Here is a 57521-nt window from a genome sequence, read left to right on the forward strand (position 1 = left end):
GGCCGATGATGTAGTGGCGCAGGCGGCGACGGCGCGGCAGTTCGCAGGTGAGCGGCGGCAGCGAAAACTGGGTCGCCTCCGAGCGTGGGGACGACCAGGTGTATTGAATTGTTAGCATTTGGGGTTTCCTCCAGGAAACGAGTAGGGTAGGAAACCCCGAAATGTTGGCCGCCCCCGGAGGTGAAGCGCTGGGACAGGGCGGCCTACAATGGACGCAGCCCTGAGACAGGCGGTAACTGTCGAGGGGTCAGGTGTTGGTAGGTGTTGCCGCATCTACCGACACCGTAGGTGACTAAACGACCAAAATTTCGGGGGGAAAGTGGGCTGCGTCGAAGGGAACCAACGGGCAGCTTGATGGACGATTGTACTGGATGCGATCGCCCCCGTCAATTGTCCTGCGCCAGCAGCAGCAACTCTCAGTATGGTGGCTCAGTTGGTACTGGGCGAGTGGTGCTGGGCGAGATATGTAGCTCCAGACCGTGCAGCATAAAGGTGAGCAGATGCTCCCAACTGTCGAAATACAGGCAGACTAGTCGTAGCGGGTTCATGCCCGCAAATCATCAAACAAGGTCTTAAGTCCCTCGACTGCCTAAATATTTTCCCCCTCCAACTACCTAGCTGCACCACCGTCATCCCGTCGTGCTACTCTTTCAGAGTCCGCTGCACTTGCAGTGGAGCAAAAATTTGGTTAAACCTGGTATTGCGTCGGCTAGAACGCTTCAGACATGGCTATTCTGGACTCGAAGGGACGGTTGTTTGGCAAGGTCAATATCCTGGATTTGGGCGCGGCGCTGGTGATGCTGCTGGTGGCGGTGGCAGTTTTTCTAGTGCCAGGAACGTCGGGTTCCTCGGTGGCGCAGCTTGGCGTACAGACCAAGCCCGTGCAGGTCGATACCATTGTGCGTGGGCTAACGGTCAGCGATCCAGCGGCGCTGGTGCAATCCTTGCAAGAGAGCAAAAAGGTCAATGTGATCATCCGTAACCAGCCCTATGGCGAACTGGACGTGGTGGGCGTAAAGCAGCTTCCCCGCTCGGTGGCGGTTCCCCAGCCCGATGGCACGGTGATTTCGCTGCCCGACCCGCGTCCAGAGTTGGACTTCACCCTGGACATGATGATTACCCTAGCCGGAGATGCCCAAATGACGGACGATGGGCCGGTGCTGGGCAACAACAAGGTGAAAGTGGGCACGCCGCTGGAATTGGAGGGACAAACCTTCCGGTTCAATGCGCCGGTGGTCGGTGTGCGAATTCAGGAATAAGCGTCCTCTATTTGGGACAGGTCGCCTGGCGGCTGCGCTAAGCTCAGAGTGATGTGCTGGCGGCCGTAGGCTGCTGGGGCTGGTGTCCGATTCTCCCAGGTGGCGTGCGAAAGAAATTGCTAGAGGCCCAACAACAGCTTGATTGGCAATCCAAAATCGCACATCCAATCGCGAATCCAAAATCGAGAATTGAGATTGCACCGCCTGATTCAGAACTTGTCTGAGGGAAAGCGTGTTCTTTAGCGTTGTTATTCCGACTTACAACCGCAAGCCGATTCTGGAAAAATGCCTGCGATCGCTCGAACAGCAGGTCATTCCGCCCAATAGCCCCATCGAAGGCTATGAAGTCGTTGTCGTAGATGACGGCTCGACAGATGAAACCGTCGGCTGGCTCCGGGCAAACGCCGCAGCATTGCCGCACGTCCGCCTGTTTCTGCAAGATCACCAGGGGCCGGCCGCGGCTCGGAACCTGGGCGTAGAAAAAGCGACAGGCGACACGATTATCTTTATCGACAGCGATCTGGTGGTGACGGAGGTCTTCTTGCAGGCCCACGCGGCGGCGCTGGCGGAAGGCGCAAAGCGGCTGGGGAGCGATCGCCTCTTTACCTACGGCCGCGTGATCAATACCTGCAATTTCGACGACCCGACGGCTGAGCCATTTAAGGTGACGGATTTTTCGGCGGCGTACTTTGCCACTGGAAACGTGGCGATCGCCCGTCACTGGCTGGAGCAAGCGGGGCTGTTTGACACGCGCTTTCAGCTCTACGGCTGGGAAGATCTAGAACTGGGCGTTCGCCTGAAAAACCTGGGTCTAACCCTGGTGAAATGCCCCGAAGCCGTTGGCTATCACTGGCATCCGCCCTTCGCCCTCAGCCAAATTCCCAACCTGATTGACAAAGAAATTCAGCGCGGCCGCATGGGCGTGTTGTTCTATCAAAAGCACCCCACCTGGGACGTGCGCCTGATGATCCAGATGACCTGGCTACACCGCATCCTGTGGGGCGTGCTGTCTCTCGGCGGACGGCTCAACGAGCGCACCCTCGCGCCCCTGCTGCAATGGCTGATTGACCAGGGCAAACCGCAGCTTGCGCTCGAAATCGCCCGCGTGTTCCTCAACTGGTACAACGTCCAGGGCGTTTACGCCGCCTACGATGAGTTCCTTGCCTCCAAAGCCTGAAATCCAAAATCCAAAACCCACAATCTGTCTCAAAATTCTTAGGGACGTTCCGTGGCGATCGCCAGCCGCACATTTGGAATCGCCCGCAGCCGATCCATCACCGCCACCACCTGACCGTGGGGCACAGCCTTGTCGGCATTAATCACCACCAGCGGCGAATTGCCCCCGTCCGTCCGCTGACGCACCGCCGCATCCAGCGCGTCTAGCGTAACCGGCTGTCGGTTTAGCGACAGGTTCCCGCTAGCGTCAATCGTGACGACGGTTTGCTCCTGGGGTTGCAGATCTGCCGTCGCCGCCCCTGGCAAGTTCACAGGCAACCCCTCGGAGCGCGTCAGAAACAGCGTAGACAGGACAAAGAAGGTGAGAATCGCAAAAATCACGTCAATCATCGGCACAATGTTGATCGACGGCGGCGGATCTGGCTCACTGGGTAGGCGCATAGGGAGGACTCCGATATTCCTGACGGCGGCGGTGCAGCAGTTCCAACTGGCCCCCGTATTCCTGAATCAGCGCCACCTGCCGCTGATATAGGCCGCGAAACGTGTTGGCAAACAGGAGCGTGATAATTGCCACAATCAGCCCAGCAGCGGTGGAAATGAGCGCCTCGCTGATGCCCGCTGTCACCCCTGCGGTCTGCGTACCGCCGAGATCGCCCAGTCGCAGCGAGCTAAAGGACTGGATCAACCCCAGAATCGTGCCCAATAGCCCCAGCAGCGGCGCAACGCTGATCACTGTATCGAAGACGGTGTTGAACCGTCGTAGCAAGGGCAGTTCTGCCTGGGCCGCGCTCTCCAGCGCCAGTCGAAACTCGTCTGGCGTGGCCTGCTCTAGCTCCAGCGCCGCCAGGAAAATGCGAGCCATAGGCAAGTTGGCGTGCTGCTCTAGCTTTTGAAACGCGGCGCGGGGGCTGCGGCGATAGAGGGCCAGCGTGTCCTGGATGACGCGATCCTGCTGGCGGGTCAACTGCCACCAGAACACCAGCCGCTCTAGCACTAGCGCCATCGCCAAGATCGATAGCCCCAGCAGCGGCACCATCACCAGACCGCCCGTGGCGAGTAGGTTAGGAATTGACATGAAACGGGGCAAAAAGGGCGACTTTACCCAGAACCGGGAAAGTGATCTATTTGAGCATACCCGGTAAACACCAGTTTTTTGCCGTGAGTTTCCAGGCGGTTAATCCGCACCATCACGCCATCCAGATCAAACCGATCTAGATCCACCATGCCGTCTAGCACCTCAGCAAAGGCAAGGCTGACGATTTTAGAGAGCGATCGCCCCTCCTCAGGCACCCCTGCTGGGTCAAACTCGGCATTTTGAAAGCGGATCTGTCGGCGCTTTTCAACGGCGATCGTAGACCGCAGGCTAATCGGCAGATCCTTCCGGTTTGGCAAATCAACCCTTGCGCCAACATGTACCTGGTTTTCAGGCATCAAGGTAATATGGACATCCCGAAAAGACACCGGTTCGCCGCCCGATAGATTTGTCAGCGCCTCCATCTCCACATTCACCAAATGCTGGCGCACCAAATCAGCGTCAAAAGCTTTATTAATCCCGTCCTCTGTCAGAATCACCTGCGCCACGGCCTGCGTCGGCTGCTTTAGGCGGAGCTTCCCACTCAGCGCCGATGCCGGGTCAATCGACACGGCATCGGTGGTAAACGACATTTCTTCGACCCGGAAATCCCGCCGAATCACCAGGTTGCGGCCCTGCATCTTGAAGCTGTCGATGCTGCCCTGCAACAACTTGCTGGAGGGAAAGCAGCGGATCTGCACATCGATGGCTTCGCTGCTCGTGAACAGGTGGCGGATGGACTGGTTTGCAACCGCATTCAGCACCTGCTCACCCATATCCGTATTGAGTGGGCGTGTGAAACCAGTAAAACCGCCAAACATAGGCTTTATTAAAAGGGTATCCAGCAGTAGGGTGGTTGGAGGCATCCGCAGCGGATCGTCCAATTCTTGTAACGAATTTGTAACGAAACCACCTCACTTGTAACAAGTATTCACAAAAGTCGCAACTCAAAGCAGAATTGGGGAGATTGGAGAATCCGCATGGGGTCATTAGCTGGGATTATCAGTCTGTATCAGGGGCGATCGCCCCATCCCCTGCCAACTCCTGAGCAGCAACGTGCAAACTTCTACGGTTGGACATAATCTAAATAGTAAGGGAATGATGGGTCAGCCTAGAGCGCAGCTCTATCTCGGCTAGCTCTCTTTTGGTCGCTCTTGGCCGCTCTTGCAGAGGCGTGTTGCCTGGGTTCAAGCTGCATCGCTGCTGCGGAGCCAGTCTGGGGGGCGATCGCCAGATTCGCCGACTCAACTCTAGGTGCGCCCCTTTCTCTCAACGATTGCCCAACCACCAGAACCGGACGCTGAGTGTGCCCAAAATCGGGATTATCTACAACGACATCAAACCTGTGGCCTGCCGCATTGCGGAGGAACTGAGCGAGAAAATTGCAGGCTATGGCTGGGAGGTACACCTGGCAACCGGAATGGGCGGCATCCTGGGATATTCCAAGCCAAACCGGCCCATGTGTCATACGCCGATCGCCAGTCTTGCCCCCACCGGGTTTGACGAAGACATGGCGCTGGCGGTGGTGCTGGGCGGAGATGGCACGGTGCTGGCGGCCTTCCGGCAGGTGGCTCCCCACGGCATCCCGCTGCTGGCCATCAACACGGGGCACATGGGCTTCTTGACCGAAACCTATTTGAACCAGCTTCCTCAGGCAATTGAGGCAATTTTGGCGCAGGACTACGATATCGAAGAGCGCCTGATGCTGACGGTTCAGTTGTTTCAAAAGGACGTGCTGGCCTGGGAGGCGCTCTGCCTGAACGAGATGGTGCTGCATCGAGAGCCGCTGACCAGCATGTGCCACTTCGAGGTGGAAGTGGGCCGCCACGCGCCCGTCGATATCGCCGCCGACGGCATTATTCTCTCGACCCCCACGGGGTCCACCGCCTACGCGCTGTCGGCAGGCGGCCCGGTGATCACGCCCGACGTAGCCGTGATGCAGTTGGTGCCGATCTGCCCGCATTCGCTGGCCTCTCGCGCCCTGGTTTTTTCTGCCACAGAACCCGTTACAATCTACGCAGCCAATCCTGATCGCCTGGTGATGGTCGTGGACGGCAACGCAGGCTGCTACGTGTGTCCTGAAGACCGGGTGCGCGTGCAGCGATCGCCCTATCCTGCCAAGTTTGTGCGGCTAAAGCCACCGGAATTTTTCCATGTCCTCCGCGAGAAACTGGGCTGGGGTCTGCCCCATGTCGCCAAACCCACCTCCGTCGAGCTGCCTTAATCCACGCAATGTGCAACTTTGCCGATCCCCCTCACCCTAAATCCCTCTCCCAGAACGGGAGAGGGACTTCAAGCTTCCCTTGCTCCCCTTCTCCCGACCTGGGAGAAGGGGTCGGGGGATGAGGGCAGATTGAAAGTTTCACATCGTGCCTTAATCCCCAACTCCTAATCCCCAATCCCCAGAAATGCAGGACACTCGCCTGACTCGCCTCCTCAACGGTACGCTGGGCCAGTTTGACCAATGGCTGCTCAATCCCTGGCGGCGGATTTCGCTGGTGGTGATGAGTTTGCTGCTGGGAAATTTTCTGGCGGGGGCGGTGGCCACCACAGCCGGAGCAACTTCGGAATGGGACATTTTGGTGTCAGCCCTGATGGTGGTGATGACGGAGACGATTAGTCGCTTTGTGTATTGGCAGCGGCGATCGCAGCTTGTCAACGGCCGCCCGCGCCCGTCCATCGTGTCAGAGATGCTAAACGCCATGAAAATGGGGCTGACCTACGGACTGTTTTTGGAAGCCTTCAAGCTGGGCAGCTGAGGCGCAGCCGAGCTTTGGCAGGACGCATCGTGGCAACTCAGAACGCTCCATTCCAGAATCTCCTGGCGCGACTCGCTGACGAACCGTTTCATCGGCAGGGTTCCGATCCGTCCGCAGCGGTTTCGTTGCTGAGGGCAGATTGGCTGGCACGGGGCTGGCGACCTGAGCAGTTTGGGCTTGCCGAAGCCCAGTTAGATGACTGGATGATCACCCAAGCCGAACAATTTCAACAGGCGTATCGGGCGATCGCCCCCCTTTGCCAGGATGAACTCGGCTGGGACGCAGTGCCCCTAGATCTGCTGTGGGGTCTGTGGCTGCCACTGGCAGAATGGCTCAAGCAGCGCTGGCGATTGCACTCGCGCCCTCTGATTCAGGGCATCTTGGGCGGCCAGGGCACGGGCAAATCGACCCTGGCGCGGCTGCTGCGCGGCATTTTGGAAGCAGACGGGCTGCGGGTGGTATGCCTATCGATTGATGACTTGTACAAAACCTGGGGCGATCGCCAGCGGTTGCAGCAGGTCGATCCGCGATTGCGCTGGCGTGGCCCCCCCGGCACTCACGATGTGGATCTGGGAATTCAGACGCTCCAAGCCCTGCGGCAGGGCAACAGTCCTGTGCTGCTGCCCCGGTTCGACAAATCGCTGCACCAGGGCCAGGGCGATCGCACTGCGCCAGAGCCAGTTTCCGGTGCAGACTTGGTGCTGTTTGAAGGCTGGTTTGTCGGGCTGCGACCCATCGACTCAGCCGCCTTCGACGACGCGCCACCGCCCATTCTCACCGCCGCCGACCGAGCCTTTGCCCGCGACTGCAATACCCGCTTAGCAGACTATCTGCCGCTTTGGAACCTGCTGGACGGGCTGATCGTGCTGCGCCCCGAAGACTATCGCCTCAGCCAGCAGTGGCGCAAACAAGCCGAACATCGCATGACTGCCGCTGGCCGCCCCGGCATGAGCAATGCCGAAATCGACCAGTTCGTGGAATATTTCTGGCGATCGCTCCATCCTGCGCTGTTTTACCCGCCGCTGCTGCGGGATTCTGAGCAAGTGGATTGGGTGGTGGAGGTGCGGGCAGATCGGCAAGTGGATCGCGTTTGGAAGGGCAGAGGGAATGGCAGGACAGCATGATCCTCGATTTCCACAGTTCCACCCCAAGGCGCTAACGCCCCAACACTCCCCAAATCCGGCTATCATAGCGATTGTCGTATGAGCTACAAAGCATGGGCAGACAGCGTTCTCTCCTGGCGTTGATTTTACTGTTGGCGATCGCCGCGGCGGTTTTGCTGACGCAGCGACCGCTGAATTTGGGTCTGGATTTGCGGGGCGGGTCACAGTTGACGCTCCAGGTCAGCCCCACTGCAGAGGTGCCCGAAATCACCCCAGAGAAGATGGAGAGCGTGCGGGCGGTGGTAGAACGCCGGGTCAACGGGCTGGGCGTATCAGAGGCGCTGGTGCAGACGGTGGGCGACACGCAGCTTTTGGTGCAGCTTCCGGGCGTGAGCGATCCGGCCCAGGCAGAGCGAGTGTTGGGCGACACGGCCCAGCTCGATTTTCGCCAACAGCGCCAGGGCACAGAGGCCCAGCTTCGGGCAGAATATCAAGTGCTGCAAGGCTTGCTCGTGCAGCAGGCGAATCTAGAAATTAACAACGCAGACCCGGCAGAATTGGCCGAAAACCGAGCCGCCATCGAGCGCAGCAACCAGGCGATCGCCAGCTTGTTCGACAAAGTAGGGCTGACGGGCGACATGCTGCGAAACGCCTACGCCCAGCCCATCAGCGGCAACGCCTGGGAAGTGGGGCTGGAATTTAACGAGGAGGGCGGCCAGAAATTTGCCGAAATGACCAAAGCCGTAGCGGGCACAGGCCGCAGCCTGGGCATTTTCCTAGATGACGATCTGCTCAGCGCTCCTACCGTAGACGTGAAATATGCCGAAACGGGCATCGTCGGCGGCCGCGCCAGCATCAGCGGCGGCTTTGACGCACAGCGGGCCGGGGAACTGGCGCTGCAACTGCGGAGTGGGGCGCTGCCTGTGCCGGTGGAAATTGTCGAAAACCGCACCGTCGGCGCAACTCTGGGCCGCGACAGCATTCAGCGGAGTATCTATGCGGCGATCGCCGGCCTCATTCTCGTCCTCATCTTTATGGTGGTGTATTACCGCCTGCCGGGTCTGCTAGCTGATATTGCTTTGGTCGTCTACGCGCTGCTCACCCTGGCGCTGTTCAACCTGCTCAACGTCACGCTCACGCTGCCAGGGATTGCCGGGTTTATCCTCAGCATCGGCATGGCGGTGGATGCCAACGTGCTGATCTTCGAGCGCACCCGCGAAGAATTGCGGTCTGGCAAAACCCTCTACCGCTCCGTAGAATCTGGCTTCTATCGTGCTTTTTCCAGCATTTTGGACAGCAACGTCACCACGCTAATTGCCTGTGCTGCCCTGTTCTGGCTGGGGGTGGGCCTGGTCAAAGGCTTCGCCCTAACGCTGGCCATTGGCGTGGTCGTCAGCATGTTTACCGCGCTGACCTGTACCCGCACGCTGCTGCTCACTGCGCTGTCGGTTCCCAGCCTGCGGAAGCCCAGCTACTATAGCCCCGGCGTGTCCAATTCCCCCTCGGCTCGGCCCTCTTCGACCTGAGAAGGTTTGAGCATTTCTCGAAACAAGGCTCCGCTCTGCCGTTCATTTCTGCCGCACGTCTGGCAAAGGCAACTCCATGAAACTGCACGTCATCAAACAGCGCAACCTCTGGTGGGCGATCTCTGCCGCGTTCATCCTCAGTGGACTGGCAGCGATGTTGATCTCCTGGCAAAACTTTGGTGCGCCGCTGCGGCCTAGCCTCGACTTTGTGGGCGGCTCCCGGCTCCAGCTAGAGCTGGCCTGCGCCCGCGAGAAAACCTGTGAGCAGCCCATCGATCCAGCAACGGTGCGGTCTGTTCTGGCAGAACAGGGACTAGCAAGCAGCAGCATCCAGGTATTAGGAACCGAGCAAGATGCCCTGCTGATTCGCACTTCGACGCTGAATGTGGAACAGCGAACCGAACTCCTGCAAGCCCTGGAGGCCAAGCTGGGCAAATTTGACCCTGCTGCAACCCAGATTGACACCGTGGGACCCACGCTCGGTCGGCAGATTTTCACATCGGGGCTGCTGGCGCTGCTGGCGGCCTTTGCGGGCATTATGGTCTACCTCAGCCTGCGGTTCCAGTTCGACTATGCTCTGTTTGCGATTGTGGCACTGCTGCACGATGTGCTGGTGACGCTGGGGCTGTTTTCGATTCTGGGTCTGGTGTCAGGGCTGGAGGTGGATAGCCTGTTTATTGTGGCGCTGCTGACGATTGTGGGCTTTTCGGTGAATGATACGGTGGTAATTTACGATCGCATCCGGGAGCGCATCAAGGAAAGCCCGGGCCGCCACATCAACGACATCGTAGACGAAGCGGTAAACCAAACCCTAACCCGCTCCATTAACACGACATTGACCACCATCTTGAGCTTGGTGGCAATCTTCCTGTTTGGTGGAGAAACGCTGAAATACTTTGCCCTGGCGCTGATTGTGGGATTTGTAGCAGGTGCTTATTCCAGTATTTTTATCGCCAGCACGCTGCTGGCCTTTTGGCGAGAGCGGACGGGACGGGCGATCGCCCAGCCAGAACCCGTTGCCGACGGCCCGCTAGACATTACTCCCAACCCAGAAGATGCCTGACCACCCAGGGCATCTAGACAGCGCCGACACAGTTTTACTTAGATATGGCTTTGAAATGGCTTTTTTGGAAATGGCTTTTTTGAAATGGCTTTTTTGATGTAGCTTCTCAGACGTGGCTTCTATGTGGCCCAAACCGATTTGGAAAAAACCTGCGGCCCAGCCAGATCCCTTTCCCACAGATTCAGACTTTCAGGCTGAAGTGGAGCGGCTGCATCAGCACTGGATGAACATGCGCTGGCGGTGGCTGAGGCTGTTGTGGCTGGCGGTCGTGCCGCTCTCTCTTTGGCACCTGCGCGATGAAATTGCGCTCTGGCGGCAATATTTCACCTGGACTGCTGTGCGCTACGGGCTGATCTACCATCCCCTGGCCGCCACTGGGCTAATTCTCTGCGCTAGCCTCACGGTTTCAACCCTGCTTTGGCAAAGTTACGCCCTCTTGTTTGGCATTCCTGCCGATCACCGCCGTCGCCTGAGTGAGCGCGTTCTAGAAATTCGCCAGCGGGGGCCAAGGCATCCTCTGTGGCGCAGGGTGTGTCAGTCGTTTCAACCTACAGCCTCGGCGACCAGTCTGCTATCTCAGCACCCCCCACACGATCAGCCACACCCCCAGCGCCGCAAACGCGCTCCCTAAAACCATATCCTGCCAAAAGGTTCGACTTCGCTGCCCTGACGCTTGCACTTCGTTCCAGGCTTGCAACAGCAGCAGCCCACCCACAAATACCAGCACAATGCCCGTGGCTCGCATGGTTGCTTTGGAAATCGGATCATTGGATATCAGCAGTCTCATCGGCCAATCCTCCCACACTCCCCAACCGTGACTCAACGGCGATCGCTCTCCTATCTTCTGGCAGTGCTGCTAGGCATTGTAATAGCACTGCTGCTGTTCACGCCGCTGCGATTTGCGGCCCTCAGTTGGGTGGGCATTCCGGTTTCGATTCGCTCGGTGCAGCGGATGCCGTTTGTTTTCAGCGTGCCAGTCCGAGTGTCGGGCGTGGTGGGCGATCGCGCTCCGCTTGTAGATGCGCTGCTGTATGAACTGCAAGACAACACAGGCAGCATCTGGGTTCTATCGACAGACAGATCTGTTCAGTCTGGAGAGCAGCGAACCGTGCGGGGCAGGCTGATGTTTGAGAGCATTGTGATCGACGGAGACGAACAGGGCGAAGTTTATTTACTCAGCAGTGAATAAACGCTTAAGCGCCGCAGGAGAGCCATAATCTCCAGGAGAGCCGTTATAAGAAGAAATAAGAAGAAGCGAGAGAGCATTGTGCCCTCCCGCTTAAGTTGTATAGCCTTTAATAGGCTGCAAAAATATGCTGAAAACAGGCGATCGCAAGCTTTTCTCAAACGCTCAGAGAGGGCTTAGTAAGCACCGCTCTTGCCAATAACCACCTGAACCGTCTTCAGCAGAATCTTTAAGTCAAGCCAGAGCGACCAGTTGGTGATGTAGATCAAGTCAAGCTGCACGGCCTTCTCAAAATCGGTGATATCCGAACGCCCTGAAACCTGCCACAGCCCCGTAATCCCAGGCAGCACCTCTTGCCGAATGAAGTGGCGCTCTTGAAAGCGCTCAACATCTCGCACAGGCAGGGGGCGCGGCCCCACGAAGCTCATCTCACCCACCAGCACATTAAACAGTTGCGGTAGCTCATCCAGGCTATAGCGACGCAGGAACTTGCCGATTCGCGTAATCCGGGGGTCGTCCTTCATCTTGAACAGCACGCCGTCCTTCATCTCGTTCTGCGCCTCTAGCACGGCTTGAAGCTGAGCCGCATTCTGCACCATTGTGCGGAACTTCCAGACCTTGAACTTGTTGCCATGCAGCCCAACGCGGGTTTGCCGGAAGAAGATGGGCCCCGGAGAATCCATCCGAATCAGCAGGGCGATCGCAATGTAGAGCGGAGAAAACACCAGAATGGCGATTACCGCGCCCCAGAAATCAAAGAACCGCTTGACCCAAAAATCACTGCCGACCAGAACTGGCGCTTCCAGCGTCAGCGTCGGCAACTCACCCATCATCCGAAACTGAGACTTGGGAAACGAGGAGGCAATCTCACCTGGCAAGATACGAAGTGTGATACCCGCCGTTTGAAAATGCCAGCAAAGGTGGAGTCGGTTTTGAATCGAAGTCCAAGAAACAAACAACTCTGCGATGCCAAGCTCTCGGACTCGTCGAATCGTTTCATCTCGATTGCGTCGGTCTAGAGCACGGGCACTCGCCACCCCCATCAGGCGATAACGATTTTCTTTTTCAATCAATTGAATATTTCGCTGCTGCTCATCATCATCACAGATTAGAAACACTGGATAGCAAGCTGCACCGCGCTTGCGAACGATCTCAGTGCCTCGGTCAATCAAGAACCGACCACCGCATACAAATGCCACACTCAGGAACCAGGAAATCAGAAACGTCGAGCGCGAGACATACCGATCTGGCTCGTAGAGGAAGGCAATCAGCAGCAGCAGCCCTTCCGCCAGCGAAAGCGCTTTGACAACTCCCAGATAGTCTCGACGGGGCAGCCCCGAACCGTATAGCCCTCGCGAAATCATGACTCCCAGCTTGACCGCCAGAATGAGCGGCAAGAAGGAGTAGCGGCCTAAACTGCTCCAAGGGGAGTCCAACTCAGTTCCTAGAGAAACCGCTAGCCCCCAAGCCAGTAAAATCGCAGCGCCATCCGACACGAGCAAACTGAGCATCCGCACCCAGCCAATTGCCACACCTCGACGGAGTTGAGTAAAGGCGGGCGATCGCAAGTCGGATAGGGTTCTAGATGCCGAACCGAGCGAGAGGGATTTTATGGAAACCATCTCTTTTGAATCTCCAGCTAACACTCAAACGTAACCGAAACACATGCACCCAAGATATGCACCCAAATCATTCACCCAAGACCAGAGCAGCCATGCACCCAAAACCAGGCGTTAAGACCAAAGTCGATAAGGCAACAAGCCCGAACTCTGGTACAAGAGACACTCTGCCGACGAACCCAGAACCGAATCAACAGAACAGAGCGGGACTAAAACGCTCGTCAAAGTACACTTCAGCACCCGTTGGAACACCATATTGCCTGAGATCGGTTAGACACTTGACGAGCCTAAAAGACTGGTACACTGGCACCACCTCAGGAGCCATCTGCGCCTACCTCAGTGAAACCACTCACCTCAGAATTGGACAGTAACCAAGCTGACTTCTTAAACTTTTTAAGAAACGACTGCATATACGTACAACTTAGACCGTGTAACTACGGACAGAAAGAGGTATCTGGTCAGTCCACTAAATCTTTATCGTTCCCGACCCGTGTATGAATTTACTTTGTAGAGCGTAGATTAACTGAATCGCAAAAGAGTCTGATACTCCTACCCCCAGGTCTTTACGGAAAATTCACGGTGCTTTTATGGAGGCATCATGAAGTGCTTCTATACACATAGGCTAGTTATGTATACGTATCCTCTTTTCAGGGACGCTACGTAAGGACTCAAATAAAGTTTGGACATAGAGTTATGACTAACGTACTAGACTGAGCACTTCACCAACCAAGTTGATACCAATCCTCCTAAGTGGCGATACAGATGAAATTTCCAGCAGCCCCACAGGTGCTTGATTAGCAGTCCAAAATCGCAAGTCCAAAATCGGTCTAATCCCATGTTGCTTGCTCTTTCAGGTGCTTGGTGAGGTCATGGCTGCGGGCTTCAAGGGCGCAGGTTCTGCTAAAACCAAAACGGGAGCCAAGCGAAACCGCTGGACTCCCGTTTTTTGTTAAAGGGCGGTCAGTCGAAGTGATTAGTAACCCTCAGACTGCCGGAATTTAAGCGAACGAATAGGCATGGGTCAACGCACCCTGCCGTCTAGGTTCCTCTATGAACCGAAGCAGTCGTCGAAGGCGTGTAGGCTTTGGTGCCATTTTGAGCGGCTTTGCCGTTGCCATTTTCGGCAGGGTGGTGGCCATTGGTGCGGCGCGGCTGAATCACGCCATAGCCGCCGTGATTGCGTTCGTAAATCACGTTGATTTCGCCCGTCTCGGCGTTAAGAAACATATAAAAATCGTGATCTACCAGCTCAAGCTGTTCTAGCGCCTGCTCGATGGTCATTGGCGGCATGGCAAAATACTTGCTTCGCACCACCTCCGAGGGCAGTTCGGGTTCGCGATTGGCGAGCAAGTCGGCATCAACGGGTTGATAGGGCAACACCTCAGCCGTGCGGATGGGTGTGTGTGTGTTCCGCTTTTCTTTGAACTTGCGGAGCTGGCGGCTAATTTTGTCCGCCACGAGGTCGATGCTGGCGTAGAGGTTTTCGCTGCTTTCTTCGGCACGAACCACCGCGCCGTTTGCGTAGATCGTCACCTCAGCCGTTTGTCGAGGGTTAATCCGGGGGTTGCGAGCTACCGACAAACACACATCCACTTCGGTCGTCAGGTTTTGGAAATGACTGACTGCCTTTTCAACTTTCTGACGAACGTATTCATGGAGTGCATCGGTGATCTCAATGTTTTTGCCCTGGATGACAAGCTTCATAGAGCTTCCTCCCCTTAATGGTGGGTATTCAATTACCCTGTTGTAGTGGGTATATTTTCACCCTAGCACCTTGTATTCTGGACGACGGATTCGTTACATAATGCTTTGCAAGCTGTGATGATTCTTGATTTGTTGGCAGGTGCAGACTGTCGCTTTTGGGCAGGATAAGTCCTTTGGTAGATCAACGGGTAAATCAACTATCCAGCCGTATTTGCTGGCTTTGGGAAGCGGGACTTGTACCTTACAAAACGGCCTGGGAATGGCAGCGATCGCACGTCAATCGCCTGATCCAGCAGCCCGATTCCCCAGACCTGCTGCTTTTACTGGAGCATCCACCCGTCTACACGCTGGGGCAGGGGGCAACGCTAGATTTTGTGAAGTTTGATCTTGAGCGGACGGATGCAGAGATTCACCGAGTCGAGCGCGGTGGCGAAGTGACGTATCACTGTCCAGGGCAACTGGTGGGCTATCCAATTTTGAACCTGCGGCGCTATCGGCAGGATTTGCACTGGTATTTGCGGCAGTTGGAGGAGGTAGTGATCCGGGCGATCGCCCCGTTTGGACTGGCAGGCGGCCGGATCGACGGGCTGACGGGCGTGTGGGTGGATGGGCGCAAGGTCGGCGCAATCGGCATCAAGGTGAGCCGCTGGGTGACGATGCATGGCTTTTCACTAAACGTGTGCCCGGAGATGCGTGGCTTTGGGGTGATTGTGCCCTGCGGCATTGGCGATCGCCCGGTGGGTTGCCTGGCCGACTGGATTCCAGAGATTACCGTGGCGGAGGTGCAAGGGGCGATCGCCCAGTCTTTTGCCGAGGTCTTTGAAGTAACGCTCCAGCCTTATTGCATAACCGTCAACGATCTGTAAATAAATTGGCAACTTTCCGGATTTTTTCGTATCTTCAAGAAATAGGGTGTTTCTCAAATTTCCGCAGCATTGCTGAAGCCAAAATCTGGTTTAAGCAGTAGCAACTTTTGCTATCTCGCGGATTCAAGAATCTGTTGATTCTGGTTGCTTCTGATACTCAGGATCTGCTTAGTCCCAGTTCAATTAATTCACCTGGGAGATCGCACTCTGCCAGTCTTCAGTCTGCAAACCCAATACTTCTGAAGTGCCCGCAGGCTCGCATTGCCTGATTTTCAGGACACTATGCAGGCATTTCAGCATAAGGTCGGTTGGCCTGGGTTCGGAATCCCGACAGACTAAGTTAAACGCTGTTTCCAGTCGCGCTGTTCCTGCTGAAACGCTGTTCCCAGTTGCATAACCTGCTTGCGTGTTCCGGTTGCATAGCCCGGTCGAACAGAGCGCGATCGCGCTAGCTCGTTGCACCCCAACTTCACCACCCGCCAAACATACACAGACAAACATACACAGACGCACACGCGCACCAGATCAGCCTGCGCTGCTTCGCCATCTCTCCTGTTCCACTCCTCCTCCCTCCTCCTCCCATACACCCTCCATGTTCCTCACCTCCCCTCACGACAACGCCGACCCGTCTCTGGCAGAACTGTTGGAGTTCAGTGCGCGTGCCCTCACCCGCAAGCGCGTGGCTCGTCGGCAGGCTGTGGGCACAACACCCGCCGTGCGACTGCCCGATGGGGACGTAGCGCTGGCAAGGGTAGAGCCAGGAAGCAGGCTTGCACCCCTGCCTGAATTGCCGATCGTCCCGCCTGTTGAAACGCCAACGCTGGCTCCTCTGCGCGATCGCGACCTGAAGGCGCTAGAAGACTGGTTTGCAGTGAAAAATCTGGATGAAATTGAAGCGGACGTGCTGGCAAACCTGGCGTTGCTGTTGCCTGCCCCCTGCTGGGAAGACGACCCCTTCAGTGCAGATGCCGCCGATGCCCTCGATTTTTTGGCAGAGTACCTGTAGCTCGTCAGCCGCTTGAGGCATCATCTTGCTCGCCTGCATCGTCATTCCAAGTTCATAGACAGGCTAAAGCACTCGATGCGTTAGCGACTCCACCACCTCAAGTTCGGCAAAGTGCCCATCCCACAACTGATTCATCCTTGAATTCAGCAAGGCCCAAAATTTTGCTTGCGCCCATCGGGCGTATCGACTACAATCGTCCATCAAGCTGTAATTTTTCCAAGACGCAGCTTATCTTCACTCCCCGAAAATTTGGCCGGTTCGTCGATTACGGCATTGGTAGATGCGCCAACACCTACCAACGCCTGACCCCAGGACAGAGTGAGCTGTCTCAGGGCTTTGCCTATTGTATGGCCGCCTTGAAACCTGCTTTGCGTCGTTTGGGCGGCCATCTTTTCGGGGTTTCCCTACCTCGTTTCCAAGGAGGAAACCCCAAATGCTGACAATCCAATACACCTGGTCGTCCCCACGCTCGGAGGCGACCCAGTTTTCGCTGCCCCCGCTCACCTGCGAACTGCCCCACCGTCGCCGCCTGCGCCACTGCATCATCGGCCTGCCCGAAGACGCACAGATGGCGATTGACCGGCTGCACCTGCTCCGCTATGCCGAACGCTTTGAGTGGACTCGCGCCCTGGAATTTCCGCCCAACGGCATCGTCCTCAATGCCGAGCAACCCGGCGAAGTGCTGCGCTGCCTACACCGTGAAGTCCGGAGCAACCCTGGCGCGAATGAGTAAGAACAGATAAAGAGGATTTTGGGTTTTGGGTTTTGGATTTTGGATTTTAGCAGGGCATCCCCGCCATCCAAAATCCAAAATCCCCAATCCAAAATCTCCCCATTCCCAAGCCAAACCATCGCAACCTCCTCAAGGGCTGATGACTCCGGTTCACTCTATCACCGCCACCTAGCCCACCGTCGATGGCCCCAGCAAAAAGGACTGGCGCGGCGGTGCGGCGCTTCCCAAAACATCATTCCCTCGTCCACAGGTGATGAGCCAAGAACATTAGTTCAGAATGCTTGCAAGCCCGTTACCCTGGCGATAGTATGGGTACCTAGTTTCAGTTTCGCTTCCGAAAGCATGGCGACCCAGTACCTCTCCGTAAAGGAAACCTCTGAAATCCTAAATTGCTCAGAGCAATATGTTCGTCAACTGCTCCGGTATGGCGAAATCAGAGGGGAACGGATTAGCAGCCGGTGGATTGTCGCATCAGAGTCCGTTCAAAACTACCGAATCAAAGGAGAAGATACAAGCTTAAGCATTCCTGATCATGGGCGACGCTCGTTTAAAAAAACCGATCTGAGAGCCTTGAGTTTTTTTTCTGGTTGCATGGGTTTGGACTTAGGACTAGAAAAGGAAGGCATCCAGGTTCTACTGGCTTGCGAAGTCGATACAGCCGCTCGAAAAACAATTGAGATCAATCGACCCGATATAGCGTTGATCGGGGATATTCGAGATTACTCAGCCTCAGAAATTCGAGAAAAGGCAGGGCTGAGTTCGACCGACGAAATTGATGTTATCGTTGGCGGGCCTCCATGCCAAGCCTTTAGCAGTGCAGGCAAACGTCAAGGATTCAATGACGAGCGAGGTAATGTCTTTTTGACGTTTATTGATTTAATCATTGAGTTGAAGCCGAGATTTGCAGTTATTGAAAATGTTCGAGGATTACTGTCTGCTCCGTTGAAGCACAGACCTCATGAAATGCGAGGAAAAAATTTTCCGCCATTGTCTCAAGATGAGCAGAGAGGCGGTGCCCTGCTCTTTATTGCTCAACGGCTCAGGGAGGCTGGGTACAGTATCTCTTTTAATTTGTATAATGCTGCTAATTTTGGAGCGCCGCAGCAACGGGAAAGGGTCGTCATTGCTTGTAGTCGGGATGGCGAGAAACTTCCTTACCTCACCCCCACTCATTCAGAAAAAGGTCTGTACGGATTGCCAACCTGGAAAAGCTTACGAGAAGCCTTACAAGGACTACCTGAAGATGGACATCATTTTGTCAAGTTTCCTGAAAAACGGCTCAAGTATTACAAGTTGCTAAAGCCAGGACAATACTGGCGAGACTTGCCAGAAGAACTACATCAAGAAGCGCTAGGAGCTTCTTATCATGCGGGAGGGGGAAAGACGGGTTTTTACCGCAGGCTAGCGTGGGATAAGCCCGCCCCAACCTTGGTTACCCATCCAGCTATGCCTGCGACTGATCTAGCGCATCCAGAGGAAGATAGACCCCTTAGCATTGAAGAATATAAGCGTATTCAAGAGTTCCCAGACGATTGGATTATTGCAGGCACCTTACTCGATCAATATCGACAAGTAGGCAATGCTGTACCTTGCTCTCTAGGAAGGGCGATCGCCAGGATGTTGCTATCTCATTTAAAGGGTGAGCAGCCTCTAAATTACCCAGATTTCCCGTATTCCCGCTACCACAAAACGGATGATGTCAATTGGATGAAGGAGATGGGTTGTTTTGAAGAATCCTCAGTAAAGCAGCTATCTCTCAACTTAGTTTGATAACCCTGATAGATCCTGCCAAGGATTATTTAATTCAATAGCGAGGGCATTTGGGTTAGCTAACAAAATGCGTTGAACAAAAGTAACAAAATTTTCTTCTGAAAATCGATCCGTACTGTACTTGTCATTGAAATAAGACCATCGGTAGGAACCCGTTCTAGCATCAACCCGATACCATTTTTCAATGGGTCGATTAATCCTTACTCTAGAGGATGAACTGTTTTCTGAGTTGCTTCGGTTCTTGACCTGCAAAAGAGAGCCATCGACATTGCAAAAATCTACGTGCCGAACCGATTCTCCCCAACAACAGTACCAACCGTAATCAGCAAGCTGCTCAGCTAAAAATTCTTCTAACAGTAGTCCCTGGATGTTTTCGGCAGACATCGATAGCCTATGAGCATATTTGATTTGCTCGAGCTGTTCTGTTGTTAATCCTGGCAATCGAGCATTGATGATGATACTGACGATTGGATCGGCGACTGTACCTAGGGGTTTCGAGAGTCGTCTGGAAATTCGACTGTTATAGCTATCGTTATATTTCTTTAACCAAGTCTTGGCTAACATTTCTGGTGTATGGGCTTTTAGGGTTGGAGAAAGTCCTGGATTTCTATAGCAGGCTGTGAGAATCGTTCGATGCGCTTCAAGGAGTGGATGGGCTTGCTGTGAGAAAGCATCTTGAAAGACTTGTAAGAAACTTTCTTCAGAGCTTGAAGCGTTGATCACGCTATCGAAGTTAACGGACATTTAATATTTTCCCCTCCAGACATACAAGTCATGCAACAGAAATGACCGCCATTGTATGCGATAGCAGCTTTCTTAGACTTGATATCAATCCCTAAACCAAGCTCGGCTCCAACAAGGCCCCCTGCATCCGGCTGAGCCAGTCGATCAGGTTCTCTAGCTGGAGGTCGGCGCTGAGGGCCCCCAGTCCGCGGACGGTGACTTTGCCGGGGGTGTAGACAAAGCGGGGTTGCAGGTGGCTGGGCAGCTTGTCCTTTAGTAGGTTCCAGGCGGGTTCTTCCATCGGCGTTTCTAGCAGGATGTGCTGCTTGCCGTCGGGCTTGATGCGCGAGAAGCCCAGCTTCTTAGCGATTTGCTTCAGTTCTACCACGCGGAACAGTTGCAGCGCGGCGGGGGGAATGGGGCCATAGCGATCGCTCCAATCCACCGCAATCTCGGTCAATTCCTGCTTGGTCTGGGCAGCGGCGACGGCGCGATAGGCGCTCATCTTTTGATCCAGGTCGGGGATATAGTCGGCGGGGATGAAGGCGGTGAGGCGCAGGTCGATTTGCGTATCGTCCACCTGGGGAATTTCCTGGCCGCGAATTTCCTTGATGGCTTCCTCCAGCATTTCCATATACAGGTCAAAGCCGATCGCATCCATCTGGCCCGACTGCTCTGCGCCCAGCAGATTGCCCACGCCGCGAATCTCCATATCGCGCATGGCCAACTGATAGCCAGAGCCAAGCTGGGTAAATTCTTGGATGGCGCGGAGGCGCTGGCGGGCGGTTTCTGTAAGCTGGCTCTGTTTCGGGTAAAACAGCCACGCATGGGCCTGGATGCCCGCTCGCCCGACCCGACCCCGGAGCTGGTAAAGCTGCGACAGACCGAACTTTTGTGCGTCTTCGATCAGAATCGTATTGACGCGGGGAATGTCCAGCCCCGATTCGATAATCGTGGTGCAGACGAGAATATCCGCCTCGCCGTTGTTGAAGGTGAGCATGGTGGCTTCCAGTTCGCCTTCCTGCATTTGCCCGTGGGCGATCGCCATCCGCACCCCCGGCACCATCTCTCGGAGCTTGGCGGCGGTTTCCTCAATGCCCTCCACCCGTGGCACCACGTAAAACACCTGCCCACCGCGATCGAGTTCTTGCCGAATGGCCGTCCGCACCATCTCCGGGTCGTAGGGCGACAGGTGCGTTTTGATGGGGCGGCGGGAGGGCGGCGGCGTGGTAATCAGGCTCATCTCGCGCACGCCCGACAGCGCCATGTAAAGCGTCCGGGGAATCGGCGTGGCGCTGAGGGTCAGCACGTCTACCTGGGTTTTCAGGGTTTTGATTTTTTCCTTCTGGTTCACGCCAAAGCGCTGCTCTTCGTCTACCACCAGCAGCCCCAAGTCTTTGAACTGCACGCCCTTGCCCAAAAGCTGGTGCGTCCCCACCACCACATCCAGTTCCCCAGAGGCGAGGCGCTTCAGGATGTCCTGCTTTTCGGCATTGGTGCGAAAACGGTTCAGCAGACCGACCTGAATCGGGTATGGGGCAAAGCGCTCCTTCAGCGTGTGGTAATGCTGCTGCGTCAGAATCGTCGTCGGCGCGAGCAGGGCGACCTGTTTCCCAGCGGTGATCGCCTTGAACACAGCGCGGATGGCGACCTCGGTTTTGCCGAAGCCCACGTCGCCACAGACCAGCCGATCCATCGGGCGATCGCCCTCCATGTCCCGCTTCACGTCCTGAATCGCCTTGAGCTGGTCGGTCGTGGGCTGGTAGGGGAACGAGTCCTCCATTTCCTCCTGCCAGGGCGTGTCTGGCGGGTAGGCGTGGCCCTGCTGCTGGGCCCGCTGGGCATAGAGTTGCAATAGGTCAAAGGCAACTTTCTTGATTGCTTTGCGAACCTTCTGCTTGGTGCGCTCCCAGGCTTTGCCCGTCATCTTGCTGAGTTCGGGTTTGCCCTCGCCCACGCCGCGAAACCGCGACAGCGCATTCACCTGATCCGCCGCCACCCGCAGCAGCCCGTCGGCATATTTCAGCACCAGATATTCGCGGGTTTCGTTGTCCAGCGTCAGGCTTTCCAGCTTGATGAACTGGCCAATGCCGTGGTTTTTGTGGACGACGTAATCGCCCGGTTGTAGCTTGTTTGGGTCAACTTGTTTGGAGGCGGCGCGGCGACGCTTGCGGACGTAGCTGGGCGTGGCCAGGGTGTGCTGCCCAAAAAACTCGCGGTCGGTGAGGACGACGATGCGGAACGTCGGCAGGATGAAGCCCTCTAGCTCTGCCAGACCGGAATACTTCACCGCCGTCGGCACGCGGTTTGCCTGGAGCCGATCGATGGCCGGATAGTCGTGCGGATTGGGAATGAACTGCGCCGGACAGTCGTGTTCCTGCAACAGCGCCACTGACCGCGACGGCTGCGCCGAAATTAGCCAGATCCCAAACTGGCGATCGCGCTCTTGGCGAATCGTCTCTGCCAAGCGCCCAAACTGGTGCGGCACGGCGGGAACTGGGCGGCTCGACAGGTTCAGCCCGTTGCCTTCCTCCGCTAGTTCGGACAGGTGTAGACAGAGGAAGCGATCGCACGCCGCAAGGGACTCCGTAAACGGTCGGTGGGTCTTGGGAAGGGTTGGAGCCGTGAGAGGTTGCGCCGTCACGCCGTCGTTCTCCGTGCCCTGCCCCCCGGATACCTCGCGCCAGTGGTCTTCCGCATGGTCAAACCAGCGATCGCCATGTGCCTGACATTGCTCCACCTCATCAATGGCAACCAGGGTATTCTCTGGTAAATAATCCAGCAGCGACGCGGGCCGGTCAAACGCCAGCCCCAAAAACCGCCGTGCCCCTTCCAGTCGTCCGCTTTCCGCCAATCGCTCCGCTTCTTCCGGGGATAGGTACGGCTGGAGACGCTCCAAACTTTCTGCCAGATCGCCCTGACCGCTGGCCCCCAGTCCCAACAACACCATCGGCGCAAAATCCGTTGCCGTCAGCACCAACTGCGGCACATTGTCGAGCGATCGCTGGCTGGCCGGGTCAAACTCGCGGATCTTCTCTAGCTCATCGCCAAATAGCTCCAGGCGCACGGGCAACTCCGCCGCCACCGGAAACACGTCGATAATGTCCCCCCGCTGGCTCCACTGCCCCTCGGTTTCCACCATTGCCACTTTTTCGTAGCCCAGCAGCGCCAGTTGGCGGCTGAGGGATTTCAGGTCAATTTCCAAGCCCTGGGTCAGCGTGACGCAAAACTGGCGAAACGTCTCCACGGGCGGCAGGTGCGGCTGGAGCGATCGCTCGGTAGACACAATTGCAAGCTGGGACGACTGGGACGATGACTCAACCCGCGCCAGATCTGCCAACACCTGCAACTGCCCCCAGGTCATTTCCGATTCGGGGTCAAAGGGTTCGTAGGGCGACGCTTCTGAGGTGGGGTAAAAATGCACCGTGTTCCAGCCCATCGCTTCCAGTTGGGCCGTCCAGCGGCCGGCTTCCTCCAGCGTGGCGGCAACCACCAGCAGCGGGCGCTGGGCCGTTTGGGCCAGGGTTGAGGCGACCAGTCCCTTGGGCAGGCGGGCAATGCCGTTGAGACTGAGGCGGCGCTGCTGGTTCAGCTTGGTGAGCAGTTCGGCGGTGAGGGGCGATCGCCCCATGACGCGACAGATCGACGAAAACGCCATAGCGGTTGGGATTTCGGGAAGCAGTGGTTGAGCTAAAGACTGTTGACCATTGTAAAGCGCAGCCAGAGATTCAGGATTGGGGGAACCGCTTCCGGAAAGACGGGTCAGGGCCCAGGATTCAGGAAATCGGTTCCAGATGTCAGGTCAAATCTGTCGCTGACCCCTGGCCGCTTGCGAGAAAATCTGCTGATCCTACAATTTCACCCTGGCCGAGGTGCTACCTTCATCTATAAGTTTGCGAGATGCGCTTGCCAATTTGGCTTGCCAAACCTGGTTAGCAAAATTGAGTCTGCAAGCACCTGCAAGCTTGTCTTCCCTTCAAACTCAACTCCAAAGACGTTTCTAGCCCCTTTTGCCGGACGCGGGCTGCTGCCGGAGACTGCCACCAATGCCTTCCGTTGCTGTTGAAGTTTTAATCGTGCTGCTGCTGATTTTGGCAAATGGCATCTTTGCGATGTCGGAGATGGCGATTGTGTCTGCCCGCAAAATCCGCCTTCAGGAGATGGCCGAGCGAGGCGACAAAAAAGCCCAGGCAGCGATAGAACTGGCGACTTCTCCCAATCGGTTTCTCTCAACGGTGCAGGTTGGCATCACGCTCATTGGCATTCTGGCGGGCGCGTTTGGCGGGGCGACGATTGCGAATACGCTGGCAGGGGCGATCGCCCAGATTCCCGCGCTTGAACCCTACAGTGGGGCGATCGCCCTGAGCCTGGTTGTGCTGGCCATTACCTATCTATCGCTGATCATCGGCGAACTCGTGCCCAAACGCATCGCCCTCAGCAGCCCCGAAAAAATCGCCAGGGCTGTCTCTCGCCCCATGCGCTGCCTCTCTTCTCTAGCCTACCCGCTGGTGCACTTGTTAAGCGCTTCCACCGAAGGCATCCTGAAACTGGTGGGCGTGAATCAGTCTTCTAATGAACCCCTGGTGACGGAAGAAGAAATTAAGGTGATGGTGCGCCAGGGTGCAGAGGCCGGTATGTTTGATGCAGCCGAGCAAGACATGGTAGAGCGCGTCTTTCACCTGGGCGACCAGCGCGTCAGCGGCCTGATGACCCCACGCCTGGAAATTATCTGGCTAGATCTCAACGATCCTGAACATATTAATCGTCAAAAAATCATCGAAAACGGGCATAGCCGCTATCTGGTCTGTCAGGAAACGCTAGACAACGTGCTGGGCGTGGCTCATGTCACTGATCTGCTGTCGCGCAGCCTGTCTGGCCAACCCTTTGATCTGGCAGGCAACCTGCGGCAGCCGCTCTTCGTGCCCGAATCCAGCCCCGCGCTGAAGGTGCTGGAGTTGTTCAAACAGTCCAGCACGCACCTGGCGATTATTGTGGACGAATACGGCGTGGTGCAGGGTATCGTCACGCTGAATGACGTGATGGAAGTCATCATCGGCGATGTGCCGATGGCAGACCACGGCTTTGAAGCCGCCATCGTGCAGCGCGAAGACGGCTCCTGGCTGCTGGACGGCATGTTGCCCATCGACAAGCTCAAGGAACTGTTCGACCTTGACGAACTGCCGGATGAAGACCGGGGCAACTATCAAACGCTGGGGGGCTTCGTGATCATGCAACTCGGCCGGATTCCTGCCGCTGCCGACTATTTCAACTGGCACAACCTGCGGTTTGAGGTGATGGATATGGACGGCAATCGAGTAGATAAGATGCTGGTGATGCCAGTGGTGCAGAAGGACGATAGCGCAATGGGGGGATGAGTTGCGATTCAGGAAAATAACAGGATGATGGAATGAAGCGATGATGAAACATTCCAATCCCCTTAAGCTTCGATCCTTCGATACCCCGATCCTCCAGGTCTTCCAATGCTCGAACTTTTTCTGGCCGAACTGCGTCGAAGCTGGATTCAACTGTTGCGATACTCCACCGAGGCGATCGCCGGTATTGTGATCACGACCGTCGTCTTCTACGGGCTGTTTTTGAGTGCGCGGTATATTGCCGGGCCAGACTTGCAGTTTGGCGATCGCCTCGATGCGGTGGTCATCGGCTACGTGCTGTGGACGCTGGCGCTGTTCATCATGAGCGACGTGGCGGGCAACTTGCAGCGCGAAGCGCAGACGGGCACACTGGAGCAGCTATTTTTATCGCCCTACAGCCCGCCCCGGCTCTTCCTGACGCGGGCACTGGCCAGCCTAACGATTCAACTGACGCTGATCGCCTGCATCCTCGGTGTGATTTCGCTGCTCACAGGCACGCGCCTATCCTTTCCGCCTGCGGTGCTGCCTGCCTTTGCCACGGTGCTGCTAGGGGCCTATGGACTGGCCTTTGCGATGGGGTCGCTGTCGCTATTGCTAAAGCAGGTACAGCAGCTTTTGGGAATTTTCCAGTTTGCGCTGCTGTTTTTGCTGGCCGTGCCATCGGAAACCTGGTCGGGGCCGCTGCGGCTGTTGGGGCTGCTGCTGCCAATGGCTCCCGGTGCAGGGCTGATGCGCGATGTGATGGCGCGGGGCGTGCCGCTCAGGGCCAGCAACTTTGGGCTGGCCCTGCTGAATGGTGCGATTTACTTTGCGCTGGGGCTGACGCTGTTTCACTTAGCCGAGCGTGAAACCAAGCGGCGCGGCAAGCTAGCGGGCTACTGATAGCGTCTATGGACAGAAAAGAGTTGAGGAATATTGCGCTGATTTTTCCAAAATGGTAGGCTGTGAGCCTGTAAAGCTGACCCCATTGCTAATTAACGCCTAAAAGCTCGAAATCCCTCTGATATGCTCCCTGAATTCATCAGCAACTTGGCGGATTTCACTCAGCCTTTTACGCAAACAGAACGAAAATAGTACGCAAATCGGATGAACGCCAGCGATTCGGATGATTCGATAGCTCCAGCCTCCAGCTTTAAATCCTTAACCCCCAATCTCTAAGCCCTAATATGCCTGAAGGCCCCGAAATCCGCCGTGCTGCGGACGAAGTTGAACGTGCCATAGTCCGCGAGCCTGTCCAAGATATTTTCTTCGCCTTTGAGCATCTGAAACCCTACGAAGACAAACTGAGGGGCGATCGCATCCTAAACGTGCAAACACGCGGCAAGGGAATGCTGATTCGCTTTGCCTGCCAGCTCAATATCTATAGCCACAACCAGCTCTACGGCATCTGGTTCGTCCGCAAAGCCTACGATTTCCCAAAAACAAAGCGTCAACTCCGTTTGGCAATTCACAACAGCCAAAAATCTGCCCTGCTCTACAGTGCCTCGGATATCGAAGTGCTGCGAGAAGACGAGCTAATGCAGCACCCCTTCTGGAGCCAGGTTGGCCCCGACGTGCTGGATTCCGCCGTCACCGTTGAACAGGTCGTCGCCCGATTTCTCGATCCACGCTTTCACCGTCGCGGGCTGATGTCGCTGCTGCTCGATCAAAAATTCCTCTGCGGCCTGGGCAACTATCTCCGCAGTGAGGTACTGTTTGTGGCGGGCGTGCATCCTAGCCTGCGCCCGATGGACTGCACCCCAGAGCAAATAACTGGACTGGCTGAGGCGGCGATCGCCCTTTCCCGTCAGTCCTACACCACCGGCGGTATCACCAACGACCTCAACCTAGTAACCCAACTGAAGCAGCAAGGCCTCAGCCGCGGACAGTATCGCTTTCAAGTGTTTAACCGCGACGGACAGCCCTGCTGGGTGTGCCAAACGCCAATCGAGAAAGACACCCTGGGCGGACGACGGATTTACTACTGTCCGGTTTGCCAGAGCAAGGGCGTAAGGTCTGTCGTAAGTCCTGTCTTTTTAAGTAGCGCTCCGGATAAAATGCCTGAAAGCCCCGCAGAGGCTTGACTAGCACTCCAAAATCGCCCCTCCAAAATCCAAAATCGCCCCTCCAAAATCCAAAATCGCTAGTATCCCAACTCGCTATCACGCTTCCTCAGACGTGCGACAATAGGCCACGATCTTTTCCCTTTTTTGCTCCTGGAATCCCATTTGGCATGGCGCTTACCAATTTGCGATCGCTCCGATTTTTACGCACGACACAGCGGCCGAGTTTGTCGGTGCAAATGATGTGGGTGGGCGTGGCGATCGTGGCAGTATTTGTGCTGGCGGCGCTGCTGGCTCCGCTGTTCCACACCTGGGGCTGGCTGCAAGACCCGCTGGAGGCGCTGGCGAACCCAATTCATGAATCACCGTCGGCGGCGCACTGGTTTGGCACCGATCGACAAGGCTACGACATTTTTGCTCGCACCCTCTATGGCGCACAGGCGGCGCTGAAAGTAGTGGTGCTGGCGACGGCGCTGAGCGTGCTGGTGGGCGTGCCGTTGGGAATGCTGAGCGGCTATTTGGGCGGCTGGCTAGACCGAGTGCTGCTGTTTCTGATGGACACGATCTACACGCTGCCGGGGCTGCTGCTGTCGGTGACGCTGGCGTTTGTGGTGGGGCGGGGCGTGCTAAATGCGGCGATCGCCCTCAGTATTGCCTACGTGCCGCAGTATTACCGCGTCGTGCGGAACCACACCGTCAGCGTCAAAACCGAGCTATTTATAGAAGCGGCGCAGTCGATGGGTGCGTCCACCTGGCGCGTTTTGAGCAAGTACCTCTTTGCCAACGTGATCCAGAGCGTGCCCGTGCTGTTTACGCTCAACGCCGCCGATGCCGCGCTGACGCTGGGAGGACTCGGCTTTTTGGGACTGGGCTTGCCCGACCAAACCCCCGAATGGGGCGCAGATCTCCGCCAAGCTCTGGACGCGCTGCCGACGGGCATCTGGTGGCCCGCCCTCTTCCCCGGCCTCGCCCTGACGCTGCTGGTCACGGGCCTATCTCTGGTCGGCGAAGGGCTGAATGAGTTTATTAACCCACTGCTGCGGCGAGAAAACTGGAAGTAACGTCCCTATGCCCTACGTAATTGGCATCGACCTCGGCGGCACGGCGATCAAGCTGGGGCGATATGACGCTCAGGGAAGGTGCGCTGCGTCCGTCACCGTGCCCACGCCGCAACCGCCCCAGCCAGAGCAGGTGGTCGAGGCAATGGTAGCGGCGATCGCCCAGGTTGACCCCCAGAACGAGGCGATCGCCCTTGGGGTCGGCACGCCAGGCCCAGCAGACGCAGCGGGGCGGGTGGCGCGGGTTGCCATCAACCTCGGCTGGCAGGACGTGCCCCTGGCAGATTGGCTGGAGGCGAGGACAGGCAAACCGACGGTGCTGGCCAACGATGCCAACTGTGCGGGGTTGGGCGAAAGCTGGCTGGGGGCAGGGCGCAACTTTCAGGATATGATCCTGCTGACGCTGGGGACGGGCGTGGGTGGAGCGATCGTGCTGGATGGCAGGCTGTTTGCGGGGCGACAGGGCACAGGCGGCGAACTGGGGCTAATCACGTTGAATCCGCAGGGGCCAGAGTGCAACAGCGGCAATCGTGGTTCCCTGGAGCAATATTGCTCGGTGCAGGCGATTCGACGGCGCACGGGGCTAGAGCCAGGAGAACTGGGCCGCAGAGCTAAGGCGGGAGATCGGGAGGCGATCGCCTTTTGGCAAGAATATGGGCGCGACCTCGGCGCGGGCATCGCCAGCCTGGTCTATGTCCTCACGCCAGAAGCGGTAATCCTCAGCGGCGGCATCAGCGCCAGCTTCGAGTTTTTCTACCCGACGCTGTGGGCGGAACTGCAAACCCGCGTGCTGCCCAGTTCTCGCGAAGGGCTGCAAGTGTTGCCCGCTGCTCTGGGCAATCAGGCCGGTGAGGTGGGTGCGGCCAAGCTGGCGTGGGAGTTGGTGAGAGCACAGGGGTTGCGAAGCGATGGACTGGAGCGGAATGACGGGAGGGAGTCGCCGACCTCCAGTTCCCTCCGCAAACTGGAAATGGCCTACTGGCTGGCTTCCGAACAGGCGCGATTCAACGCCGGGTTTCTGGCGCGGGTGTCTCATGAACTGCGATCGCCCATTAACGGCGTAATCGGGCTACAGCAGTTGATTCTCAACGATCTGTGCGATAGCCCAGAGGAGGAGCGGGAGTTTGTGCGACAGGCCAATGGCGCAGCCCAAAAGATGCTGGGGCTGCTGGATCAGGCAATCGCCATTTCGCGCATTTCCCAGGACTTTCGCAAGCTGGAGCTACAGCCTGTACAGCTTGCAGGAACGTTTCTGGCAGTGGGCGATCGCACCCAGCTTCTGGCCCGCAACCGCAATTTGCAGCTAGAAATCCTCCCGCCTAGCCCAGCCTACTACGTGCTGGCCGATCCGCAGTGGTTGCAGCAGGGGTTGGTGAGCCTGGTGAGCGGGGCGATCGACACCATGCGCGATGGCTCGATTCGCCTGATGGCAGAAATCGACGCAGCCACCAAACTGGCCCATCTCATCCTGGAAGACACGCGCCCCACTGAGGCCTGGCAAGAACCCCTCGACCAGTTAGCTGCTCTATCGCAAAACCCCAAAATTACTCGCAGCAGTGGCTATGTGCCTGTGGCTCAACTCTCGTCGGGATTGGGCCTGCTGGCATTTCAATCTATCCTAGAGGCAATGGGCGGACGGCTGGAATTGCTGAATATGCCCAGCGAAGATAGCCCCCTGTCGCGATTGCAAATAACCCTGCCCCTGATTCAAGAAGAAGACGAGGGGGTTTGAGCCATAGAAAAGAGATGGCACTGAGTATATGGAGATGGCACTGATAGTCGTACCCAGATGATGGGGGGAGGCCCACTCCCCCAGCTTCATGAACGAGAGCCAGTGGAGAGGGGGGCGTTGCTGAACAGAAGCATGTTTCTCGTGCTTGAGCTTCTTGCAGTCCTCACCCTCGCCCTCTCCCAAAAGAAAGGGAACAAAAGGAAAGGGAGCAAGCGTTGTGGCTCCCTTATCCCTGGGGAGAACCGATTATCTTGAATGTCAAACGAATCATGCAGATTGAAAGTTGCACATTGCGTTGTTATGAGTTGATTGCCAGCTAGGAGGTCGGCAAGTTTGATACATTGAGCCGCAGGCGATAGTTCACCGGGGCACTAGAAGCCGTCGAAACGCGCACAAAATAAGTGCTAGGCAAGAGGCCCGTCAGGCTAAACCTACGAACCCCAGCCAGCACAGGAAACGACAGCTTTTGTCCACCGAACCTCAGCACCCTGCCCCTGGCATTTAGCACCGCAAGCTGAACCGTCGGCGCACCCGACTTGCGAAAGACAATCTGCGCGGCGGATGGATTTTTCACCACTAGCCGATACAAGTCGCGGTCTGAGCGGCTGACCGAATCTTGCCGATTAAAGGCTCCAGGAATAGGCCTGACCCGTAGCGCGGATGCCAGCGTTCCTCCGGGTTCTCGCTGAGAGGCGCGGGCGGCGGTTCGCACGCTGAGCGCAGCTAGGGGCGAAGATTTGACAGGCGCAGAAAGACTGCGATTGCTGGAGAGACTGGATTTTAGAGGCTGAGACATGACGATTTTCGACAATTTTCAAAACAGGAAGACTTCTAGCTTATCCCTGGAAATACGGAAATGAGGATGTGCTTTTTATAAAGCTTAAATATTCTCAAAGATTAAATGACAGGCAAACGAGCAATTCTTTGGTTTTTGGAGGGAGCGAGCTTGAGTTGGGCAGGATTGTAAAGATATTGTTATGAAATCTATGGCAGGGTGTCGAATCGCAGTTTCTATACCGTCAGAATCAACGCCCAAACGCTCGATAACGGCGTAAATAAACCCCAAACCAAGAGGCAACGTATGAATCGATGGAAGTGGCTGACTGTCTTTGCTCTGATGATGCTGCTGGGAGGCAGTTTGATGCGTCCGGCAGCAACGCTGGCGGCTCCGCATTCGACCATAGTTTCTCCGACCTCGATCTCTGTGACCGTGTTTGCTGAATCTTCTGGAGGTGCTCCGTTGTTTTCTTTTTCTGGATCGCGTCCCACCAATCTGGGAGTAAAGGACGGTAAACTGGCAGCTTGTCCTAGCTCACCCAACTGTGTCAATAGTCAAGCTCCAGCGTCAGATGCCGAGCATTACATTGCGCCCCTGAGCTATAGCGGCACCTCGGCCGAGGCGATCGCCCGTCTCAAGGGCATCATTACCGCCATGCCGCGCACCCAGATCATCACCGAGTCTGAAAACTACCTCTACGCCGAGTTCACCAGTGCGCTGATGGGGTTTGTGGACGATGTGGAGTTCTACGTAGACGAGGCGGCGGGCGTGGTGCAGGTGCGATCAGCCTCGCGCCTGGGTCAGTCTGATTTGGGCGTGAATCGCAAGCGAGTTGAGGAAATTCGGGCTAAGCTGTAGAGATTTTGGCTTGGGGATTTTGGATTTTGGCTTGGGGATTTTGGATTGAGCAAGCGGTTTGGGGCGATCGCTCTCTCCCATAGTCCAAAAACTCCCTCCATTTTCTGCCAAAAAGATTTTGTAAAAAAAGAGGCGAGAACGCAGCACATTCCCGCCTCCGTTTTGCTGTGCAAACCAAACTGTCTTGCTGTGCAAATCAAACTGTCTTGCTGTGCAAGCCAAACTGTCTTGCAAGGCTTGCCCTCACCCTTTGATATCGATTCTCTTCAGTAGCGTTACGAATAAAATTGCTGAACGCTCTGCAAACGCTCGACTAGCAATCCAAAATCGCAAATCCAAAATCGAACTCCAGCCCTACAGGGGCTTACCAAAGTTTTGCGTCCAATAGTGGTAATAGTTGACCTGGCCGGTGTCATTGGCGAGGTAGTGGTAGCCGATGCCGATGTCCTGATAGTTGGGATTGAGCATCGCCGCCCGATGTCCGGGGCTGTTGATCCAAGCATTGACCACGGCCTGAGGCGTGGTGTAGCCCGCAGCAATGTTTTCGCCCGTGAACGACCACTGATATCCAGCCGCCGTAACCCGCTGACTAAAGGTAGAGCCGTCTTTGCCCGTGTGGCTAAAGAAGTCCTGATTTGCCATATTGAGGCTGTGCCCCTGGGCTGCATTACTCAGCTTGCTGTTATAAGACAGCGGCCGCAGGCCGTTTTGCTGGCGAAACGCATTGGTCAGCCGCAGCACCTCGGCAATGAACCCAGTCGGCTGGGTTTCGCGAGTGCCACTACTGGAGGATGTATCCGATGGGGTCGTTTCCATTGCCAGGTTGTAATCGAGACTGCCGCCCCGGCTGCGGACTCTGAGGAAGAATGTGCCCGTCAGGTTTTTGGCGGCTAGCGTGTTGGATTGCCCAGGGCGAATAGGCATCCTGCCTTTAACCTCGTTGGCATCGAGGCGGCCGTTGTTGTTCAGGTCTTGGATTAGATGGGCGATCGCCCCTGTGCCACTACCTGTTCCCGAAGCCGCAATGGTGACATTGCTTGATTTACTAAAATTGAGGCGGTAGATGTCATCCCGATCGCCAGAGCCGACCCACTCGGTGAGGTTCAGCTTCCCAGAAGAGAAGCTGAGCCTGCGGGCCGTTGCAAAGGTGTTTCCAGCAGTGTCTTTTTGCATATCACTTGGATGACTGCCTATCGGGTGGACTCTTCCAGTAAGACCCATCCGTACAGCCAGCGCCAACCCGGTATACACGGAGACTCTTTACACTTAAATTACGAACTGTCAAGCGAATAAAAGCTTGACCTGAATTCGCCTGATTTCGTCTATTTCAATACCGTTGAAGAGCGATCGCCCATTCCAAAGAAGATATCAAATTTAGATATCGAATAATTCTGGGTGGAAATGAATATACTTGCACTACCCCTTCTGTACCTTCGGGTATCAATTCAAACCGCACCATATCGTGCAACCACGCGCTGGTTTGCGTTTTCCACCGTGTCGTCTAAATTTGCACAAGCCGAATTTGACCGGGCCAGCGCCGAGCAATCTGAACTTTTGAGCCAGGCCCAAAGCTGATCGCCGATCGAAAAATGCCACCATTCATTGGGATGGCGACAGAACCCCGCTGACTGCATGGCAGTGGCTAGATGCTGGCGGTTTTGGTGGGCGATCGCCCGCGCTGGGTCATAGCGGTCGGAAGTGGGGTCGGCGTAAGGCGCAAAGTAATCGGGGTAGGAGCGGGGGCTGAGTTCGTCGATTGGAGAACCCATCTCGGCGGGTTGACCGCTGGCATCGAGCAGGGTGACATCGACGGCTGCGCCCGTGCTGTGGGGCGGTGGCATGGCAGGATTATGGCTGGGCACTGCCCAAAACCGGTAGACCTGCTGCCAGAAGTCATGCTGCTGGGCCGCGCTGAGCGTGGCAGGGTCTAGTCCGTGCGATCGCACCAGGTCTTGAAAGGTATAGTCCACCATGAACTGCTGCACGGTGATGGGGCGATAGGCATCGAAAATCTGGATGCGCCAGCCGGGGCAGCGTTCCTGCAAGTTTGCCTGGGCCAGCCGCAGCCGCTCCAGCACACCTTGCCGCACAAAAAACGGAGAGCGATCGCCATAGGGCGCACCCAGCACCGCGTAGGGATGGGGGTCTACCCGTGCAAATTCGTCTGCGGGGAGTTCTACCAGCGGCTCGCCGCAGTCCTCAATCGCCACCTGCTGATAGGGCTTCATGACTCGTGTGCAGGAGAAGGATCAGGATTGCCCAGCCCGCTTTCGCCCGGTGCATCGCTCTCCTGTCCCCCGACGACCCGATTGCGACCCAGCGCCTTTGCCCGCAGGAGGTTTTGATCGGCCCGGCGCAGCAGGCTGATGCCCCGCGCATCGTCCTGCACCAACAGCGATGCAGTGCCTGCACTGATGGTGATGTTGAGGTCGAGGGAGTCGTCGATGACAAACGGCTGGTCGCTGATCAGCCGACAGATGCGATTGGCGATCGCCTCTGCTTCCTGATTGCCCGTATCGCTGAGAATAATCACAAACTCTTCGCCGCCATAGCGAAATGGCGTGTCATAAAAGCGCAGGTTGTGCCGCAGCCGCGACGCAATTAGCTGTAGAGCGCGATCGCCCACCAGATGTCCGTAGGTGTCGTTGATGCTCTTAAAGAAGTCCACATCCAGCATCAGTAGACTAATGGGCATTCCCCGCAGCCGTGCATTATGAATCTGCCGGGGCAGTTCCCACTCAAAGGCGCGGCGGTTGTTTAGCTCGGTGAGCGGGTCTGACAGGGCGATCGCCGATAAAATATCATTGGTGCGAATTAACTCTCGATGGTTTTGCACACGCCGCAGCCCCGCCTGCACATAGGCACTGATGAGTGACTGATCGCTTTTTTCAGACGACTTATTCTGCAACTCGGCTCGCCACAGCTTCACATAGGCATCCGCCCCCATGATCAGGGCCGAAGTTTCTAGATGCGCCTCGTCTTGAGGGCGATCGCCCAGTTCACCCACAAGAGGCGGCTGCCGATCATCCACCACCACGCAATAGATCCACGCCAGATGGCTCTGTGCCTTGACCCGCTGACACAGATCCAGGCTACCCGGCTGAGTCGCCTGGATAATCAACAAGTCGGGCTGCTGCGCCTGAATCAGCGGCGTTGCTTCGTGCGGATTGGGCGCAACCTCCAGAGTAAACGCCGCCAGATCAGGGGTTAGAGCCGAAAGGGATGCCAGAAATTCGCGATCCCCCACAATGAGAATCGAAGCGTCCATGGAATGCGGAGCCTACCTGGAAAACTTAAAAGACTAACAGCCAAATTGATGAATCGCCTGTTTGCCTAAGCTAACAAATGCCTAAACAGCTTGAAGAGAACCCTCTCCAGCCGCTAAATCATCTTCAATAGAAAATCAGGCGTATCGTCAGACTCGGCTTTGCAAAAGAAATCTTGCAAAAGCAATTTAGTTAAATCCCCACGCTGCGTAGGGCATTAAAAATAGAATCAACACAAGATCGGCCCAATATAAGCATTCTCTAACCTAATGACACTACGGATAAGAATGGATACATCGGCCGAACTCGTCATTTCGGAATTTGCAGAGTAATTTTCATGCTTTTCTTAGTTTTTCCAATTCATGACTGTATTTTGAAGTGTAAAAATATACTCAATCTGATACATTCATGAAGCCTCAAGCTGCACACCTCCATAAATCCGGGCGTTTAATACAATCCTGTAACAGAACTGAACAGCAAGTACAGCGACTCCTGAAGTGCTTTTATACAGATTCATCCTTGATAAAGGAGACTCCAAAACAGGTACCGCGCAGATAAATGCAGCGTTACAGATAATACAGATAATGCACAACCCAGGATAGTGAGAGGAGTGAGATTGAGAGGAGTAAAAGCACAAACGGGTGGAGTAGTCCTTCTCAGAAACCACACACGTCAGTCGAAGCAGCCAAGTCCAGAATCCAACTGCAATGGTCTACACAGCAACATACGGGCAAACTGCGGGTTTCAAAATGTAAAGAAACCAGCATTGGAAAAACTGGCAGGACTGAATCTGCAATTGGCGTGGTCAGCAAGACTCTAAACCTCTGTAGTCTGCAACGCTTGCATCAGCAGCCAGCGATCGATATCCACTGGACCTGCATTAGCGCCAAATTTGGTTCAATAAAGCCCTGCTTTGGAAGATTTCGGTCAGTTATCTCAATCGCCACACCTGAAACTACCACAAACCTGCCACATGAGAACACAGAGAAATCTCAGGACGCTTATCATCAAAACGTCACTCTTGATTAGGGTGTGCTTTGAAGCCCCTTGCTCCCCCATAGCCCCCGTTAAAAGGGGAAACCGAGCCGAACCACTCTGGAAGTCCCCCTTGTTAAGGGGAATTTAGGGGAATCGACTCAAGGCAATCAAAGACCTAAAAAGCCTCAAAACACTGCCTAATGTGGAATTGCTGACTGATTTTGTGAAGCTGGCTCTGTGAAGTAGTGCGGGATGGCACGCCGCCATACATCATTGACACCTCTAAGACCCCCAAAACACCACTAATGGCTGATACTCTTATCTGAATGATGTGCTGTTAATAATGTGCTGTTGCTGATACGGTGCTGATGGGTCTTATCAGGATACCCAAAGTCCGGCAAAATTCTCTCAGCATTTCCTGATTTTTGGGTTGCTGAATCTGCCAGCCAGATAGCAAGATCGTAGTAACCAGGATTTTTGATAGGATTTGCGTCGTTCCAATTGTGTGGCTTGCAATTGTTCGGCTCGCAGTTGTTCGGCTTGCAGTTGTTCGGCTTGCAAGCGTCTGCCTGAGCGATTTAGCAAGCCGTATTGGGTTCATCAAGACTCGTGCGATCGCCCCTATCCTGAGCCACACCCCCTTAGCCCAGCCCTGCCTGCAACTGCTTGCAGCCCTGATCTCCAATCCCTCTCTCGGCCTGTTTCGAGTTGATCTATGCCTAAATCGCCGCCCAAATCGCCGTCCCCTTCTGCCGCTTCGACCCAGCCGCCCAACCTCAGCGGGGCGCAGATTCGTCAGACCTTTCTCGACTTCTACGCCGAGCGGGGGCATCAGGTTCTCCCCAGCGCGTCGCTGGTGCCCGAAGATCCGACGGTGCTGCTGACGATCGCCGGAATGCTGCCGTTCAAGCCAATTTTCCTGGGGCAGCGGGCCGCCGAGTTTCCCCGTGCCACTTCCTCGCAGAAGTGCATTCGCACCAACGACATCGAGAACGTCGGCCGCACGGCTCGTCACCATACCTTCTTTGAAATGCTGGGCAACTTTAGCTTTGGCGACTATTTCAAAGAAAAGGCGATCGCCTGGGCGTGGGAACTCTCGACCGAAGTCTTCAAGCTGCCCCCAGAACGATTGGTGGTCAGTGTGTTTCGAGAAGACGACGAAGCGTTCGCCATCTGGCGCGACCAGATCGGCATTCCCGAAGCTCGCATTAAACGGATGGATGAGAAGGACAACTTCTGGCAGTCTGGCCCGACGGGCCCCTGCGGCCCCTGCTCCGAGATTTACTACGACTTTCACCCAGAGCGGGGCGATGATCATATCGATCTAGAAGACGACACCCGCTTCATCGAGTTCTATAACCTGGTGTTTATGCAATATAACCAGGACGCGGAGGGTAACCTGACTCCCCTGTCGGCGCAGAACATCGACACGGGCATGGGGTTGGAGCGAATGGCGCAGATTCTCCAGCGCGTGCCGAACAACTACGAAACTGACCTGATTTTCCCGATTATCCAGACCGCAGCGCAGATTGCAGGGCTGGACTATGCTGCGTGTGACGAAAAGACCAAAACCTCGTTGAAGGTGATCGGCGACCATGTGCGGGCGGTAACGCATTTGATTGCCGATGGGGTGAATGCCTCTAACTTGGGGCGCGGCTATGTGCTGCGTCGCCTAATTCGCCGTGTGGTGCGTCACGGTCGGCTGATTGGCATTGAGCAGCCGTTTATTACGCAAGTTGCCGAGTCGGCGATCGCCCTTGCTGAAGCTGCCTACCCCAACCTGCGCCAGCGCGAAAAAGCCATCAAGGCCGAACTGGCGCTAGAAGAATCCCGTTTTCTGGAAACCCTGGAGCGCGGCGAAAAGCTGCTGGCAGACATCATTGCCAAGTTGCCTGCAAAGGGGCAGATTTCAGGACAGGATGCCTTCACGCTCTACGACACCTACGGCTTTCCGCTAGAGCTAACCCAGGAAATCGCCGAAGAAGCAGGACTGACGGTGGACACCGACGGCTTTGAAGTAGAGATGGAGAAACAGCGCGATCGCGCTCGGGCCGCCCACGAAACCATCGACCTCACCGTGCAGGGCAGCCTCGACACGCTGGCGGAGCATCTGCATGAAACCAGTTTCCTGGGCTATACCCAGCCGCAAGCGGAGGCAGAGGTGAAGCTGGTGCTAGTGCAGGGCAAGCCTGTGGACACGGCCGCTGCGGGAACCGACGTGCAGGTGATTCTCGACCAAACGCCGTTTTATGCCGAATCGGGCGGGCAGGTGGGCGATCGCGGCATTTTGCTGGGTGAAGCAGGACTGCGGGTGCGCGTTCAAGACGTGCAAAAGGATGGAGCGATTTTCGTTCACTTTGGCACAGTGGAAGCGGGCACGCTGAAAACGGGCGATCGCCTCACTGCCCAGATCGACCTCGCTTGCCGCCGCCGCGCCCAAGCCAACCACACGGCGACGCACCTGCTTCAGGCTGCGCTGAAGAAACTCATTGATGAAAACATTGGTCAGCAGGGATCAATGGTCGCCTTTGACCGATTGCGGTTTGACTATAACCTGGCGCGGCCGCTGACGGCGGAGGAAATTCAGCAGATCGAAGACCAGGTGAATACCTGGATTGCCGAAGCCCACGCAGCAGACGTGTCCATTATGCCGCTAGCCACTGCCAAAGCCAAGGGCGCAACCGCCATGTTTGGTGAAAAATACGCCGACGAGGTGCGTGTTATCGACTTTCCCGGCGTGTCGATGGAGCTGTGCGGCGGCACCCACGTCAGCAATACAGCCGAAATTGGTCTGTTCAAGATCATCTCAGAAACGGGCGTGTCTGCTGGGGTACGCCGCATCGAGGCCGTTGCGGGGCCTGCGGTGCTGGAATACCTGAACCTGCGCGACAGGGTGGTGCGCGACTTGGGCGATCGCTTCAAAGCCAAGCCCGAAGAGATTCCCGACCGCATCACCGCGCTTCAGGACGAGCTAAAGGTGACTCAGAAAGAACTCGCCGCGTTGAAGGCAGAACTGGCGATCGCCCAGTCTGACCAACTGCTCGACCAAGCAGAGACGCTGGGCGATTTCAAAATCCTGGTGGCAGAAATGCCCGGTGCCGACGCAGATGCGCTAAAAACCGCCGCTGAGCGCCTGCTACAAAAGCTAGGCGAAGGTGCAGTTTTCCTAGGTTCTGCCCCCGCCGCCGATAAAGTCGCCCTCGTCGCCGCCTTTAGCCCAACGGTCAACCAAAAAGGACTGCAAGCCGGAAAGCTGATCGGGGCGATCGCCAAACTCTGCGGCGGCGGCGGCGGCGGCCGACCCAACTTTGCCCAGGCCGGCGGCCGCGACCCCAGCAAGCTAGCAGAGGCACTGAAAGAAGCGCGATCGCAGATTCATGCCGCTCTAGGTTAGCCGCTCTAGGCTAAACGTCCAAACGAGATGTGCAACGTTGCCAACCTCCCTCACCATTTCTGGTCACCCGAAGGCGTTAAGCCCGCTCTGGAAGAAGCAGCTGGGGGATGAGGGGGGTTCGGAATGCAGATCAAATATTGCCAGGTTAATAGGATCAGGGCTTACGCACTTGCGATAAGCGCTTTGGGTTTTGGACAATTTCTCACAGGTTGCGCCCGCGAGAAATTGTCCAACTGCATAAGTTCTAAGGATGCCCTAATCACTGCTGCTGCGGCTCTCCAAACCATTTGCGGCACAAAAACTCGAAGTATTCCTTTTCTTGCAGGGTTAGCAGGGCGCGATTGATCTCTTCGCGGAGGTCGTCGCCCTCCCGCAGGGCAATGCCGTAGTGTTCCCGGCTGAGGCGATCGCCCGCCATCACCAGGTCAGGCTCTTGAACCGTCAGGTATTCTGCCACAGGACGGTCTATCACAATTGCCACCACTTCGCCCGACCGCAATGCCCTCAGCGAGGCTTCTAAATCCTCCATTGGCACTCGCTTCACGGGCTTGGTTCGCAAAAAATAATCGGCAGTCGTGCCCTGGCTTGCACCGATGGGCTGTCCGGCAAGGTCGCTCAGGCTTTGCACCGGAGCGGCCTGCTGGCGGGCAGTCGTCATCGCCGAGATAAAATCCGCCAGGATGAAAAAGCTAACCCCCATCCAGAGACCCGCCACAATGCGCCCCGGTAAGCCCACAGGCGTGACATCGCCATAGCCGAAAGTGCCCAGCGTCACCACGGCAAACCAGATGCCTTGACCGATGCCCGCTAGGGGCCCATGCTGAAAGTGGGAATTGTGTCGCCGTTCAAATAGCCAAATCAAAAATCCGACAACGATCGAGCTAAGCAAAACACGTCCGACCGCTTGCAAGGCTCTGCCGCCGCCCAGATAATCGAGCAGCCGAGCAACCTGGGATTTTTGCGATCGCATCACCAGTAATTGCAGCCCGGCCTCATAGGTGGGGTGAGAAAAGTCGAGTCCTGTGGCTTCCCGGCTGGCGGTGATGGAAATGCCCGCGATCGCCACATCGACTTCGCCCCGGCGCAAGGCATCCAGCAGTTCCGGCGTAGTGTCATAGACCACATACCGGGTTTGGGCGTTGATCTGGGGGGCGATCGCCGTCCACAGGTCAATGCTATAGCCCGTCGGGTTGCCCTGCTCTGCGGCAAACACAAACGGCTCAATCGGCTTTACGCCCACGCGGAGCGATCGCTCTGCCAGCATGGGCGAAGGCACAGGAGACGGTTGAGCCGTCTGGGCCCAACTGTCTCCTGTGCCAACCCCCTCCACCGCCAGCACACAGCCGACCGCCCACACTGCTGCCTTCCATCTGGCATCCCATGCCACCTTCCGTCTCTGTCCCACGCAGCTTCTCACGCCTCCCATGCCGACACTGCACTAGCCGTTGCATCCGTTTCCAATACGCCAGTTTCCAATACGATGATTGAGAATGCCAAGCATCCCGGCGACACAGGCTGCCAAAATTTTGCCAAAACCTGCCAAAATCCAAAATCTAAAATCCAAAATCTAAAATCCAAAATCAAACCTGATCCGCTGTTTCCAGACAATTTCTCTGACAGGTCTTCCAGATTCATCCCCGGCTGATGAAAATTCTGTTTCTTGACCAAAGTGGCAAACCAGGCGGCGCGGAGCTTTGCCTGCTCGACATCGCTGCGCCCTATCGGGAAACCTGCCGAGTGGCCCTGTTTGCCGACGGTTCGTTCAAAACTCTGCTGGAGCAGCGCCAGATCCCGGTGCAAGTGCTGATGCAGGACGGGCTGCGAGTCCGCAAAGAAAGCGGGCTGCGGCAAGGCTTGATGAGCCTAAAGCAGCTTGCACCGCTGATCGGTCGTGTGGCGAAGCTGGCACGAGATTATGACCTGATTTACGCCAATACGCAAAAAGCCCTGGTGGTGGGGGCGATCGCCAGCTTTCTGACCCGCCGCCCGCTGGTCTATCATCTGCATGACATCCTCTCGCTCGACCACTTCAGCCCCACCAACCGCCGCATCGCCGTAACGCTGGCCAATCGGGCCGCGCTGGTGATTGCCAATTCCCAAGCCAGTCGGCAGGCGCTCATCGACGCAGGCGGAAAGGGCGATCGCACGGTCGTAATCTACAACGGCTTCCAGCCCGACCTCTATCGCCAACCTGCTCAAGACCGCGAGACGCTGCGACGAGCCTGGGGGCTAGAGAATTCCTTTGTGGTCGGGCATTTTAGTCGATTGTCGCCGTGGAAAGGGCAGCATGTGCTGCTCGAGGCGCTGGCAGCGTGCCCGCCGTCGGTCGCCGCTGTGCTAGTAGGTGAGTCCCTGTTTGGCGAAGAAGAGTATGCGAAACAATTGTGGCGGCAGGTCGAGGCGCTGGGGTTGGGCGATCGCGTCCGGTTCTTGGGTTTCCAGTCCGACGTGGTCTCGCTAATGCACGCCTGCGACCTGATCGCCCACACCTCTACCGCCCCGGAACCCTTTGGGCGCGTGGTGGTGGAAGGAATGCTCTGTGGTCGCCCGGTCGTTGCCGCCGACGCAGGCGGCGTGAGGGAATTGATTGATCCAGAAAAAACGGGCTGGCTGACGTCGCCGGGTGATGCCGTTGCGCTAGCCGCTGCGATACAGCAGTGTTTCCAGCAGCCAGAAACAGGAGGGCGGAGGGCGATCGCCGCCCAATCTTTCGCCAGCCACCGCTTTCACATTGACCACGTAAATGCCGAGATCCACGCCCAGTTGCAGCGCCTACTGGCAGGAATAGCGTGACGGAGCATAGCAGTAGAACCCCAACGCCGCATGTCACGGTGAAGACGGTTGTATGATAAAAAGAACACATTTTTGGCAAATGACCAGGGCGCATCATGGCTCCTGGTACTGTTAGAATCCTTGCTTATCTTGCATTCTGGGTAGATAGTGCGGCTTTGCTAAATCTGCTAAAGCAACTCCAAGACATCATTCGCCGCTGGTGGTCGGAATTTACGCTCCAGACCAAGCTGATGGCGATCGGCACGCTGATGGTGTCGCTGCTGATGAGCGGGCTGACCTTTTGGGCCGTGAACTCAATTCAGCAGGATGCGCGGCTCAACGACACACGCTTTGGCAGCGACCTGGGCTTGTTGCTGTCGGCCAACGTTGCGCCGCTGGTGGGCGAAAACAACCTGACGGAACTGGCTCGTTTCTCCCAGCGCTTCTACAGCAGCACCTCCAGCGTCCGCTACATGCTCTACGCCGATGCCGATGGCGAAATTTTCTTCGGCATTCCCTATTCCCAGTCCGAGGTGCAAAACTCGCTCACCATCCGTCGCCGGATGCAGCTTCCCGAAAACTTTAACCCGGCGCTGGAATATCCGATGGTGCGCCAGCACCTCACGCCCGATGGAGAAGTGACGGATGTCTTCGTGCCGCTGAACTACAACGGCAAGTACCTGGGCGTTTTAGCCATTGGCACAAATCCAAACCCCACTGTGGTCACGTCCTCTCACCTGACGCGAGACGTGACAATCGCCGTTTTCGTGTCCATCTGGGTGATGGTGATCTTGGGGGCGGTGTTTAACGCGCTGCAAATCACCAAGCCGATCAAGGAACTGCTGGTGGGCGTGAAAAATATTGCCGCCGGGAATTTTAAGCAGCGCATCGACCTGCCCTTTGGCGGAGAACTGGGCGAACTGATTCTGAACTTCAACGAAATGGCGGAGCGGCTGGAGCGCTACGAAGAGCAAAACATCGAAGAACTGACCGCTGAAAAGGCCAAGCTGGAAACGCTGGTGTCTACGATTGCCGATGGGGCGGTGCTGCTCGATTCCGATATGGACGTGATCCTGGTGAACCCCACGGCACGCCGCCTGTTTGGCTGGGACAACACGCCGGATTTACTGGGGCAGCCCGTGCTAAATCTTTTGCCAGAGCCAGTCAAAGCAGCCCTCAGCCAGCCGCTGCAAGAGATTACGCAGGAAGGGCTATCGTCGGACATGCTGCGCGATCGCGCTGAGTCAGAGTTCACCATCGCCGTGCCAGAACCCGTCAACCGGACGCTGCGGGTGCTGCTGAATACGGTGCTGGATCAGTCCCGCGAAAATGTGAAAGGCATCGCCATCACGGTGCAGGACATCACCCGCGAGGTGGAGCTAAACGAAGCCAAAAGCCAGTTCATCAGCAACGTATCGCACGAATTGCGAACCCCGCTGTTTAACATCAAGTCGTTCATCGAAACGCTGCATGAGTATGGCGAAGACCTAAGCAACGACGAGAAGCGGGAATTCCTGGAAACGGCAAACCGGGAAACCGATCGCCTGACGCGCCTGGTCAACGACGTGCTGGATCTATCGCGTCTGGAGTCTAGCAAGCGCTATCACTTCGAGGCGATCGACCTGACGCAGCCCATCGAGCAGACCCTCCGCACCCACCAGCTCAACGCCCGCGACAAGGCAATCGAACTGGTGCAGGATGTGGAGCCACACCTGCCGACGGTGCTAGGCAACTATGACCTGTTGCTGCAAGTGCTGAATAACCTGCTGGGCAACGCGCTGAAATTTACCCAGGCAGGGGGGCGCATCGCAATTCGCGCCTACGCGATGGGCTGCGAACCGGAGCATCCCCACTTGGCGACCTGCGTGCGTGTGGAGGTGTCGGATACGGGCATTGGCATCGACGCTGAAGATCAGTCCTGCATCTTCGATCGCTTCTTCCGGGTGGAGAACCGGGTTCACACGCTGGAGGGTACAGGTCTGGGGCTGTCCATCGTGCGGAATATCATCGAAAAGCACCATAGCCGCGTGCATCTGGTGAGCGAAGTCGGCGTGGGGACAACCTTCTGGTTCGATCTGCCCGTGTTCCAGAAGGACACGCCGCTGCTGGATGGGGCGCTGAACAACGGCAAGACCACCGATTCCCCTGCCCCCCCGTCGCTAGAACCGCAGGTCGCGAAGTAATTCAGCCTCAGAGAAATTCAGGTTCAGAGAAATTCAGCCTTAGAGAAGAGAAACCATCAAAATTCGGCACGCTCCGACTGCGCGTGCCGCTGAAGCTTTTGCTAAAAATTCAGATTCCTATTCAGATTCCTCAGACTCCTAAGCGCTTGCTGCTCGGATTGCCTCGATAATTTGCAGGTTCGCCTTGGGAAAGGGAAACTGGTCTAGCTCTGCTGCTGTCACCCAGCGCACCTCATCGCATTCGATGGGCTGGGGGTCGCCGCTGACGTGGCGGCAGTGATAGACATTCAGCGTGACGCGGAAATGGGTGTAGGCGTGGTCGATAACCATCAGGCGATCGCCCACTTCGATTTCAATGCCCAATTCTTCCCGAATTTCGCGGCGGATACAGTCTTGCACCGTTTCGCCCGGCTCGATCTTGCCGCCTGGAAATTCCCATAGCCCGCCCAGCAGTCCTTCGGGCTTGCGCCGATCGATCAAGATATCTCCCTGCTCGTTCCAGATGACAGCCACGCCGATTTGCTTGTGGGGCAGCGGGGCGCGGGCTTCAGCAATCGGTAATTCGTTCTGCATGTTTCGCTGATGGGCAAGACAGTGGGATCGCCAGGGACAGAGCAGGCAAGCGGGATTGCGCGGCGTGCAGCAGGTCGCACCCAGATCCATCAGCGCCTGGTTAAAATCTCGCGGACGCTGCGGATCGAGGATGGCTCCCGACGCTTGCCAGAGTGCAGCCAGAGCACGACTGGGCGGCACTGCCAGCGCCAGCAGCCGCGCCAGCACTCGCTTCACATTACCATCCAAAATGGGTACGGGTTGGTTAAATGCGGCACTGAGGATGCCCCCAGCGGTGGTGCGCCCGATACCGGGTAGCGTAAGCACCGTAACCAGGTCAGCGGGAAACTGGCCGCCATGTTGCTCGACGATCACCTGGGCAGCACGATGCAGATTGCGGGCACGAGCATAGTACCCCAGCCCTTCCCAGGCTTTGAGGACTTGGGTTTGGTCAGCGGCGGCCAGTGCGGTCACGGTAGGAAACTGCGTCAGCCAGCGCTCGTAGTAGGGAATCACTGTTTTCACCTGGGTTTGCTGGAGCATGATTTCCGAAATCCAGATCGCATAGGGGTCGCGGCTGCGTCGCCAGGGCAAGTCTCGGCCGTGGTTGGTGTACCAGATCAAGAGCGATCGCCGCAGTTCTGCAAGATCCCAACCGGCCGCATTCTTATCAGCCGCCTCCGCAAAGTAAAAGCTCGACCGACCCATCGGATCGACCGAGCTAAAACCCAGAAAACAGGAGTGAAAATCCGAACCTTGACTCACAGACGCACCTAACCAACTTCGGGCACATCCTGGAGCGATCGCTCAAACGCCATGCGCTGCTCAGCGTTGCGGAGAAAGTAGCCGCTCATCATTGCTGAGGCCAGCAAGCGACCCAAGTTCTCGCGGCTGGTCGTAATCGACACATCAAAATGCTCAGAGGGCAAGCCACCTAGCAGTCCAATGATATTGCGCTCCATGACCTGAAACACTTCCTGAGACCCAGGCTTGGAGAGTTGAGCGACCGTCTCAGGACTCATGGATTGAACATACTGCCAGAGCAGATTTCCCGATTCTGCACCATCGCCAAACAGCTCTGAGATTTTGTTAGACGCATTGTTCACAGCAGTAACCTCGCTCAGACAGTGGTTATTGATTAATACTGTAACAATCCTGCTGGGGTTGGGGGAGGTGGGTGAACCGAACCGCCAAGTGTCAATTGCGCGAATTTACCCCGACTTTTTAGCTTTGTTCAGGGATTCACAACCGCAATACACTCGATTTCTACGCGCACATCCTTGGGCAGCCGCGCTACCTCCACGCAGGCCCGCGCCGGAGCCGTCGCCTCGTCAAAGACGCGAGTATACACGCTATTCATAGCCCCAAAGTCATTCATATCAGCTAGGAAAACCGTCGTCTTGACCACATCGGCAAACGTCGCGCCCGCTGCCTTCAAAATCGCCTCCAGATTTGCCAGCACTTGCTCCGTCTGGGTAGAAACCTCTTCGCCCACGATCGCCCCCGTTTCGGGATGCAGGGGAATCTGCCCTGCGACAAACACCAGTCGCCCCTGAGCGGCGATCGCCTGACTATAGGGCCCCACCGGAGCCGGAGCCGCCTCTGTCCGAATCACTTCCCGCATACCATATCCTCCTCACCTTAGATTTATCTCAAGCGCTATCCCAACTTTGGCCGCAGCCCATGCTCCCGAAAATAGCGATAATCTCGCAAGATCCGGTCATGGTCAAAGCACAAATTGCTGGGTAAGTCCCAAATCTCAAACACGCCCAGATTTTTGGCATCGTCGCCTGCAAAGGGGTCGCCCTTGGCCGTTGCCAGAAACACGACGCTGAGAGTGTGGAGCCGGGGGTCGCGCTGTGGGTCAGAATACACTTGAAACTGCTCCGTCAGCTTGACTTGCAGCCCGGTTTCCTCAGCGGCCTCGCGCTCCGCAGCATCCTCTACCGACTCGCCATAGTCCACAAAGCCCCCCGGCAGGGCCCAGCCAAAGGGCGGGTTTAGCCGTTCGATTAGCACGATGGGTCGGTAGGGCCGATCCATGAGTTCAATGATGATATCTACGGTGGGAACGGGATTCCTGTAGCTCACAGGTCTATGTCTTTGAGGAATGTATAGACAGCACCAGACTTGCTAAGCAGCATAGACCCTTTTGGCGCGTCCGAATACCCCGACAGGATTTAACGTGGGCAAGATTTATGGCTTGGGGTCACAGGGGATGTCTTCGCTGGGCAATGGCTACATCTAGCGGTGACTCTGAAGCAGTTGCTTGACGGTTTTAAGCAACTCTGGCGGGTGAAAAGGCTTGGTGATATAAGCATCTGCGCCCTGCTTCATGCCCCAATAGCGGTCAAATTCTTCGCTTTTTGTCGAGCAAATGAGGACGGGAATTTTTTGAGCAGCGGGGTCGTTTTTGATCCAGCGACAAAGTTCGTAGCCGTTCATCTCTGGCATGATCAGGTCGGTGATGACCAAATCCGGTGCGTTGGATTGGATCATTGCCTTGGCTTCAATGCCGTTGGTTGCCTCCATGACTTGGAGTCCGTTGCCCTGAAGCAGTTCCAAAAGCATTTGCCGCAAAGTTTGGCTGTCGTCCACAATCAACACGGTTCTCATGGTTTGTCTTGACTCCGGCTTGCTGGATGGGGGCTGGACAAATCGCAAATCCCTTCAGGAGTATTCCCATTCTCGCCTAGAGAAGGCAGGACTGATGCACTGCTAGGGCGATCGCCCTAGAATATTGCTCCACATTGCTCCACACAATCCTTCCAGAATCTCGCCACAATCTCCAGAGTCCCTTCATAAAGAGTCTCAATCGATGGCATGATAAAGAATTAGGATTGCCTGACATACCTTAACAATTCCTCTCATTTAAGGCTGCGGCTGGAAAACCCTGTGGTGGGGCGAGAAGAGTTGGGTCAGGTTGCCGGATGCTGTGTTGAGCTGCCGATATCTGAATTCAATTTAATTTGCAGGTATCTGAGCCATTTTTGGCAGTTTCACCAGGTTGCAGTTCTGTCCTGTCTAGGGTTCATGCTTAGCCATCGCGGACTGAGCCATCACACTGGGTCAGGATGGAGTTGGGTCTGTAGCTGCCTCAATTTATATTGATGTTCTTGGATGGAAGGAGAACGATTTCTGTGCTTAAGAGATACGTCTGGCTAGTTGTGGGGATAGCCCTTTTTATCTTCCAGGTTGTCGGTGGGGCTGCGATCGCCGCTGAACTCGACGCTGCGACGCGCACGGTGCCTCTCAATGCGGCAGGAGACACAATCACACTCACGCAAAAGCAGGTTGCAGACGGCAAGCGCCTGTTTAACTATGCCTGTGGTCAGTGTCACGTCGGCGGCATCACCAAAACCGACCCTAACGTAGGGCTAGATCCCGAAACCCTGGCGCTGGCCACGCCCCCGCGCACCAACATCGAAGCTTTGGTGGATTATATGAACAATCCCACCACCTATGACGGACAGACCGAAATTTCGGAGCTGCACCCCAGCACCAAGAGCACCGACATCTTCCCCAAGATGCGGAACCTGACCCAAGATGACCTGAAGGTGATTGCAGGACACATCCTAATTCAGCCTAAGGTGGTGGGAGCCAAGTGGGGCGGCGGTAAGATTTACTATTAATCTCTACGCGGCTGATGTCTACTCGGTTGAGGTTCACAGGTTAGGGCAGCAGTTGTCTGTGCGGCATTTATCTGTGCCCAGTTTGTTTGCACCCAGTGCGAACGTCCGTAAGACATATATTCTTTTTGAGCAGCGGGTTTTGACAGCGCTTAGAGCGGTCAAGGCCCGTTTCGCTATAAAAACTACCCTGCCCCTTCTTTTGCCTTTTGTCTTCTGCTTCTTTACCCCATCAATCGGATGTGCAGGGGTGAAGCGCGATGACAAAAGATGTAGTCGAGCGATCGTTATTTTCGGACGGAGCAGCCAGTATAGTCAGGCTTGTCCTGGTTAGGCGTGTCATGGTTTTACAGATGGCCTCGGCGGCGCGATCGCCCTTCGCTAGATGAGTGGTTTGGGTTCCAACCGACGACGCTGGCGGGCGGTGCAGGTTTCGGTCGTCCTGGGCACTTGGCTATTGGGCGGCTGGTTGTTCTATGGCAATGCCTTTTCACTAGTCGAGGGTTGGGGTTCTCTGCGGATGCTAGAGCCACCATTGCCAGCCGCCCCAATGCTGATGATTCCGGAGAGCAATCGGGAGATCGCCAGGAATCAGGGGTTGATGGAGGCGGCCGATACTTTCTGGAACGAGGCGGGCGATCGCTGGCAGCAGTTGTTTCAAGTCTGGTTGCCCCCCAACCTCTCGCCAGTAGGCGACTCGATCAAGCCGGGCAAACAGTCAGGTAAACCGCTAGGTAAACCACCAGGTAAACCGCCAGGTAAATCGCCAGATCAACCGGGCAATCACCTGACGCTAGCAGATTTGGCGCGTCCTGTTGCTGCGCCTGCTACACCATTGCCCAGTTTGAACCTGCCTGCGCCGTGGTCAGCGACTCCGACCGAAGAGGGACTAGGGCGATCGCCCGACTTCCGTTCAGAATCCCCTCAAACGCCAGAGCCGCCGCCAGAACATCAAATCAGGGTGCTGAGGGGACATCAACGCGCCGTGTGGAGCGCGGTGTTCAGCCCAGATGGAGAGCAAATCGCCACGGCCGGAGCCGACGGCACGGCTCGCCTGTGGGACGATGCAGGTCACGAGCTAGCCCAACTCGTGGGCCATGAACGCGCCGTGTGGAGCGTTGCCTTTAGCCCAGATGGACAGCGCCTTGCCACCGCCAGCGCCGACGGCACAGCCCGCCTGTGGGCCCTGGATGGCGACGAACTGACGGTATTTTCAGCGGGCGATCGCGCGGTGTGGGACGTCGCCTTTAGCCCAGATGGACAGCACCTTGCCACCGCCAGCACCGACGGTACAGCCCGCCTGTGGGACTTGGAGGGGCGAGAGTTGGTCGTGTTTCGGGGACACAATCGCGCCGTATGGAGCGTCGCCTTTAGCCCCGACGGCCAGCGCCTCGCCACCACTGGAGCAGACGGTACAGCCCGCCTGTGGACTTTAACGGGTCGCCAGTTGGTGGTGTTTCGCGGGCACGATCGCGCCGTGTGGAGCGTTGCCTTCAGCCCCGACGGCCAGCGCCTCGCCACCGCCGGAGCCGACGGCACAGCCCGATTGTGGAACCTGAACGGGCGATCGCTCGCCATCTTTGGGGACAATCGACGCGCCGTGTGGGACGTTGCCTTTAGCCCAGATCAAGCGCATCTCGCCACCGCCAGCACCGATGGCACAGTTCGCTTCTGGAACCTGAATGGTGGACTTGTGGAAACCTTTGAGGGACATCGCCGTGCAGTCTGGAGCGTCAGCTTTCGTCCCGATGGCAAATGGCTAGCCTCCGCCGGGGCAGACGGCACCGCTCGGATTTGGGAACTGCCCGCGTCACTCAGCGCAGCTCCTACCTGATGTAGACGTTCCTTCGGTGGCGATCGCCCTACCGTGTTCCAAAACGCTTGAAACCCGTTCCCCTTGACCCAAGACAGATATGCCTCCTTCACCCAGCAGCCTTCTAGACTTTTGGTTTGGTGCGCCCGACGAAACAGACCGCAGCTATGAGCAGCGTCGCAAGCTGTGGTTTACCAAAAACCCCAAAACAGACGAACGGATGCGCGATCGCTTCCTGGCGCTCTATGAGCAGGCCGCCAGGGGCGACCTGGACGAGTGGCAGGGGGAACCGCGTTCCTGTCTGGCGCTGGTGCTACTGCTAGATCAGATTCCGCGCAATATCTTTCGCAACACGCCCAAAGCCTTTGCCACGGACGCAAAGGCACTGGCGGTGAGCCAAGGGGCGATCGCCCGTGGGCTGGATCAGGCGCTGAATCCACTGGAGCGGCTGTTTCTCTACCTACCGCTGGAACATAGCGAAAACCTGGCGCACCAGCAGCAGTGTGTAGACTTGATGCAAAAGCTAGCGGCGATCGCCCCCGAACTCCACGACCCCTATGACTATGCTTTGCGTCACCGCGACATCATCCAGCGCTTCGGCCGCTTTCCCCATCGCAATCACATTCTGGGGCGACGCTCCACGCCAGAAGAAGTCGAATTTCTCAAGCAGCCCGGTTCGTCATTCTAGCTGGACTATTGTCACTCTGGGCAGACTATGTTAGTTCTCGATTTTGGATTTGAAGGAAGAACGAAGAGCGAAGAACGAAGAACGAAGAAGGAAGAACGAAAAATCCAAAATCCAAAATCTAAAATCGGTGCAACGCTAGGAGACGACCCGCATGGCAACCTGGATCAAAGAAACCGACTCTGCCATTTACCTGATGGAAGGTGGCTACTATCTGGAGCGAATTTTCAAAAAGCCCCGCGCTAATGGCGAAAAGGAACTCAACATTCGCCCGATGCACGAGTGGTTTAAGCGCGACGATGCGCCGGGGGGCATGGTGGTGGCGGTCGGCGTGCCAGGGCCAGAACCCCAGCCCAAGCCGGGAACTGGCCACGAAGGCGGCGGCTCTGGCGGAATGCCCAAACCCCAGGTGACGTTTATTCCGGCGCACCCGTCTAACTATCGCGCTCGCCGCGAAGGGTTCAAGATTAACAGCATTGTGTTTCACAACACGGTGGCTCCGGTGCAGAGCGCCATCAACACGTTCCAAAGCTCGACCTCGCAGGTGTCGGCGCACTACATCATCGATCGCTCCGGCGAAATTATTCAGATGGTGCAGGACGACTACTGCGCTTTTCATGCAGGCAATAAGGATGTGAATGATCGCTCGATCGGCATTGAACACGAAGCCACGCCTGCACAAAAGGGCTTTACGCCTGCCCAGGAAAAGGCCAGCATTACGCTGATTCGGTATTTACTGGATGCCTATGGGATTCCTAAGGCAAATATCGTGACCCATCGCAGCGTGCGGCCGACCCAGTGCCCCAGCCTAATCTTTGGGACAGACCCGGAGTTTCAGCAGTGGGTGATGCGGAATTTCTAGGAACTGGCGCTGCTTCAGGCTCCTGTATTTTTAAGGCTGGCGAGAAGCCCCGCAGCGGTTTGCCCGATAATCCAAACTCCAAACTCCAAAATCCGCATCATTCCGGTTTCTCGTCCTCCTGGTTCCCCGTCCTCTGTAACACTTCCTATCAAACCTGTGCCCTGAGTTACGGCTTGCTGCCTTAATAAAAGGCTATATAGCAATCAAGTTGTCATTCGCCCGTCTCCAAAAACTTGCAGCGCTGCAAATGGGTTGACGGGCGGGTTGGTCATCTGCCGTAAGGGCTGGGAGAAATTGTGTTTAATTTACGAACGGTCTTATTTGCCTTTGTGTTGCTGGCGATATTGCTGCTGGCGGGGCGCTATTTGAAGCATAAAATTCGCTTTTTTCAACGGCTCTATTTGCCTGCGTCGATTATTGCGGGGGTGCTGGCGCTGCTGCTGGGGCCGCAAGTATTGGGGGCGATCGCCACGGCCCTTGGCGGCGAAGAGTCGCTGCTGGCGGGCGGTCTGTTTTCCGAAAATGTCCGCACCGTCTGGTCGCAGGCTCCCGGCGTGTTTATCAACATCGTCTTTGCTGCGCTATTTCTCGGCGAGACGATTCCGCCGCCCCGCGACATCTGGCGCAAAGCTGCACCGCAGGTGGTATTTGGGCAGACCCTCGCCTGGGGGCAATATGTCGTCGGCATTTTGGCAACACTGCTGATTTTAGGGCCGGTGTTTGGGGCAAACCCGATCGCCTCCTGCTTGATCGAAATCGCCTTTGAGGGCGGCCACGGCACGGCGGGTGGTATGGCAGAAACGCTCAACAATCTGGGGTATGCCGATGGCGCAGACCTGGCGATTGGTCTGGCAACGGTGGGCATTGTGTCGGGCATTGTGCTGGGCACGGCGCTGGCCGACTGGGGGCGGCGCAAGGGCTATGTTGCTTCGATTAACCGCAACGCTATCGAGCCAGAGGAAATTCCCGACCTGAACGTGGTGGCCGAAACGCCAGAACTGCGACAGCAGCGGGCGCGGCTGTTGCGAAATCTGCTGGTCGATCCGCTGTCGATTAACTTTGGCATTGTTGGCATGGCGATCGCCATTGGCTGGCTCTTGCTAGAGGCGCTGAAGTGGATTGAGTCCGTCACCTGGGGACAGACGGGCTTTGTGGTGATGCCGTTTGTGCCGCTGTTTCCGCTGGCGCTGGTAGGCGGCATTATTACTCAGTCCATTTTGAATCGGCTGGGACTGGGGGCGCTGGTTATTCGCCCGATGATTCAGAATATTGCAGGCGTGGCGCTGGATGTGGTTGTGATTGCGGCGATCGCCTCCATCTCGCTGCGAGTAATCGGCGGCAACCTGGGCGTATTTCTGACGCTCAGCATCCTGGGCATTTTGTGGAACGTACTCATCTTCCTGTGGCTGGCTCCGCGCCTGTTTTCGCAACATTGGTTTGAAAAGGGCATCGGCGACATGGGCCAGTCGATGGGCGTGACCGCAACGGGCATTTTGCTTCTGCGAATGGTGGACCCCGACAACAGCACCGGCGCATTTGAAAGCTTCGCCTACAAGCAGTTGTTCTTTGAACCTATTGTGGGCGGCGGCCTATTTACCGCTGCGGCTCCGGCCCTGGTGAATAGCTGGGGACTGGTTCCTGTGTTGCTGCTAACGGCTGGATTGCTGATTTTCTGGCTGGTGGTGGGCTATCTGCTGATGCGACAGGAGCGGCGGCATTCCTCCGCAACGCCTGTGTAACTGGGGCAGCAAGGGCAGCAGGGTTGGGGGCCGCAACAGCCATGCAGAGGGATGCCTCTCTTTACCCCAGACTCCCCCGCTTCTGCTGCTCTCGCTCCATTGCGCGAAACAGAGCTTGAAAATTGCCCTCGCCAAAGCCGTCGGGGAGGCGCTGCTGCTGACCGGCCCAGTAGGCGCGGCGTTCGATCACCTCTAGGAAGAAGGTTGGCTGTGGAAAGATGGGCTGGGTAAATGCCTGGAGCAGCATGGCGTTCGGTTCGTGGGCGGCCCAATCAACCAGGATTTGCTGCTGGGCGATCGCCCGCCAGGCCTCCTCCGACAGCGAAAAGCCCTCACGCTGCCGCAGTTGGGCGTAATATTCTGGCGGCACATCGAGAAACTCGACCCCGCGCTGGCGCAACTGGGCGATCGCCCCCAGGGCATCCCGCGTCCGCAGCGCAACGTGCTGAATCCCTGCGCCCTGGTTGATATCGAGAAACTCCTGAATTTGAGAGTTGGGCGAGGCGGGTTCATTAATCGGCAGTTGCACCGTGCCGCCAGGATGCCCCAACACGCGGCTGCACAGCCCAGAACGCTCGGTCTGAATAGTGAAGCCCTGCTGTCGTCGCAGCCCTAAGACCTGTTCATACCAGACGGTGGCTGGCTCTAGGTCGCCTGCTGCCACATTCAGCACTGCATGGTCGATCTGTTCAAAAAAACCAGCGCAATGGGGCGACATGGCTCCCGGCTCCCAAAAGTCCAGCGTTTCTAAATTGGGCAAGGTGGCCCACAGGGGGACTGCCGCTTGTCCCGACCATTCCAGCAGCGTGTGGCGCAGGTCTGACCATCCGGCGATCGCCCCCCAGCGCAGGGTGCCGTTGAGCAAGTCTTCTGCTACAACGGGCTGCAACACGGTTGCCCCAGCGGCGATCGCCTGGTTCATGGTTGCCGTCACGTTGCTCACACTAAATGCCAAGTCCGCGACTCCCGGCGGGTGCCGATCGAGATAACGCGCCACTGGGCTACTGCGGGTTCGGGCTGAGGATACCGCTATCCACACGCCCCCACAGCGCACGATTTCTGTCCAGGTTTCGCGGCTGCGGGCCGTCGCCACAGGCAAAAAGCCCAACCGCTCGATCAACCACTCGCGCCATTCCCCCGCATGGTCCACATAAAAGTGAATATGCTGAATGTCCATCGTCAGCTTGCCTACCAAAATGCAACCCAAACACACCCACACCAAACGCCCTCAGCTTATCGCGTGTCTGTCTAAAATGCAGCGAGGGAGACGACCCCAAATACGGAGAAGCCTGAGAACGAGAGCAATAGGAAGCATGGGAGTCGCTGTCCCAAGTTAAAGATTTGTCAACTCTTTGATCGCCAACTGCCCTTCCTCTCTTGCGCTTGTCCTGCAAGACTCAGGTTGTTCGACAAGACAGGAGGGTAGTCTTGCATTTTCTCAAGGTCTGCTTTAGTGTCAAATGGAATCTAAAGGTAAGAATTTTTTTGAAAAAATCTAAATGTCTTTTCCTGCAAGGTTTCTGTCGTTCCAAACGGAGATCGCAGGGCGAGAGGTACAGGAGTAGTTACAAGAGTAGTTACAAATAGTTGTTGCCAGAGGACAGCAGTTCGTTAGACTATCATCTTGGCAAGTGCTGTCCGACCTGAACACGATTCATACGATTCAACAGTATCCAATCGCGAAACCTCAGATTGCTGTCACCCGATTGTTGTTGTAATAAGGAACGGTTATGGAACCTGAAGTCAAAAACGAAATTAACACCCCTGACTTTATCAACGCCGAGGACACGGGAAAGCTGACTTCCTTCGGCACCGAGGAAAACACGGGCGAAGAGTGGCGTGAGTACGTGGATAAAGCAACAGAATTTGTTGCCGACCTGCCCAAATACCTATCTGAGTTTTTTGGGCAATACAAAAGCCCCTTTGTCACCATCGGTCTGCTGCTGGCAGCGCTGATTGCGGTGCGGCTGGTGCTGGCGATTCTGCGGTCGGTCAACGATATTCCCCTGCTAGCCCCGACCTTCGAGCTGATTGGGCTGGGCTATACGGCGTGGTTTGTCTATCGCTATCTGCTGCGGGCCTCAAATCGGAAGGAACTGGTCAACGATTTCAACGAGCTGAAGTCGCAAGTGCTGGGACACCGCAATAATCCGCCGCTTTAGGGCTTGGCTAGGGATTGAGTTGTCTTGAAGCGTTATCTCATTGCGGGGTTGCCCCAGAAACTGGGTAATCTAGCGATGGAAGTGTCCGTATAGCAGCGCTTGCCCAATGTAAAGGGGCACTAGAAGGACGCTAGAAGGGCCCTAGAAGGGCGCTAGAACGGCACCGAAAGGGCACGAAGAGATATCCACAGAGGGCAACTCGATGAACAGTGTAGGAGTTGTTGCAATTGGGCGCAACGAGGGCGATCGCCTGCGGCAGTGCCTCTCATCAGTTGTGGGGCTGGCAGCGCAAGTCGTTTATGTGGATTCTGGCTCCACAGACGGGAGCGTGGAACTAGCGCGATCGCTCGGTGCGGAGGTGGTCGCGCTGGATCTGTCGATTCCCTTCACCGCTGCCCGCGCCCGCAATGCTGGGTTTGCCCGATTGCTAGAACTGCTTCCCCAAGTGGAATTTGTGCAGTTCGTCGATGGTGACTGCGAGGTTGTGGCTGGCTGGCTAGAGCAGGCGGCTCAGGCACTGCGCGACCATCCCGATTGGGCTGTGGTGTGCGGGCGGCGGCGCGAACGCTTTCCCGACGCGACGCTCTATAATCGCTTATGCGACATCGAGTGGAATACGCCCGTAGGCGAGGCGAAGGCATGTGGCGGCGATGCGCTGATGCGGGTGGCGGCGGTGCAGCAGGTGGGCGGCTATAACCCCACGCTGATCGCAGGCGAGGAGCCGGAACTGTGTGTGCGCTTGCGGCAGCAGGGCTGGAAGATCTTTCGGCTGGATGCCGAGATGACGCTACACGACGCGAATATGACGCGCTTTGCTCAGTGGTGGAAGCGCACGAAGCGGGCCGGCCACGCCTACGCCGAAGGCTCCTGGCTGCACGGCACACCCCCCGAACGCCACTGGGTGAAGGAAACCCGGAGTATCTGGCTTTGGGGATTGGGAATTCCCCTGGGGGCGATCGCCCTTGCACCGTTAATTAAGGGCCTCAGCCTGCTGCTGCTGCTGGGCTATCCGGTCATGACCTATCGCATCTATCGCTATTTCAAACAGCAGGGCTACAAAGCCTCCGACGCGCTGCCCTACGCCATATCTTGCGTGCTGGGCAAGTTTCCGGGGCTGGCGGGCGTGCTGCAATTTCACGTCAATCGCCTGCTCGGTCGCCGCAACGCCCTGATCGAATATAAATAATGCTGCGATTGTCTATCTTAACCCTTTCTCTTAAACCCAATTTCCTAAGCCAAACCCGATTCCTGGAATGCGCGTTCTAGATCAGCCGCAACCCCCAATTGGATAGACCAGTTTGGCAAGTAGGCGATGTCAAGCTGATCCATTTGGGGTTTCAAGATTCCTAAAATGTCTCGCCACTGCTGCTCTAACTGGCTGAATTGCCGCCATTGCAGCTTGCTCAAAATCAAATCTTCTGGAGACGCAAAGTAAAGGTCGCCACTTTTTCAGCAAACGCCTGGGGAGACAAGGATGGAAACTGCTGCTGGAGGCTGACCCATGACAGCTCACGGGCACTCCTTTGCAGCGCGACTGCCATTTCCAGGCGACTGGCCGCAGACTGTTGGCGCAGCAGTTTGAACCGAAACTAGTCTGCGGCAAGGCTCGTATCGCTCGCTTGAGGTTGGTAGTGAGAGGATTGCACGAGCATGGGGTCTAGTTGTCTGCTTTAGAGATTGAGTCGCTAGGCGGTTCGATTTGCTCTATGGTTCCTCTGGTATAACTATTAGGACTTACGAAGTTGGATAATTTCTCGCGGGCGGTGCCCGCGAGAAATTATCCAAACCCCAGAAAACTCATTGCAAGTGCGTAAGTCCTGAACTACTTGTATTCTATTTCTTTGCAAATTTCCGTCAGATCCCCGCTAGAGTTCTGTTCAAACTTCCTTTAGAAATTTTGTCAAAAATCAACCCTATGCGTCGTTCTACTTCCCTTCTTAGCGCTGCATTTCTGGCTTGGGTGACTGGGCTGTCGGGGGCGATTCCCGCAGGGATCGCTTCGCGAGTCGCCCAAACCCCACCACCCAGATCCGCTAGCGCCTGGCTCGACGAAAACACTCCCAACTGGAACCAGCCCGGTG

General features: G+C 56.4%; 52 protein-coding genes and 3 pseudogenes (1 of these 55 running past the window's edge). 33 read left to right on the top strand and 22 right to left on the bottom strand.

From position 1 onward, the window contains the following. Positions 1–416: 416 nt before the first annotated feature. Positions 417–548 (bottom strand): hypothetical protein, encoded by a 132-nt coding sequence (locus tag IGS16_RS15445; protein WP_297086908.1) that lies wholly within the window; start codon positions 546–548, stop codon positions 417–419. A 177-nt stretch (positions 549–725) separates the two neighbouring features. On the opposite strand from IGS16_RS15445, the gene IGS16_RS15450 reads away from it, so the two are divergent. Both IGS16_RS15450 and IGS16_RS15455 read left to right on the top strand, forming a co-directional pair. Beyond that, complete coding sequence (locus tag IGS16_RS15450; protein WP_172354959.1) at positions 726–1259, top strand: DUF4330 domain-containing protein; 534 nt, start codon at positions 726–728, stop codon at positions 1257–1259. A gap of 232 nt (positions 1260–1491) precedes the next feature. Continuing rightward, the gene (locus IGS16_RS15455; protein WP_297086910.1) at positions 1492–2436 is read left to right on the top strand and encodes a glycosyltransferase; all 945 of its coding nucleotides are present in this window, start codon (positions 1492–1494) and stop codon (positions 2434–2436) included. Between the two features lie 38 nt (positions 2437–2474). Here the strand turns inward: IGS16_RS15455 and IGS16_RS15460 are convergent, their stop codons facing one another. Genes IGS16_RS15460 through IGS16_RS15470 form a run of 3 tightly spaced genes read right to left on the bottom strand, consistent with a single transcriptional unit; the run spans position 2475 to position 4283 of the window. Beyond that, entirely contained in the window at positions 2475–2876 is a 402-nt protein-coding gene (locus tag IGS16_RS15460; RefSeq protein WP_297086912.1) for a biopolymer transporter ExbD, read from the bottom strand. Next, positions 2860–3510 carry a MotA/TolQ/ExbB proton channel family protein gene (locus IGS16_RS15465; RefSeq protein WP_172354965.1) on the bottom strand — a complete coding sequence of 217 codons (651 nt, stop codon included), beginning with the start codon at positions 3508–3510 and terminating at the stop codon, positions 2860–2862. Before IGS16_RS15465 ends, IGS16_RS15460 begins: the two co-directional genes overlap by 17 nt. Before the next feature lie 23 nt (positions 3511–3533). Then, entirely contained in the window at positions 3534–4283 is a 750-nt protein-coding gene (locus IGS16_RS15470) for a DUF2993 domain-containing protein (protein WP_297086914.1), read from the bottom strand. A 530-nt stretch (positions 4284–4813) separates the two neighbouring features. On the opposite strand from IGS16_RS15470, the gene IGS16_RS15475 reads away from it, so the two are divergent. The 6 genes from IGS16_RS15475 to IGS16_RS15500 all read left to right on the top strand — a co-directional run bounded on the left by IGS16_RS15475 (position 4814) and on the right by IGS16_RS15500 (position 10589). Next, on the top strand, positions 4814–5731 hold the full coding sequence (locus tag IGS16_RS15475; protein WP_297087087.1) for an NAD(+) kinase: 918 nt from the start codon (positions 4814–4816) through the stop codon (positions 5729–5731). Positions 5732–5915: 184 nt separating this feature from the next. Continuing rightward, positions 5916–6266: a DUF565 domain-containing protein gene (locus IGS16_RS15480; RefSeq protein WP_297086916.1), complete on the top strand. Its 351-nt coding sequence runs from the start codon at positions 5916–5918 to the stop codon at positions 6264–6266. Positions 6267–6295: 29 nt separating this feature from the next. Next, complete coding sequence (locus IGS16_RS15485) at positions 6296–7390, top strand: glycerate kinase (RefSeq protein ID WP_297086918.1); 1095 nt, start codon at positions 6296–6298, stop codon at positions 7388–7390. Positions 7391–7482: 92 nt separating this feature from the next. Next, positions 7483–8895, top strand: coding sequence for a protein translocase subunit SecD (gene secD, locus IGS16_RS15490; protein ID WP_297086920.1), 1413 nt, complete (start codon positions 7483–7485; stop codon positions 8893–8895). A gap of 76 nt (positions 8896–8971) precedes the next feature. Beyond that, entirely contained in the window at positions 8972–9958 is a 987-nt protein-coding gene (gene secF / locus IGS16_RS15495; protein WP_297086922.1) for a protein translocase subunit SecF, read from the top strand. A gap of 121 nt (positions 9959–10079) precedes the next feature. Then, the gene (locus tag IGS16_RS15500; RefSeq protein ID WP_297086924.1) at positions 10080–10589 is read left to right on the top strand and encodes a hypothetical protein; all 510 of its coding nucleotides are present in this window, start codon (positions 10080–10082) and stop codon (positions 10587–10589) included. Here IGS16_RS15500 and IGS16_RS15505 read toward each other — a convergent pair. Continuing rightward, the gene (locus IGS16_RS15505; protein WP_297086926.1) at positions 10530–10745 is read right to left on the bottom strand and encodes a hypothetical protein; all 216 of its coding nucleotides are present in this window, start codon (positions 10743–10745) and stop codon (positions 10530–10532) included. The two genes, IGS16_RS15500 and IGS16_RS15505, sit on opposite strands and share 60 nt — an antisense overlap. Positions 10746–10772: 27 nt before the next feature. Between IGS16_RS15505 and IGS16_RS15510 the strand changes: the two genes are divergently transcribed. Continuing rightward, positions 10773–11147 carry a hypothetical protein gene (locus tag IGS16_RS15510; RefSeq protein WP_297086928.1) on the top strand — a complete coding sequence of 125 codons (375 nt, stop codon included), beginning with the start codon at positions 10773–10775 and terminating at the stop codon, positions 11145–11147. A 173-nt stretch (positions 11148–11320) separates the two neighbouring features. On the opposite strand, the gene IGS16_RS15515 is transcribed toward IGS16_RS15510, so the two are convergent. Next, positions 11321–12766 (bottom strand): sugar transferase, encoded by a 1446-nt coding sequence (locus IGS16_RS15515; protein ID WP_297086930.1) that lies wholly within the window; start codon positions 12764–12766, stop codon positions 11321–11323. A 1035-nt stretch (positions 12767–13801) separates the two neighbouring features. Further along, positions 13802–14467 (bottom strand): ribosome-associated translation inhibitor RaiA, encoded by a 666-nt coding sequence (gene raiA, locus IGS16_RS15520; protein WP_297086932.1) that lies wholly within the window; start codon positions 14465–14467, stop codon positions 13802–13804. A 173-nt stretch (positions 14468–14640) separates the two neighbouring features. Here raiA and lipB point away from each other — a divergent pair, with 173 nt between their 5' ends. Further along, positions 14641–15333, top strand: coding sequence for a lipoyl(octanoyl) transferase LipB (gene lipB, locus IGS16_RS15525; RefSeq protein ID WP_297086934.1), 693 nt, complete (start codon positions 14641–14643; stop codon positions 15331–15333). A gap of 335 nt (positions 15334–15668) precedes the next feature. Here the strand turns inward: lipB and IGS16_RS15530 are convergent, their stop codons facing one another. Further along, positions 15669–15824: a hypothetical protein gene (locus tag IGS16_RS15530; RefSeq protein ID WP_297086936.1), complete on the bottom strand. Its 156-nt coding sequence runs from the start codon at positions 15822–15824 to the stop codon at positions 15669–15671. A 101-nt stretch (positions 15825–15925) separates the two neighbouring features. On the opposite strand from IGS16_RS15530, the gene IGS16_RS15535 reads away from it, so the two are divergent. From IGS16_RS15535 to IGS16_RS15550, 5 genes and pseudogenes are all read left to right on the top strand, one after another. Beyond that, entirely contained in the window at positions 15926–16339 is a 414-nt protein-coding gene (locus IGS16_RS15535; RefSeq protein ID WP_297086938.1) for a hypothetical protein, read from the top strand. Positions 16340–16348: 9 nt separating this feature from the next. Beyond that, positions 16349–16423 (top strand): annotated as a pseudogene (locus IGS16_RS15540) (IS1 family transposase); the annotation flags it as partial. Positions 16424–16772: 349 nt separating this feature from the next. Further along, positions 16773–17072, top strand: coding sequence for a hypothetical protein (locus IGS16_RS15545; protein ID WP_297086940.1), 300 nt, complete (start codon positions 16773–16775; stop codon positions 17070–17072). A gap of 130 nt (positions 17073–17202) precedes the next feature. Then, positions 17203–17324: pseudogene (locus IGS16_RS22370) on the top strand (type I glyceraldehyde-3-phosphate dehydrogenase); the annotation flags it as partial. 90 nt (positions 17325–17414) lie between these two features. Continuing rightward, on the top strand, positions 17415–18842 hold the full coding sequence (locus tag IGS16_RS15550) for a DNA cytosine methyltransferase (protein ID WP_297086942.1): 1428 nt from the start codon (positions 17415–17417) through the stop codon (positions 18840–18842). On the opposite strand, the gene IGS16_RS15555 is transcribed toward IGS16_RS15550, so the two are convergent. Then, the gene (locus IGS16_RS15555; RefSeq protein WP_297086943.1) at positions 18834–19586 is read right to left on the bottom strand and encodes a SinI family restriction endonuclease; all 753 of its coding nucleotides are present in this window, start codon (positions 19584–19586) and stop codon (positions 18834–18836) included. The two genes, IGS16_RS15550 and IGS16_RS15555, sit on opposite strands and share 9 nt — an antisense overlap. A 91-nt stretch (positions 19587–19677) precedes the next feature. After that, positions 19678–23223 carry a transcription-repair coupling factor gene (mfd, locus tag IGS16_RS15560; protein ID WP_297086945.1) on the bottom strand — a complete coding sequence of 1182 codons (3546 nt, stop codon included), beginning with the start codon at positions 23221–23223 and terminating at the stop codon, positions 19678–19680. Between the two features lie 388 nt (positions 23224–23611). On the opposite strand from mfd, the gene IGS16_RS15565 reads away from it, so the two are divergent. The 6 genes and pseudogenes from IGS16_RS15565 (at position 23612) to IGS16_RS22380 (ending at position 29769) form a co-directional block, all read left to right on the top strand. Further along, positions 23612–24940, top strand: coding sequence for a hemolysin family protein (locus IGS16_RS15565; RefSeq protein ID WP_297086947.1), 1329 nt, complete (start codon positions 23612–23614; stop codon positions 24938–24940). Positions 24941–25045: 105 nt separating this feature from the next. Next, positions 25046–25819 (top strand): ABC transporter permease, encoded by a 774-nt coding sequence (locus tag IGS16_RS15570; protein ID WP_297086949.1) that lies wholly within the window; start codon positions 25046–25048, stop codon positions 25817–25819. A 284-nt stretch (positions 25820–26103) separates the two neighbouring features. Next, positions 26104–27000: an endonuclease VIII gene (gene nei / locus IGS16_RS15575; RefSeq protein ID WP_297086951.1), complete on the top strand. Its 897-nt coding sequence runs from the start codon at positions 26104–26106 to the stop codon at positions 26998–27000. Between the two features lie 149 nt (positions 27001–27149). Continuing rightward, positions 27150–28040: an ABC transporter permease gene (locus tag IGS16_RS15580; RefSeq protein WP_297086953.1), complete on the top strand. Its 891-nt coding sequence runs from the start codon at positions 27150–27152 to the stop codon at positions 28038–28040. Between the two features lie 7 nt (positions 28041–28047). Beyond that, positions 28048–28923: pseudogene (locus IGS16_RS22375) on the top strand (ROK family protein); the annotation flags it as partial. A gap of 84 nt (positions 28924–29007) precedes the next feature. Continuing rightward, positions 29008–29769 (top strand): sensor histidine kinase, encoded by a 762-nt coding sequence (locus IGS16_RS22380; protein WP_367185802.1) that lies wholly within the window; start codon positions 29008–29010, stop codon positions 29767–29769. Between the two features lie 316 nt (positions 29770–30085). Here IGS16_RS22380 and IGS16_RS15590 read toward each other — a convergent pair whose 3' ends face one another. Further along, positions 30086–30565, bottom strand: coding sequence for a hypothetical protein (locus IGS16_RS15590; protein ID WP_297086956.1), 480 nt, complete (start codon positions 30563–30565; stop codon positions 30086–30088). Positions 30566–30910: 345 nt separating this feature from the next. Here IGS16_RS15590 and IGS16_RS15595 point away from each other — a divergent pair, with 345 nt between their 5' ends. Beyond that, positions 30911–31405 carry a DUF1499 domain-containing protein gene (locus IGS16_RS15595; protein ID WP_367185803.1) on the top strand — a complete coding sequence of 165 codons (495 nt, stop codon included), beginning with the start codon at positions 30911–30913 and terminating at the stop codon, positions 31403–31405. A 354-nt stretch (positions 31406–31759) separates the two neighbouring features. On the opposite strand, the gene IGS16_RS15600 is transcribed toward IGS16_RS15595, so the two are convergent. The 3 genes from IGS16_RS15600 to IGS16_RS15610 form a co-directional block, all read right to left on the bottom strand. Next, positions 31760–32578: a CAP domain-containing protein gene (locus IGS16_RS15600; protein WP_297086960.1), complete on the bottom strand. Its 819-nt coding sequence runs from the start codon at positions 32576–32578 to the stop codon at positions 31760–31762. A 272-nt stretch (positions 32579–32850) separates the two neighbouring features. Next, the gene (locus IGS16_RS15605) at positions 32851–33633 is read right to left on the bottom strand and encodes a M15 family metallopeptidase (RefSeq protein ID WP_297086962.1); all 783 of its coding nucleotides are present in this window, start codon (positions 33631–33633) and stop codon (positions 32851–32853) included. Next, positions 33630–34673, bottom strand: coding sequence for a diguanylate cyclase (locus IGS16_RS15610; RefSeq protein WP_297086964.1), 1044 nt, complete (start codon positions 34671–34673; stop codon positions 33630–33632). Before IGS16_RS15610 ends, IGS16_RS15605 begins: the two co-directional genes overlap by 4 nt. A gap of 1691 nt (positions 34674–36364) precedes the next feature. Here IGS16_RS15610 and alaS point away from each other — a divergent pair. Next, positions 36365–39043 carry an alanine--tRNA ligase gene (gene alaS / locus IGS16_RS15615; RefSeq protein WP_297086966.1) on the top strand — a complete coding sequence of 893 codons (2679 nt, stop codon included), beginning with the start codon at positions 36365–36367 and terminating at the stop codon, positions 39041–39043. Between the two features lie 259 nt (positions 39044–39302). Here alaS and IGS16_RS15620 read toward each other — a convergent pair whose 3' ends face one another. Then, a complete protein-coding gene (locus IGS16_RS15620) occupies positions 39303–40448 on the bottom strand; it encodes a transporter substrate-binding domain-containing protein (protein WP_297086968.1) in 1146 nt (381 codons plus the stop codon). A gap of 8 nt (positions 40449–40456) precedes the next feature. Beyond that, a complete protein-coding gene (locus IGS16_RS15625) occupies positions 40457–40678 on the bottom strand; it encodes a hypothetical protein (protein WP_297086969.1) in 222 nt (73 codons plus the stop codon). Between the two features lie 9 nt (positions 40679–40687). Here IGS16_RS15625 and IGS16_RS15630 point away from each other — a divergent pair, with 9 nt between their 5' ends. Both IGS16_RS15630 and nblS read left to right on the top strand, forming a co-directional pair. Continuing rightward, a complete protein-coding gene (locus IGS16_RS15630) occupies positions 40688–41836 on the top strand; it encodes a glycosyltransferase (RefSeq protein WP_297086971.1) in 1149 nt (382 codons plus the stop codon). A gap of 155 nt (positions 41837–41991) precedes the next feature. Further along, positions 41992–43998: a two-component system sensor histidine kinase NblS gene (nblS, locus tag IGS16_RS15635; protein ID WP_297087089.1), complete on the top strand. Its 2007-nt coding sequence runs from the start codon at positions 41992–41994 to the stop codon at positions 43996–43998. Positions 43999–44136: 138 nt separating this feature from the next. On the opposite strand, the gene mutY is transcribed toward nblS, so the two are convergent. The 5 genes from mutY to IGS16_RS15660 all read right to left on the bottom strand — a co-directional run bounded on the left by mutY (position 44137) and on the right by IGS16_RS15660 (position 47166). After that, positions 44137–45258 (bottom strand): A/G-specific adenine glycosylase, encoded by a 1122-nt coding sequence (gene mutY / locus IGS16_RS15640; RefSeq protein ID WP_367185804.1) that lies wholly within the window; start codon positions 45256–45258, stop codon positions 44137–44139. Positions 45259–45323: 65 nt separating this feature from the next. Then, positions 45324–45656 (bottom strand): DUF760 domain-containing protein, encoded by a 333-nt coding sequence (locus IGS16_RS15645; RefSeq protein WP_068515063.1) that lies wholly within the window; start codon positions 45654–45656, stop codon positions 45324–45326. A gap of 128 nt (positions 45657–45784) precedes the next feature. Next, entirely contained in the window at positions 45785–46174 is a 390-nt protein-coding gene (locus tag IGS16_RS15650; protein ID WP_068515068.1) for a RidA family protein, read from the bottom strand. A 35-nt stretch (positions 46175–46209) separates the two neighbouring features. Next, positions 46210–46641, bottom strand: a complete 432-nt coding sequence (locus IGS16_RS15655; RefSeq protein WP_172358006.1) for an NUDIX hydrolase — start codon at positions 46639–46641, stop codon at positions 46210–46212. Between the two features lie 153 nt (positions 46642–46794). Continuing rightward, complete coding sequence (locus IGS16_RS15660) at positions 46795–47166, bottom strand: response regulator (RefSeq protein ID WP_172358005.1); 372 nt, start codon at positions 47164–47166, stop codon at positions 46795–46797. Between the two features lie 524 nt (positions 47167–47690). On the opposite strand from IGS16_RS15660, the gene psbV reads away from it, so the two are divergent. From psbV to IGS16_RS15685, 5 genes are all read left to right on the top strand, one after another. Further along, the gene (gene psbV / locus IGS16_RS15665) at positions 47691–48182 is read left to right on the top strand and encodes a photosystem II cytochrome c-550 (protein WP_068515074.1); all 492 of its coding nucleotides are present in this window, start codon (positions 47691–47693) and stop codon (positions 48180–48182) included. A gap of 382 nt (positions 48183–48564) precedes the next feature. After that, positions 48565–50013 carry a WD40 repeat domain-containing protein gene (locus IGS16_RS15670; RefSeq protein ID WP_297086976.1) on the top strand — a complete coding sequence of 483 codons (1449 nt, stop codon included), beginning with the start codon at positions 48565–48567 and terminating at the stop codon, positions 50011–50013. A 79-nt stretch (positions 50014–50092) separates the two neighbouring features. After that, positions 50093–50680 carry a DUF924 family protein gene (locus IGS16_RS15675; RefSeq protein ID WP_297086978.1) on the top strand — a complete coding sequence of 196 codons (588 nt, stop codon included), beginning with the start codon at positions 50093–50095 and terminating at the stop codon, positions 50678–50680. 151 nt (positions 50681–50831) lie between these two features. After that, positions 50832–51539 (top strand): peptidoglycan recognition family protein, encoded by a 708-nt coding sequence (locus tag IGS16_RS15680; protein ID WP_297086980.1) that lies wholly within the window; start codon positions 50832–50834, stop codon positions 51537–51539. Between the two features lie 296 nt (positions 51540–51835). After that, positions 51836–53278, top strand: a complete 1443-nt coding sequence (locus tag IGS16_RS15685; protein WP_297086982.1) for a sodium/glutamate symporter — start codon at positions 51836–51838, stop codon at positions 53276–53278. A gap of 61 nt (positions 53279–53339) precedes the next feature. Here the strand turns inward: IGS16_RS15685 and hppD are convergent, their stop codons facing one another. Next, a complete protein-coding gene (gene hppD, locus IGS16_RS15690) occupies positions 53340–54497 on the bottom strand; it encodes a 4-hydroxyphenylpyruvate dioxygenase (protein ID WP_297087091.1) in 1158 nt (385 codons plus the stop codon). A gap of 511 nt (positions 54498–55008) precedes the next feature. On the opposite strand from hppD, the gene IGS16_RS15695 reads away from it, so the two are divergent. The 3 genes from IGS16_RS15695 to IGS16_RS15705 form a co-directional block, all read left to right on the top strand. After that, positions 55009–55440, top strand: coding sequence for a CAAD domain-containing protein (locus IGS16_RS15695; RefSeq protein ID WP_068515090.1), 432 nt, complete (start codon positions 55009–55011; stop codon positions 55438–55440). 202 nt (positions 55441–55642) lie between these two features. Next, positions 55643–56626 (top strand): glycosyltransferase, encoded by a 984-nt coding sequence (locus tag IGS16_RS15700; protein WP_297086985.1) that lies wholly within the window; start codon positions 55643–55645, stop codon positions 56624–56626. Between the two features lie 729 nt (positions 56627–57355). Beyond that, on the top strand, positions 57356–57521 hold the 5' end (the start) of the coding sequence (locus IGS16_RS15705; RefSeq protein ID WP_297086987.1) for an LppP/LprE family lipoprotein. It continues 470 nt past the right edge of the window; 166 of the gene's 636 nt are visible here — the first part of the coding sequence; its start codon is at positions 57356–57358; the stop codon falls past the right edge of the window.

It is taken from the genome of Thermoleptolyngbya sp. C42_A2020_037, from assembly GCF_015272455.1.
Lineage (GTDB): Bacteria > Cyanobacteriota > Cyanobacteriia > Elainellales > Elainellaceae > Thermoleptolyngbya.

What these genes read in the sequence shown, in the direction of transcription:
- IGS16_RS15670 (WP_297086976.1), top strand. Translation starts at nt 48,565, where the DNA reads ATGAGTGGTTTGGGTTCCAACCGACGACGCTGGCGGGCGGTGCAGGTT.
- IGS16_RS15470 (WP_297086914.1), bottom strand. Translation starts at nt 4,283, where the DNA reads ATGGGTGAGCAGGTGCTGAATGCGGTTGCAAACCAGTCCATCCGCCAC.
- IGS16_RS15465 (WP_172354965.1), bottom strand. Translation starts at nt 3,510, where the DNA reads ATGTCAATTCCTAACCTACTCGCCACGGGCGGTCTGGTGATGGTGCCG.
- IGS16_RS15660 (WP_172358005.1), bottom strand. Translation starts at nt 47,166, where the DNA reads ATGAGAACCGTGTTGATTGTGGACGACAGCCAAACTTTGCGGCAAATG.
- IGS16_RS15650 (WP_068515068.1), bottom strand. Translation starts at nt 46,174, where the DNA reads ATGCGGGAAGTGATTCGGACAGAGGCGGCTCCGGCTCCGGTGGGGCCC.
- IGS16_RS15565 (WP_297086947.1), top strand. Translation starts at nt 23,612, where the DNA reads ATGCCTTCCGTTGCTGTTGAAGTTTTAATCGTGCTGCTGCTGATTTTG.
- secD (WP_297086920.1), top strand. Translation starts at nt 7,483, where the DNA reads ATGGGCAGACAGCGTTCTCTCCTGGCGTTGATTTTACTGTTGGCGATC.
- IGS16_RS15580 (WP_297086953.1), top strand. Translation starts at nt 27,150, where the DNA reads ATGGCGCTTACCAATTTGCGATCGCTCCGATTTTTACGCACGACACAG.
- IGS16_RS15500 (WP_297086924.1), top strand. Translation starts at nt 10,080, where the DNA reads ATGTGGCCCAAACCGATTTGGAAAAAACCTGCGGCCCAGCCAGATCCC.
- IGS16_RS15445 (WP_297086908.1), bottom strand. Translation starts at nt 548, where the DNA reads ATGAACCCGCTACGACTAGTCTGCCTGTATTTCGACAGTTGGGAGCAT.
- IGS16_RS15630 (WP_297086971.1), top strand. Translation starts at nt 40,688, where the DNA reads ATGAAAATTCTGTTTCTTGACCAAAGTGGCAAACCAGGCGGCGCGGAG.
- IGS16_RS15535 (WP_297086938.1), top strand. Translation starts at nt 15,926, where the DNA reads ATGTTCCTCACCTCCCCTCACGACAACGCCGACCCGTCTCTGGCAGAA.
- IGS16_RS15550 (WP_297086942.1), top strand. Translation starts at nt 17,415, where the DNA reads ATGGCGACCCAGTACCTCTCCGTAAAGGAAACCTCTGAAATCCTAAAT.
- alaS (WP_297086966.1), top strand. Translation starts at nt 36,365, where the DNA reads ATGCCTAAATCGCCGCCCAAATCGCCGTCCCCTTCTGCCGCTTCGACC.
- IGS16_RS15505 (WP_297086926.1), bottom strand. Translation starts at nt 10,745, where the DNA reads ATGAGACTGCTGATATCCAATGATCCGATTTCCAAAGCAACCATGCGA.
- IGS16_RS15590 (WP_297086956.1), bottom strand. Translation starts at nt 30,565, where the DNA reads ATGTCTCAGCCTCTAAAATCCAGTCTCTCCAGCAATCGCAGTCTTTCT.
- IGS16_RS15460 (WP_297086912.1), bottom strand. Translation starts at nt 2,876, where the DNA reads ATGCGCCTACCCAGTGAGCCAGATCCGCCGCCGTCGATCAACATTGTG.
- IGS16_RS15570 (WP_297086949.1), top strand. Translation starts at nt 25,046, where the DNA reads ATGCTCGAACTTTTTCTGGCCGAACTGCGTCGAAGCTGGATTCAACTG.
- IGS16_RS15700 (WP_297086985.1), top strand. Translation starts at nt 55,643, where the DNA reads ATGAACAGTGTAGGAGTTGTTGCAATTGGGCGCAACGAGGGCGATCGC.
- IGS16_RS15610 (WP_297086964.1), bottom strand. Translation starts at nt 34,673, where the DNA reads ATGGACGCTTCGATTCTCATTGTGGGGGATCGCGAATTTCTGGCATCC.
- IGS16_RS15680 (WP_297086980.1), top strand. Translation starts at nt 50,832, where the DNA reads ATGGCAACCTGGATCAAAGAAACCGACTCTGCCATTTACCTGATGGAA.
- IGS16_RS15695 (WP_068515090.1), top strand. Translation starts at nt 55,009, where the DNA reads ATGGAACCTGAAGTCAAAAACGAAATTAACACCCCTGACTTTATCAAC.
- IGS16_RS15555 (WP_297086943.1), bottom strand. Translation starts at nt 19,586, where the DNA reads ATGTCCGTTAACTTCGATAGCGTGATCAACGCTTCAAGCTCTGAAGAA.
- IGS16_RS15595 (WP_367185803.1), top strand. Translation starts at nt 30,911, where the DNA reads ATGCGTCCGGCAGCAACGCTGGCGGCTCCGCATTCGACCATAGTTTCT.
- IGS16_RS22380 (WP_367185802.1), top strand. Translation starts at nt 29,008, where the DNA reads ATGGCCTACTGGCTGGCTTCCGAACAGGCGCGATTCAACGCCGGGTTT.
- IGS16_RS15625 (WP_297086969.1), bottom strand. Translation starts at nt 40,678, where the DNA reads ATGAATCTGGAAGACCTGTCAGAGAAATTGTCTGGAAACAGCGGATCA.
- IGS16_RS15600 (WP_297086960.1), bottom strand. Translation starts at nt 32,578, where the DNA reads ATGCAAAAAGACACTGCTGGAAACACCTTTGCAACGGCCCGCAGGCTC.
- IGS16_RS15515 (WP_297086930.1), bottom strand. Translation starts at nt 12,766, where the DNA reads ATGGTTTCCATAAAATCCCTCTCGCTCGGTTCGGCATCTAGAACCCTA.
- mfd (WP_297086945.1), bottom strand. Translation starts at nt 23,223, where the DNA reads ATGGCGTTTTCGTCGATCTGTCGCGTCATGGGGCGATCGCCCCTCACC.
- IGS16_RS15545 (WP_297086940.1), top strand. Translation starts at nt 16,773, where the DNA reads ATGCTGACAATCCAATACACCTGGTCGTCCCCACGCTCGGAGGCGACC.
- IGS16_RS15480 (WP_297086916.1), top strand. Translation starts at nt 5,916, where the DNA reads ATGCAGGACACTCGCCTGACTCGCCTCCTCAACGGTACGCTGGGCCAG.
- IGS16_RS15675 (WP_297086978.1), top strand. Translation starts at nt 50,093, where the DNA reads ATGCCTCCTTCACCCAGCAGCCTTCTAGACTTTTGGTTTGGTGCGCCC.
- raiA (WP_297086932.1), bottom strand. Translation starts at nt 14,467, where the DNA reads ATGAAGCTTGTCATCCAGGGCAAAAACATTGAGATCACCGATGCACTC.
- IGS16_RS15450 (WP_172354959.1), top strand. Translation starts at nt 726, where the DNA reads ATGGCTATTCTGGACTCGAAGGGACGGTTGTTTGGCAAGGTCAATATC.
- mutY (WP_367185804.1), bottom strand. Translation starts at nt 45,258, where the DNA reads ATGGGTCGGTCGAGCTTTTACTTTGCGGAGGCGGCTGATAAGAATGCG.
- IGS16_RS15605 (WP_297086962.1), bottom strand. Translation starts at nt 33,633, where the DNA reads ATGAAGCCCTATCAGCAGGTGGCGATTGAGGACTGCGGCGAGCCGCTG.
- nei (WP_297086951.1), top strand. Translation starts at nt 26,104, where the DNA reads ATGCCTGAAGGCCCCGAAATCCGCCGTGCTGCGGACGAAGTTGAACGT.
- secF (WP_297086922.1), top strand. Translation starts at nt 8,972, where the DNA reads ATGAAACTGCACGTCATCAAACAGCGCAACCTCTGGTGGGCGATCTCT.